Source organism: uncultured Sulfitobacter sp. (assembly GCF_947497275.1).
Classification (GTDB): Bacteria; Pseudomonadota; Alphaproteobacteria; order Rhodobacterales; family Rhodobacteraceae; genus Sulfitobacter.
In genome coordinates, this window is record NZ_CANMFS010000007.1 from 172,302 (window position 1) to 229,494 (window position 57,193).

Annotated in this window: 54 protein-coding genes (2 of these 54 only partly in view); 30 read left to right on the forward strand and 24 right to left on the reverse strand. The window is 58.8% G+C overall.

Features of this window, described 5'->3' with window-relative positions:
• Positions 1–752, forward strand: partial view of an acetyl-CoA carboxylase biotin carboxylase subunit gene (accC, locus tag Q1A06_RS15275; protein ID WP_299565487.1) — the 3' portion only. The gene continues 613 nt to the left of window position 1, outside the view; only the last 752 of its 1,365 coding nucleotides appear in the window; the start codon falls outside the window, past its left edge; its stop codon occupies positions 750–752.
• 164 nt (positions 753–916) lie between these two features.
• On the opposite strand, the gene Q1A06_RS15280 is transcribed toward accC, so the two are convergent.
• The 5 genes from Q1A06_RS15280 to Q1A06_RS15300 form a co-directional block, all read right to left on the reverse strand.
• Positions 917–1,510: an energy-coupling factor transporter transmembrane protein EcfT gene (locus tag Q1A06_RS15280; RefSeq protein ID WP_299565490.1), complete on the reverse strand. Its 594-nt coding sequence runs from the start codon at positions 1,508–1,510 to the stop codon at positions 917–919.
• Positions 1,504–2,175 carry an energy-coupling factor ABC transporter ATP-binding protein gene (locus Q1A06_RS15285; RefSeq protein WP_299565493.1) on the reverse strand — a complete coding sequence of 224 codons (672 nt, stop codon included), beginning with the start codon at positions 2,173–2,175 and terminating at the stop codon, positions 1,504–1,506. The genes Q1A06_RS15280 and Q1A06_RS15285 overlap by 7 nt, the downstream gene beginning before the upstream one ends.
• Positions 2,176–2,181: 6 nt before the next feature.
• Positions 2,182–2,760, reverse strand: coding sequence for a biotin transporter BioY (locus tag Q1A06_RS15290; RefSeq protein ID WP_299565496.1), 579 nt, complete (start codon positions 2,758–2,760; stop codon positions 2,182–2,184).
• Positions 2,761–2,888: 128 nt separating this feature from the next.
• Positions 2,889–3,782 (reverse strand): succinate--CoA ligase subunit alpha, encoded by an 894-nt coding sequence (locus tag Q1A06_RS15295; protein WP_299565499.1) that lies wholly within the window; start codon positions 3,780–3,782, stop codon positions 2,889–2,891.
• Positions 3,779–4,981, reverse strand: a complete 1,203-nt coding sequence (locus Q1A06_RS15300; RefSeq protein WP_299565502.1) for an ATP-grasp domain-containing protein — start codon at positions 4,979–4,981, stop codon at positions 3,779–3,781. Before Q1A06_RS15300 ends, Q1A06_RS15295 begins: the two co-directional genes overlap by 4 nt.
• A 130-nt stretch (positions 4,982–5,111) precedes the next feature.
• Between Q1A06_RS15300 and Q1A06_RS15305 the strand changes: the two genes are divergently transcribed.
• The gene (locus Q1A06_RS15305) at positions 5,112–6,671 is read left to right on the forward strand and encodes a carboxyl transferase domain-containing protein (RefSeq protein ID WP_299565505.1); all 1,560 of its coding nucleotides are present in this window, start codon (positions 5,112–5,114) and stop codon (positions 6,669–6,671) included.
• Positions 6,672–6,698: 27 nt separating this feature from the next.
• On the opposite strand, the gene Q1A06_RS15310 is transcribed toward Q1A06_RS15305, so the two are convergent.
• Complete coding sequence (locus Q1A06_RS15310; protein WP_299565507.1) at positions 6,699–8,057, reverse strand: biotin carboxylase N-terminal domain-containing protein; 1,359 nt, start codon at positions 8,055–8,057, stop codon at positions 6,699–6,701.
• Between the two features lie 13 nt (positions 8,058–8,070).
• On the reverse strand, positions 8,071–9,627 hold the full coding sequence (locus Q1A06_RS15315; RefSeq protein WP_299565510.1) for a carboxyl transferase domain-containing protein: 1,557 nt from the start codon (positions 9,625–9,627) through the stop codon (positions 8,071–8,073).
• 124 nt (positions 9,628–9,751) lie between these two features.
• Between Q1A06_RS15315 and Q1A06_RS15320 the strand changes: the two genes are divergently transcribed.
• From Q1A06_RS15320 to Q1A06_RS15330, 3 genes are read left to right on the forward strand one after another with little or no spacing between them, the layout of a single operon-like run.
• Positions 9,752–11,290 (forward strand): carboxyl transferase domain-containing protein, encoded by a 1,539-nt coding sequence (locus Q1A06_RS15320; RefSeq protein WP_299565513.1) that lies wholly within the window; start codon positions 9,752–9,754, stop codon positions 11,288–11,290.
• A 48-nt stretch (positions 11,291–11,338) separates the two neighbouring features.
• Positions 11,339–11,560: an acetyl-CoA carboxylase biotin carboxyl carrier protein subunit gene (locus tag Q1A06_RS15325; protein WP_299565515.1), complete on the forward strand. Its 222-nt coding sequence runs from the start codon at positions 11,339–11,341 to the stop codon at positions 11,558–11,560.
• A 47-nt stretch (positions 11,561–11,607) separates the two neighbouring features.
• On the forward strand, positions 11,608–12,339 hold the full coding sequence (locus Q1A06_RS15330; RefSeq protein ID WP_299565518.1) for a GntR family transcriptional regulator: 732 nt from the start codon (positions 11,608–11,610) through the stop codon (positions 12,337–12,339).
• Between the two features lie 7 nt (positions 12,340–12,346).
• Here the strand turns inward: Q1A06_RS15330 and Q1A06_RS15335 are convergent, their stop codons facing one another.
• The 5 genes from Q1A06_RS15335 to Q1A06_RS15355 all read right to left on the reverse strand — a co-directional run bounded on the left by Q1A06_RS15335 (position 12,347) and on the right by Q1A06_RS15355 (position 18,248).
• A complete protein-coding gene (locus Q1A06_RS15335; protein WP_299565521.1) occupies positions 12,347–14,563 on the reverse strand; it encodes an acetate--CoA ligase family protein in 2,217 nt (738 codons plus the stop codon).
• Positions 14,548–15,354 (reverse strand): enoyl-CoA hydratase-related protein, encoded by an 807-nt coding sequence (locus Q1A06_RS15340; RefSeq protein ID WP_299565524.1) that lies wholly within the window; start codon positions 15,352–15,354, stop codon positions 14,548–14,550. Before Q1A06_RS15340 ends, Q1A06_RS15335 begins: the two co-directional genes overlap by 16 nt.
• Positions 15,330–16,598, reverse strand: a complete 1,269-nt coding sequence (locus tag Q1A06_RS15345; RefSeq protein ID WP_299565526.1) for a TRAP transporter large permease — start codon at positions 16,596–16,598, stop codon at positions 15,330–15,332. The genes Q1A06_RS15340 and Q1A06_RS15345 overlap by 25 nt, the downstream gene beginning before the upstream one ends.
• 3 nt (positions 16,599–16,601) lie before the next feature.
• Complete coding sequence (locus Q1A06_RS15350) at positions 16,602–17,141, reverse strand: TRAP transporter small permease (protein ID WP_299565529.1); 540 nt, start codon at positions 17,139–17,141, stop codon at positions 16,602–16,604.
• A 72-nt stretch (positions 17,142–17,213) separates the two neighbouring features.
• On the reverse strand, positions 17,214–18,248 hold the full coding sequence (locus Q1A06_RS15355; RefSeq protein ID WP_299565532.1) for a TRAP transporter substrate-binding protein: 1,035 nt from the start codon (positions 18,246–18,248) through the stop codon (positions 17,214–17,216).
• Between the two features lie 141 nt (positions 18,249–18,389).
• Here Q1A06_RS15355 and Q1A06_RS15360 point away from each other — a divergent pair, with 141 nt between their 5' ends.
• Entirely contained in the window at positions 18,390–19,163 is a 774-nt protein-coding gene (locus Q1A06_RS15360) for an SDR family NAD(P)-dependent oxidoreductase (protein WP_299565535.1), read from the forward strand.
• Positions 19,164–19,178: 15 nt separating this feature from the next.
• Here Q1A06_RS15360 and Q1A06_RS15365 read toward each other — a convergent pair whose 3' ends face one another.
• The 3 genes from Q1A06_RS15365 to Q1A06_RS15375 form a co-directional block, all read right to left on the reverse strand.
• Entirely contained in the window at positions 19,179–19,931 is a 753-nt protein-coding gene (locus Q1A06_RS15365; protein ID WP_299565538.1) for an SDR family oxidoreductase, read from the reverse strand.
• Complete coding sequence (locus tag Q1A06_RS15370) at positions 19,928–21,154, reverse strand: MFS transporter (RefSeq protein WP_299565541.1); 1,227 nt, start codon at positions 21,152–21,154, stop codon at positions 19,928–19,930. The genes Q1A06_RS15365 and Q1A06_RS15370 overlap by 4 nt, the downstream gene beginning before the upstream one ends.
• A gap of 88 nt (positions 21,155–21,242) precedes the next feature.
• Positions 21,243–22,685, reverse strand: a complete 1,443-nt coding sequence (locus Q1A06_RS15375; RefSeq protein ID WP_299565544.1) for an FAD/NAD(P)-binding protein — start codon at positions 22,683–22,685, stop codon at positions 21,243–21,245.
• A 397-nt stretch (positions 22,686–23,082) separates the two neighbouring features.
• On the opposite strand from Q1A06_RS15375, the gene Q1A06_RS15380 reads away from it, so the two are divergent.
• Positions 23,083–24,078: a putative sulfate exporter family transporter gene (locus Q1A06_RS15380; RefSeq protein ID WP_299565547.1), complete on the forward strand. Its 996-nt coding sequence runs from the start codon at positions 23,083–23,085 to the stop codon at positions 24,076–24,078.
• Positions 24,079–24,510: 432 nt separating this feature from the next.
• Here Q1A06_RS15380 and Q1A06_RS15385 read toward each other — a convergent pair whose 3' ends face one another.
• The 3 genes from Q1A06_RS15385 to Q1A06_RS15395 are packed head-to-tail and all read right to left on the reverse strand — an operon-like array spanning position 24,511 to position 27,665.
• Positions 24,511–26,061 carry a DHA2 family efflux MFS transporter permease subunit gene (locus Q1A06_RS15385; protein WP_299565550.1) on the reverse strand — a complete coding sequence of 517 codons (1,551 nt, stop codon included), beginning with the start codon at positions 26,059–26,061 and terminating at the stop codon, positions 24,511–24,513.
• Positions 26,048–27,208 (reverse strand): HlyD family secretion protein, encoded by a 1,161-nt coding sequence (locus tag Q1A06_RS15390; RefSeq protein ID WP_299565553.1) that lies wholly within the window; start codon positions 27,206–27,208, stop codon positions 26,048–26,050. Before Q1A06_RS15390 ends, Q1A06_RS15385 begins: the two co-directional genes overlap by 14 nt.
• Positions 27,201–27,665, reverse strand: coding sequence for a MarR family transcriptional regulator (locus Q1A06_RS15395; protein ID WP_299565556.1), 465 nt, complete (start codon positions 27,663–27,665; stop codon positions 27,201–27,203). The genes Q1A06_RS15390 and Q1A06_RS15395 overlap by 8 nt, the downstream gene beginning before the upstream one ends.
• Before the next feature lie 97 nt (positions 27,666–27,762).
• On the opposite strand from Q1A06_RS15395, the gene Q1A06_RS15400 reads away from it, so the two are divergent.
• Positions 27,763–28,221 carry a universal stress protein gene (locus Q1A06_RS15400; RefSeq protein ID WP_299565559.1) on the forward strand — a complete coding sequence of 153 codons (459 nt, stop codon included), beginning with the start codon at positions 27,763–27,765 and terminating at the stop codon, positions 28,219–28,221.
• Positions 28,222–28,265: 44 nt separating this feature from the next.
• Here the strand turns inward: Q1A06_RS15400 and Q1A06_RS15405 are convergent, their stop codons facing one another.
• From Q1A06_RS15405 to Q1A06_RS15415, 3 genes are all read right to left on the reverse strand, one after another.
• Positions 28,266–28,754 carry a luciferase family protein gene (locus Q1A06_RS15405; protein WP_299565562.1) on the reverse strand — a complete coding sequence of 163 codons (489 nt, stop codon included), beginning with the start codon at positions 28,752–28,754 and terminating at the stop codon, positions 28,266–28,268.
• Positions 28,755–28,782: 28 nt separating this feature from the next.
• A complete protein-coding gene (locus Q1A06_RS15410) occupies positions 28,783–28,923 on the reverse strand; it encodes a hypothetical protein (protein WP_299565565.1) in 141 nt (46 codons plus the stop codon).
• 179 nt (positions 28,924–29,102) lie between these two features.
• On the reverse strand, positions 29,103–29,906 hold the full coding sequence (locus Q1A06_RS15415; RefSeq protein WP_299565568.1) for a class III extradiol ring-cleavage dioxygenase: 804 nt from the start codon (positions 29,904–29,906) through the stop codon (positions 29,103–29,105).
• Between the two features lie 163 nt (positions 29,907–30,069).
• On the opposite strand from Q1A06_RS15415, the gene Q1A06_RS15420 reads away from it, so the two are divergent.
• From Q1A06_RS15420 to Q1A06_RS15440, 5 genes are all read left to right on the forward strand, one after another.
• The gene (locus Q1A06_RS15420) at positions 30,070–30,393 is read left to right on the forward strand and encodes a helix-turn-helix domain-containing protein (protein ID WP_299565570.1); all 324 of its coding nucleotides are present in this window, start codon (positions 30,070–30,072) and stop codon (positions 30,391–30,393) included.
• Positions 30,394–30,675: 282 nt separating this feature from the next.
• Positions 30,676–30,798, forward strand: coding sequence for a hypothetical protein (locus Q1A06_RS15425; RefSeq protein ID WP_299565573.1), 123 nt, complete (start codon positions 30,676–30,678; stop codon positions 30,796–30,798).
• A gap of 73 nt (positions 30,799–30,871) precedes the next feature.
• On the forward strand, positions 30,872–31,531 hold the full coding sequence (locus Q1A06_RS15430) for a TetR/AcrR family transcriptional regulator (protein ID WP_299565576.1): 660 nt from the start codon (positions 30,872–30,874) through the stop codon (positions 31,529–31,531).
• Complete coding sequence (locus Q1A06_RS15435) at positions 31,521–32,669, forward strand: efflux RND transporter periplasmic adaptor subunit (protein ID WP_299565579.1); 1,149 nt, start codon at positions 31,521–31,523, stop codon at positions 32,667–32,669. The genes Q1A06_RS15430 and Q1A06_RS15435 overlap by 11 nt, the downstream gene beginning before the upstream one ends.
• Positions 32,670–32,698: 29 nt before the next feature.
• Positions 32,699–35,779, forward strand: a complete 3,081-nt coding sequence (locus Q1A06_RS15440; RefSeq protein WP_299565582.1) for an efflux RND transporter permease subunit — start codon at positions 32,699–32,701, stop codon at positions 35,777–35,779.
• A 269-nt stretch (positions 35,780–36,048) separates the two neighbouring features.
• On the opposite strand, the gene Q1A06_RS15445 is transcribed toward Q1A06_RS15440, so the two are convergent.
• Together Q1A06_RS15445 and Q1A06_RS15450 are read right to left on the reverse strand one after the other, a co-directional pair.
• Positions 36,049–36,717, reverse strand: a complete 669-nt coding sequence (locus tag Q1A06_RS15445; RefSeq protein ID WP_299565585.1) for a cupin domain-containing protein — start codon at positions 36,715–36,717, stop codon at positions 36,049–36,051.
• A 150-nt stretch (positions 36,718–36,867) separates the two neighbouring features.
• Positions 36,868–37,359 carry a MarR family transcriptional regulator gene (locus Q1A06_RS15450; RefSeq protein ID WP_299565588.1) on the reverse strand — a complete coding sequence of 164 codons (492 nt, stop codon included), beginning with the start codon at positions 37,357–37,359 and terminating at the stop codon, positions 36,868–36,870.
• A 101-nt stretch (positions 37,360–37,460) separates the two neighbouring features.
• Here Q1A06_RS15450 and Q1A06_RS15455 point away from each other — a divergent pair, with 101 nt between their 5' ends.
• The 17 genes from Q1A06_RS15455 to Q1A06_RS15535 all read left to right on the forward strand — a co-directional run bounded on the left by Q1A06_RS15455 (position 37,461) and on the right by Q1A06_RS15535 (position 56,910).
• Positions 37,461–38,420: an MBL fold metallo-hydrolase gene (locus Q1A06_RS15455; RefSeq protein WP_299565591.1), complete on the forward strand. Its 960-nt coding sequence runs from the start codon at positions 37,461–37,463 to the stop codon at positions 38,418–38,420.
• Between the two features lie 302 nt (positions 38,421–38,722).
• Positions 38,723–39,241, forward strand: coding sequence for a MarR family transcriptional regulator (locus Q1A06_RS15460; RefSeq protein ID WP_299565594.1), 519 nt, complete (start codon positions 38,723–38,725; stop codon positions 39,239–39,241).
• Positions 39,242–39,257: 16 nt separating this feature from the next.
• Positions 39,258–39,890 carry a glutathione S-transferase family protein gene (locus tag Q1A06_RS15465; protein WP_299565597.1) on the forward strand — a complete coding sequence of 211 codons (633 nt, stop codon included), beginning with the start codon at positions 39,258–39,260 and terminating at the stop codon, positions 39,888–39,890.
• A gap of 21 nt (positions 39,891–39,911) precedes the next feature.
• The gene (locus Q1A06_RS15470) at positions 39,912–40,370 is read left to right on the forward strand and encodes a (2Fe-2S)-binding protein (protein ID WP_114865604.1); all 459 of its coding nucleotides are present in this window, start codon (positions 39,912–39,914) and stop codon (positions 40,368–40,370) included.
• A gap of 1 nt (position 40,371) precedes the next feature.
• A complete protein-coding gene (locus Q1A06_RS15475; protein WP_299565602.1) occupies positions 40,372–42,546 on the forward strand; it encodes a xanthine dehydrogenase family protein molybdopterin-binding subunit in 2,175 nt (724 codons plus the stop codon).
• Between the two features lie 184 nt (positions 42,547–42,730).
• Positions 42,731–43,945, forward strand: a complete 1,215-nt coding sequence (locus Q1A06_RS15480) for a CoA transferase (protein WP_299565605.1) — start codon at positions 42,731–42,733, stop codon at positions 43,943–43,945.
• A gap of 760 nt (positions 43,946–44,705) precedes the next feature.
• Entirely contained in the window at positions 44,706–45,560 is an 855-nt protein-coding gene (locus tag Q1A06_RS15485; RefSeq protein ID WP_114865600.1) for an SDR family oxidoreductase, read from the forward strand.
• A gap of 38 nt (positions 45,561–45,598) precedes the next feature.
• Positions 45,599–46,405 carry an ABC transporter ATP-binding protein gene (locus tag Q1A06_RS15490; protein WP_200796238.1) on the forward strand — a complete coding sequence of 269 codons (807 nt, stop codon included), beginning with the start codon at positions 45,599–45,601 and terminating at the stop codon, positions 46,403–46,405.
• A gap of 4 nt (positions 46,406–46,409) precedes the next feature.
• The gene (locus tag Q1A06_RS15495) at positions 46,410–48,317 is read left to right on the forward strand and encodes an AMP-binding protein (protein ID WP_299565614.1); all 1,908 of its coding nucleotides are present in this window, start codon (positions 46,410–46,412) and stop codon (positions 48,315–48,317) included.
• Entirely contained in the window at positions 48,318–49,205 is an 888-nt protein-coding gene (locus Q1A06_RS15500) for a branched-chain amino acid ABC transporter permease (protein WP_299565617.1), read from the forward strand.
• A 3-nt stretch (positions 49,206–49,208) separates the two neighbouring features.
• Entirely contained in the window at positions 49,209–50,282 is a 1,074-nt protein-coding gene (locus Q1A06_RS15505; protein ID WP_299565620.1) for a branched-chain amino acid ABC transporter permease, read from the forward strand.
• Positions 50,283–50,294: 12 nt separating this feature from the next.
• On the forward strand, positions 50,295–51,107 hold the full coding sequence (locus Q1A06_RS15510) for an ABC transporter ATP-binding protein (RefSeq protein WP_299565623.1): 813 nt from the start codon (positions 50,295–50,297) through the stop codon (positions 51,105–51,107).
• A 69-nt stretch (positions 51,108–51,176) separates the two neighbouring features.
• Positions 51,177–52,379: an ABC transporter substrate-binding protein gene (locus Q1A06_RS15515; protein WP_299565704.1), complete on the forward strand. Its 1,203-nt coding sequence runs from the start codon at positions 51,177–51,179 to the stop codon at positions 52,377–52,379.
• A gap of 88 nt (positions 52,380–52,467) precedes the next feature.
• Positions 52,468–53,718: an ABC transporter substrate-binding protein gene (locus Q1A06_RS15520; protein WP_299565626.1), complete on the forward strand. Its 1,251-nt coding sequence runs from the start codon at positions 52,468–52,470 to the stop codon at positions 53,716–53,718.
• An 89-nt stretch (positions 53,719–53,807) separates the two neighbouring features.
• Positions 53,808–54,584, forward strand: coding sequence for an enoyl-CoA hydratase-related protein (locus tag Q1A06_RS15525; protein ID WP_114865595.1), 777 nt, complete (start codon positions 53,808–53,810; stop codon positions 54,582–54,584).
• Positions 54,581–55,378 (forward strand): enoyl-CoA hydratase/isomerase family protein, encoded by a 798-nt coding sequence (locus Q1A06_RS15530; protein WP_299565631.1) that lies wholly within the window; start codon positions 54,581–54,583, stop codon positions 55,376–55,378. The genes Q1A06_RS15525 and Q1A06_RS15530 overlap by 4 nt, the downstream gene beginning before the upstream one ends.
• Positions 55,379–55,752: 374 nt before the next feature.
• The gene (locus tag Q1A06_RS15535; RefSeq protein ID WP_299565634.1) at positions 55,753–56,910 is read left to right on the forward strand and encodes an acyl-CoA dehydrogenase family protein; all 1,158 of its coding nucleotides are present in this window, start codon (positions 55,753–55,755) and stop codon (positions 56,908–56,910) included.
• Between the two features lie 21 nt (positions 56,911–56,931).
• Here Q1A06_RS15535 and Q1A06_RS15540 read toward each other — a convergent pair whose 3' ends face one another.
• Positions 56,932–57,193, reverse strand: partial view of a CoA transferase gene (locus Q1A06_RS15540; RefSeq protein ID WP_299565637.1) — the 3' portion only. The gene runs 905 nt beyond the window's last position; the window shows 262 of its 1,167 coding nt (coding positions 906–1,167); the start codon falls outside the window, past its right edge; it ends in the stop codon at positions 56,932–56,934.

The window sequence follows — 57,193 nt, forward strand, 5'->3', positions numbered from 1 at the left end:
AATACGTCGGCAGGGCACGGCATGTCGAAATTCAGGTTCTGGCAGATACCCACGGCAACGTTGTTCACCTTGGCGAGCGCGATTGCTCGGTCCAGCGCCGGCACCAGAAATTGATCGAGGAATCCCCCTCGCCGGTCGTCGACCCGGCGTTGCGCGACCGTCTTGGATCCGCCGCTGTCGCGCTGGCCCGGCGGGTCAGTTATCGCGGGGCAGGGACTGTCGAGTTCATCGTGGATGAGGACAGCTCGGATTTCTATTTCCTTGAGATGAACACCCGGATTCAGGTCGAGCATCCGGTGACGGAAATGGTGACGGGGGTTGATCTGGTTGCCGAACAGATACGTATCGCCGCCGGTCATCCGCTTTCGATCACGCAGGACGAGCTGCGAATTTCGGGGCATTCGATCGAATGCCGGATCAACGCTGAAAACCCAGACAAGGATTTCGCACCGTCACCGGGACGGATCACGCGTTGGGAGCCGCCCACCGGCGCGGGTATCCGTCTTGATACTCATTGCCATGAGGGTGCGATGATTTCACCGTACTACGACTCGATGATTGCCAAGCTTATTGTGCACGCGCCAGACCGTGCCAGTGCGATCGACAGGATGATCTGCGCCCTTGAGGAATTTCGTATCGAAGGGGTGGATACAACCATGTCGATCAGCCGGACGATCCTGAACGATCCGGCGTTCCGTGACAGAGGCGTGACCACCCGCTGGCTGGAAGAGGAATTTCTTCTGCCAGCGTGACGATTGTCCACGAACACGCGAAGGCCGCATGTACGGTCCGGAGGTTCACCGTATGCGGCGAGGGGGTCGTGCAAAGCCGTACGATCTACGGTGACGTGACTAACCGCCCGTAACGCGCCTGACGTAGCAACATTTTGCACGCGGGAGTAACGGCTTTATATTCATCAATCGAACGAGCGTGCGTAGATTGCCTCGGACACTTCATCGGCAGACTTGAGGGTTCGCAAGACAAATGGCACCAGCAATGCGGTTAGGTTACGGTCAAGTCCCCGTGCACTCTGCGCCTGACGAACATCGTTAAACACCGAGAGCAGCAGCGGGATGAAACGCAGGCAAAGAGACACGCCAAGCGCGATTTGATTTTTCGGAACCCATGAGGGCGCGAATCTCAATCCGGCCAGAATGCCGTCGACCATCTCACTTGTCCGGGTTGTTGCGGTGACCACGGTAGCGGCAAGGATGAGAACCGCAAAACGGGCCACGATGAAAGACGCGAAATGGATGTTTGTCAGATAGACCTGAACCAAGAAGATCGCGATAAGGATCCAAAAAGCAGGCCGCAGCGCCGCAACGAGATGGCGGGCGCGCACCCCCGAAAGCGCGAAACAAAGGGCAACCAGAGCCGCGCCTAGACCCAGGCTCGTCCAGCCTTCGAAGATGAATAGCAGGGTACAGACGCTGATCAGTACCAAAATTTTCACACCCGGATGCATCCGGTGGAGCGCGCTGTCGCCGAAGACGTAGAGATCGGTCAACATTGCGAGCTTGCGATATAGTTGTCGAGCACCTTGGCCGGGTCTCCGTCGGCGACGATCCTGCCCGCTTCGATATGCACTATCCGGTCAAAGCCCCGTAGCAAATCGAGGTCATGGGAAACGACGACCACATGCTGTGGCAGGGCATTGATCGTCTCCATGAACTTTTGTTTGTTCCAAAGATCAAGAAGCGTTGTCGGCTCATCGAATACGATCATGCGGGGATGCATGACCAGCGCCCCGACAAGAGCGATCATCTGTTTTTCTCCGCCGCTCAACTGATGCGTGAGGCGCGTTCGCAGATGATCCAGACCGAGAGAGCGCATGGCGTGACCGATCCGTTCTTCGATCTCCGCCTTCGGCAGTTTAAGGTTCTTCAATCCGAAGGCCAGGTCCTCCTCAACGATCGGATAGACGATCTGGTTGTCGGGGTTCTGAAATACAAAACCGACATGCCGTCTGAGATTTTTTCGTTCGGGCACTCCGTCGAGAAGGACAGCTCCGGACGCTGGTACCTCAATTCCGTTGAAAAGCCGTGCGAAGGTACTTTTGCCGGATCCGTTCCGCCCGATCACACCGATGCGCCGCTCCGAAAGACGTATGGATATGTCCCGAAGGACGGTAACGTCGCCCTTCTTTACCGTGACGTCTGCGAATTCGATGTTCACCGGAGTTTAACGGGCCGTTTTGGGTTGAATGATAGGATACGAGCGTTTGACGGTCATGATCACCGCCGCCGCGATTAGCGCCTTTATGATGTCACCGGGAAGAAAAGACAGCGAACCGGTCAACGCCGTCGAGAGAGGAATCTTGGCGGTAAATGCGATCCAGGGAACGCCGATGGCGTAGAGTAGCACCACACCACCGATAATGCAGATACCGAAGGCGATCAGAAAGGAAAGCCGATGCCACAACCGTTCGGTCATGTATCCAATCGCAAACGCCGCGACAATCCACCCAATCAGGAATCCGCCGGTCGGTCCGAGGAACACCCCGAACCCGCCCCTTCCACCTGCCAAAAGCGGCAGACCGATCGCCACAAGAAGAAGAAATAGGACGATTGAGAGCCCCCCGCGCACGGCTCCTATTACGCCGCCGGCGAGCATGACGCCCAGAGTTTGCGCCGTGATCGGAACGCCGATCAACGGAAGGGTGATTGGGGGGAACGTGGCCAGTGCCGCGAGGATTGCCGCGAAAAGAGCGATGAAGACCACGTCGCGGGTTTCCAAGAACGTACGGGGTTCGTCAGACACGGTATATTATTCCTTCAGTGTGGCTTTGAATGCATGTCAGTGAAAACAAATGTCAGAACTACGTTGAGTCACCTGACATAGGGTATTGAAAGTTTGGTGTTATTGCAGTGTTTGCACCCTGCACGGTATCAACCGAGCCGACGTTCAAGCGCCTGACCGATCTCGTCAAGACTGCTTGCGATTTCCGCACCGGACTCTTTCAGAAGCCGGATCTTCGCACTGGCGCTATCTGCTTCATCGCCGATCATTGCGGCGACATGGCCGAAACTGACCCCTCTGGGATGGTTTTCCTGAAAGCGCCCGGCGACAATGGCCACCACAGGTTTGCGCAACCGATTGGACCGTATCGCCGCCGCGACCTCGGCCTCGTTGCCGGTGCCCGGCTCCCCATAGATTACCATCGCGTCGGTTTCGTCATCGGCTTCGAACAATTCAAGGTACTCGCACATGGATCGACCGGTGGTGCGGTCTCCGCCCATCGAAACTGCGGTGGATACACCGTGCCCAGAAGCTTTCAGCGCCATTGCGATTTCGGCCGACATGCCGCCGGATCTTGAAACGACGCCAATACGTCCCGACGGATAAAGGGCGTCGGGATTATCTCCGCCGATACCGCCGATCTTGCATTTTCCGGGCGAAATCACGCCGTTCGTATTGAACCCTACCAACCAAGCCCCTGCGTTTCTGGCGGCGGCCACCGCGCGAACCGCGTCGTGTCGCGGGACATTTTCAGTGGTTGCCAGGATCACGCGAATGCCAGCTTCGGCGGCTTCGGTCACGGCATCGCAGACACCGCTTACGGGGACATATAGAACAGCGGCATTGGCATCGGTATCGGCAACGGCGGCGGCCACCGTATCGAATACAGGCACGCCCTCGACCTCCTCCCCGCCCCGTCCGGGTGTGACGCCGGCCACGATGTTCACGCCATAATTGAGCGCGAGTTGCGTATCATAGCGCCCTTGGTTGCCCGTGATGCCCTGCACGACCACTCGCGTTGATTTATCGATCAAGATGCTCATGTCTTGGCTCCTTCGCCGTGTTCAGCGACAATTTTTCGGGTGGCTTCGACAATCGCGCGCGCACCCTCCGACAGTGATGTGCCGGACGGCAGGTAAGTAATGCCGCCGATCCGGTCCGCCAGTGCCCTGGCTTCCGTTTCGCGGGGTCCGAAGAGGCGCAGGATGATCGGAAACTTTGATGTGTCTACATTGTTGCGCTGCACGGAATTGGCAAGTGCTTCGACGACCCTGTCTACCGGTGCCATCTGCAAATGGTTGTATCCGATCAGCAGGCTGCGACTGCGCGGGTTCGAGAATACCGCGTCTAGAACTGCTTCGGTCTTGGCGGTGCCCGGGGCGGGGCTGGTATCGGAATGGTTGGCTGGTTGCCCGCCGAGATCGACAATCATGTCATGCTGGAGAAGACCCGCGCCACCGCCCGCGACAAGCAGACCGATATCGCCATCCAACTCCACATAGCGCGCATCGCCGCCGGGGTTTGAACGGTTTGCCTCGTCGACCAGACGTTCGCGGGGGTTGTCGGGCCGCTGCGAAGGAAAATCGGACAGCTCAGGATGACGCCCTAGTGCGCCGTCATCGATCTGGATCATGGTTCCTACCATTGATAGATCGCCAGCCCCACTTATCGCGAGCGGGTTGATTTCAATCATTTCCGCATCAAGGTCAACGAAAGCGCGCCAGAGCCGGGACGTCAGCCGTCCGACATCGGCAAGGGCCCGGCCCGTCAGTCCGGCACGCGACCATAGATCGATCGCTTCCCAGGGGCGCAGCCCTTTCAGAGGATCAATGGGAACCGTGACGATCCGTTCGGGCGTGGCCGCATGCACCTGTTCGATCTCGACACCCCCGTCGATGGAAATGGTGAGCATCGGCATCCGGTCGGAAAAGCTGAAGGCGAGATACAGCTCCTGCGCAATATCGGCACCTTTCTCGACATAGATCCGATCCACGAGGCCCAGTTCGGTTTCCCGTCCCAGCATTTCGGTAGCGACAGATTCCGCATCCGCAGCGTCAACCAACCGGACAAGGCCGCTTTTGCCACGCCTGCCCGTTGGTAATAGCGCCTTCAGGGCAACTGTACCGCCAAACTCCGCAGCCAGTTCACCGACCTTGCCTGCCGTCTCGCCCGCTGCACCGTCGGGCACCGGGAGGCTGAACCGTCGCATGAGTCTTTTCGCAATATCTTCAGTAAGGTTCATGCAACATTCCTGTCATTTTCCATATCGCTGCCTTGAGGCGGGCGTTCACGATGGACATTTCCGTTTTTAGCATTAAAGATTGTTAACAAGCGTAATGTCAAACAAAAAGCTGTAGCAAGGGAGACTGAATATGTCGTGGCAACCGGAAGTGGATGAAATCGCCAAGCGAAGTGCATGGGCCGAAGAAATGGGCGGAACCGAGGGGCTGGCCCGTCAGGCGGCCCGTGGGCGACAGACGATTCGCGACCGAATTTCAGCTCTTGTCGATGCGGGATCGTTTCGAGAAGTCGGCAAACTCGCGGGAACAGGAGAATATGTAGACGGTAAACCGGTTTCGGTTACGCCGTCATCCTATGTCATGGGATTGGCAAAGATTGATGGACGTGACGTCGCACTGGGCGGCGAGGATTTCACAGTGCGCGGCGGAACCGGATCGACTGCGCGTCGAAAGGGCGGACAAGGCGGTTTTGTCGAAGACCTTGCTCATGAATACCGCATCCCGCTGATCAATCTGATTGACGGTGCAGGCGGGTCGGTCACGTCGCTGAAGCGGCGCGGCTATGCACCGATGCCGGGTACGGATGATTTCGGTCGTTCGGTCGAGCTTCTGGGTGAAGTTCCCGTGATCACGTCCGTCATGGGCACTGCGGCAGGCGGACCCGCGGCGCGGGCGATGCTGGCGCATTTCTCGATGATGGTCCGCGAAAAATCCCAGGTGTTCGCAGCTGGTCCGGCCGTGGTGGAGCGCGCATTGGGTGAAACCCTGACCGCGGATGAGCTGGGTGGAGCTTCGATCGCGGTGGATACCGCTGGATCAATAGACAACGCCTATGCGTCCGAAGCAGAGAGCTTTGACGCTATCCGGCAATATCTGAGCTACATGCCGCAGAATGTCTGGTCGGCAACGCCCTTTGTTGAAACCAGCGATCCGATAGACAGACGCGATGACAAACTGTTGTCGCTGGTGCCACAGAACCGGCGGCAGGCATATAGCATGCATAAACTGATGACGATCATCGCGGATGAAGGCTCGACCTTCGAGATTCAGCCGACCTTTGGCAAATCCATCATTACAAAGTTTGCCCGATTCGGCGGGCATGTCGCGGGGCTGGTTGGAAACAACCCGATGCACTACGGGGGCGCCCTCGACACTGCAGGGGCACAGAAGATGACCCACTTCATCGATCTGTGCAATCAGTTCGGTATTCCGCTCGTCTACCTGGCCGATGTGCCCGGCTTCATGATCGGATCCGCCGCGGAACGCTCCGGTGTGTTGCGCGCCGGCGTTCGGGTGGTCCATGCCGGGCTGCAGGCCACCGTGCCATGCATGACCGTCATCATTCGCAAATGTTACGGCATGGCCGGGATGGCGATGGTCAACCAGAAGGGGCTGAACCTGAAACTGGCCTGGCCGTCGGGCGAGTGGGGGTCGTTGCCGGTTGAGGGCGGCGTGGCTGTGGCCTTTCGACGTGATATCGCAAATGCGCCCGATCCAGCCGCGCGCGAGGCGGAACTGGAAGCCGAATTCCGAACCTACGCCAATCCCTTCAAGACAGCCGAGGCTTTCGCCGTTGAGGACATCATTGATCCGCGCGACACGCGGTTCCATATCTGTCGGCAGCTTGAGGCCGCGCAGGAAAGACTACGCATCGACCGGGGGCCGCGTCCGCAGGTCGGGGTCCGGCCCTAAGCCGGAACCCCTATCATTTGGATAGCTCTACCCAATCAGCGATTTACGCCTTTCTTCGACAAAGCCGGTCCAGATCGCACCGGCTTTGAACTCCGGATCGCCCAGAACCGCGATCAGAAAATCGCGGTTCGTCTTGGGTCCCTCGATCCGGGTCGTTTCCAGCGCGCTTCGCAGGCGCTCTATCGCAGTGGCACGATCCTCGCCCCAGGCGATGATCTTGGCGATCATGGGGTCGTAGTAGGGTGTGATCGCGTCACCGACACGCACACCGGCGTCGACCCGAATGCCGGGTATGTCGTCTGGCAGATCGAACGTGTCGAGGGTACCGGGCGATGGCAGAAAGTTCTTCGCTGGGTTCTCTGCATAGAGACGGCACTCGACCGCCGCGCCATTGTGCGAAACGGCGCTGAGAGTGTCATAGAACTCTTCGCCCGCTGCAAGCCGCAGCTGTAAACCGACCAGATCGCAGCCGGTGACCATCTCCGTGACGGGGTGCTCGACCTGAATTCGGGTGTTCATTTCAAGAAAGAAATACTCACCCGTTTCCGCATCGGCTACATATTCGACCGTGCCGGCCCCTGTATAATTCTGCGATGCGGCAAGTGCGCGTGCCGCTTCCGCCATTCCGGCCACGGCTTCACTCGAAAACCCCGGAGCGGGACTTTCTTCAATGATCTTCTGGAAACGCCGTTGCAATGAGCAGTCGCGCTCGAACAGATGAACGGCCCGGCCATCGCCAAAGCCAAAGACCTGGATTTCGATATGCCGGGCCTTCGGGATGAACCGTTCCAGATAGACAGAACCATCGCCGAAACTGCGTTCCGCCATAGACTGCGTTGCTTCTACTGTCTTGCGCAACGTCTCCGGGCTGTCTACGCGCCGCATACCGATCCCGCCTCCGCCGGCTGCCGCCTTGACCAAGAGGGGATAGCCGACTGTCTCGGCCATCTGTTCAAGTCCATCAAGCTTTCCTGGCAAGAGCCGGTCGGAGCCTCGTGCAACCGGAACACCGGCCTTTTTCGCCAGATCGCGCGCGCGTTGCTTGTCTCCCATCGCTTCGATCGTTTCCGGACGCGGGCCGACCCAAATCAATCCGGCGTCCATGACCGCACGGGCAAAATCGGCGTTTTCAGCCATGAAACCGTAACCGGGGTGAATGGCATCGGCCCCCGTTTCCTGTGCGGCTGCAAGAATCGCATCCTGCCGAAGATAGCTTTCGGTGGCGGCGGGCGGACCGATATGTACAGACGCGTCGGCCATCTCGACATGCATCGCCTCGGCGTCCGCGTCGGAATACACAGCGACGGCCTCGAGCCCCAGCTTTTTTGCCGCACGGATCACGCGACACGCGATCTCGCCTCTGTTGGCTACCAAAATTCGTTTCATTTCTTTCTCCATTTTAGATGCGAATCGTGCGGCTTTTGACGCCCAGCTGTTCAGGCAACAGCCGCCAGGCATCATCCAGCCAATCGTTCAGCAATGACCGGGTCTCGCGCGGGTCGATGATATCGGGGACCTTGAACCTCTCGGCTGTGAGGAAGGGTGATTCGAGATGATCATACTGAAGCTCAAGCTCGGTCAGTCGGGCCGTACGATCCTCAGGTGACAGCGACTCGAGTTCCTTTCGATAGGCCGCTTCGACGCCGCCGCTGACCGGAATCGACCCCCATCGTGCGGAAGGCCAGGCATAGTGAAGATTCAGGCCCTGAAGCCGACCATAGGTCGTTCCCGCCAGCCCATAGAGGCGCCGGACGACAATCGCGCACCACGGCACCTTGCTCTGCTCTATCGCCGCGACCACGCGCACGGAGCCCTTGACCGTTCCTAATCGCTCAGCTTCCGGGCCGACAACGGTGCCGGGCTGATCGACAAAGTTCACCACCGGAAGATGGAACGTGTCGCAGAGGTCGACGAAGGTCTCCATCTTTTCCGCAGCAGCGCGGGTCAGCCCGCCACCGTAATGCATGGGGTCGTTGGCGATAACACCCACCGGCCGACCATCAAGGCGTGCAAAGCAGGTAACGACGGATCGGCCATAGTGCCGGGTCAATTCGAACACCGACCCCTTGTCCATCACCAGTTCGATCAGACGGCGTGGTTTATAGACACGCCGTGTTTCGCGCGGGATGATCGACAAAAGCTCCTCCTCGCGTCGGTCGCGTGGGTCGTCGCAGTCAATGACGGGTGGGGCTTCGAAAACGCTTGAAGGAAGATAGGAAAGAAATTTCTTTACCATATCAAAGGCTTCTTCTTCGGTATCGGCCTCGTTGCCGATCACCCCGCTTTCGCGAACATGAACCTGCGATCCGCCCAGCTCATCCTTGTCGACCTTGACGCCCATGCCACGCTCCACGACCGGTGGACCGCCTGCGAAAACCTGCGACTTTCCCTTCACCATGACAGAGAAATGTGCGCAGGCCGCCTTGAGCGCTCCGAGACCGGCGCAGGGGCCGAGGGCCAAGCCGACGACCGGAACGTATCCCAGCATCGACGCCATGAGCCAGGTTGAATAGCCGGGGATCTTGGTCGATGCCTGCTGTTCCAGCAGACGCACGCTGCCCCCCGCGCTCTCGACCAGACGCACCAATGGAATGCGCATCTCAAGGGCGTAGTTCTCGGCGTAGACCCATTTTTCAGAGATGGTCGCTTCCGACGATCCGCCGCGAATGGTCCAGTCGTCGCCATTGATCGAGGCCTTGCGCCCATTGATCTTGATCGTACCGATTACCGCATTGGAGGGCCGTACCGAAACAAGATTGTGATTCTCGTCATAGGTCGCCTTGCCCGTCATGGCTCCGATTTCGCGGAAACTGCCTTCATCGGCTATTTTATCAATGCGTTCGCGAACAGTCGATCTTCCGGCGGCATGCTGACGCTCTACAGCTTCAGGGCCACCAAGTTCTTCGGCGATTCTTCGGCGCTTTGCTATTTCATCGACTTCTTTTTGCCAGCTCATACGGGATTTCCTCTATGTATCTGCACCACCGGACGTCCAGTGTGCGGTTAAGCTAACAAGTATTGTTGACATTGTGAATGATTTCATCATCAATCAGGGTTAGATGATGAGCGGAGGAAAAACAATGTCCCGACACGAAGAGCTAGCCCAAGAATTGGAGTCTCGCCGTGCGCGTGTTCTTGAAATGGGCGGCGAGAAAAAGCTTGCCGCGCGCAAGGCTGCGAACCAACTCAATGCGCGCGAGCGACTTGATCATCTTTTTGATCCGGACAGCTTTGCCGAAACCGGGATGCTCGCTACATCGCATATCCCTGAAATGCGCGAAAAATCGGCTGCAGACGGGAAAGTCTGCGGCTATGGGAAAATTGAAGGCCGTCCGGCTGCGATCGTGTCCTGCGACATCACGACCTTGGGCGCATCATCGAGCATGACGAATGTTCGTAAAATGGGTCATCTTCGTCGCACGGCCATTCGGAATGGCATGCCGATGATTTTCCTCAACGAAACATCCGGCGCGCGTATCCCCGACACCATGGGCGCGCAGGGAACGGGTGCTCTGGGTCAGGACCCCGAGCAGTTTATCCGCGGACGCGAAATCCCCTATGTTTCGGCGTGTCTCGGGCCAAGCTACGGCACCGGCACATGGTACACCATGCTGTCGGATTTTGTCGTGATGCGCAAAGGTGCCTGCCTTGCGGTATCTTCGCCCCGCGTGACATCGCTGGCCATTGGTGAAGAGGTGCAACTGGAAGAATTGGGCGGCTGGAAACTGCACACGGAAAAGACAGGTCTCGTCGATTACGCGGTCGATAGCGATGAAGAGGCGCTTGATCTGGTCAAGAAGTTCCTGTCCTATCTGCCGTCCCATTCCGATGAACTTCCCCCTGCTGTAGAGCCACCGAACGAAGACGACTGTGACGGAAACGCGATCACCGATATCGTTCCCGCTGAGCGGCAGAAAGTCTATGACGTGCGCAAGCTTATCGCTGCGATTGCCGATCCGGGGTCGGTCTTTGAACTCAAGCCGCGCTTCGGTCGGGTTGCCACAACGGCACTGACGCGGATGGGCGGCAAGGTGGTGGGTGTCGTGGCCACGAACCCGATGTTCAAGGGTGGCGCGCTGGACCCTGACGGGTGTGACAAGATCACCAGTTTCCTCGTTCTGTGTGACAGTTTCCACATACCGATCGTAATGCTGGCTGACACGCCGGGCTTTCTGATCGGTGTCGAAGGGGAAAAACGCAAAGCTCCGGGAAAGATCATGAATTTCATATCTGCCTTGCAGATGTGCAGCGTGCCGAAAATCTCGATCGTTACACGCAAATCCTATGGTCAGGCCTATCTGAACATGGGCGGTTCGCGCAACTCGGACGAAATGGCGGCCTGGACGACCGCAGATGTCGGCTTTATGGACCCGAACATCGGTGTCAATGTCGTCTATGGCGTGACAGCGGAAAGCGATCCGCAGAAATTCGAGGAGCTGAAGGCCGAAATATCCCGCGAGACCTCTGCCTATGATCTCGCCGCGATCTATTCAGCGCAATCGGTACTTGATCCCCGGCAGACGCGAAATTGGCTGTTGTCGATGCTAAGCGTACATTCCCGGGGCAGAGAAGGCGGCTTTTCGCGCAGGGCGCTGGCGAGCTGGCCAACCACCTTCTGACAAACGAAACACTCTGTAGACCAAGAAACAAAGATAGGAATAAACACGATGGCTGAAGAAAAAATCTGCTCTGAAATCACCGGGACCGTCTGGAAGATCGAGATGGGGGTGGGCGATACCGTCGCAGAAGACGATGTGATCATGATTCTTGAATCCATGAAAATGGAAATACCGGTTCTGTCACCCTGCGCCGGCACGATCCGGGAGTTGCTCGTAGATGAAGGAAACGCGATAGCAGAAGACCAGGTCGTTGCTATTGTTGACATCTGATTATATGGGTCGTGCTCACAAAATGAGTATTTCGACAGGAATTCGATGTGACCTTGGGAAGCTTAAAGCACCATGAATACAATTTGGGGCCGATTCTCCCGAATTTGGCGGAAGGGCCTCAGGCCCTTTCGCTGGCCGAGCAGATTGCCACACAGCTCGCAGAATCAATTATAAACGATGAATACGCGCCTGGCGCCCGGATCCATGAAGTTGCCGTTTCCAAGGAGTTTCAGGTAAGTCGGGGCCCGGTGCGCGAAGCCTTGCGCATTCTTGAGAATGCCGGACTGGTGACGATTCAGCCCAGACGAGGCGCTATTGTCAGTAATCTGACGGTTGAGGAGGTCGATGATACCTTCGAAATCCGCGCCGTTCTCGTCGGTCTGGCGGCGCGACGTCTGGCGCGCAATATCGCATCAACAGACCTGGCCCAGATCGAAGAACGGATCGCCAGATTGCAGGATCTGACCACACAAGCGGATCAGGACGCTGCACGTTATGTCGGCATCAGTCAGGAATTGAGCTTTCTTCTGTGCGCTGGCACAGGAAGTGAGCGACTTACTTCCATCGTCTATTCCCTGTTCCACCAGACCATCCGTTACACCCGTATTGGTCTCTCGACGCCTGAGCGGCGGAAAACTTCGGCAAAGACCTGGGCGAAATTGCTTGCAAACATTCAGGCCGGTGCGGAAGACGAGGCGGAAAAGACCGCACGCGAACTTGTTGGTCATTCGCGTGCGATGGCGATCGAGACGCTGAGGAAAGAGCAGCGCGCCGACTGACCCCGGCTCAGCCGGTACCGGACTGTTCCGTAGAATTCCGGAAATCCACCCAGGTTGACATCGCGCCAAGCGCCCGCGCTGCCTGCGGGATTTCCTCGAATACCGCAAGGCCTTCCGCTCTGGCGCGTTCAGCGTCGCGACGTTGACGTGCATCGGTGGTCTCGGAGCCATCGGACCGCAGCACCAACACGATCCGGGGGGCATCGGGCAACGCACTGACACGCACCGCTTCGCGCACCAACCCGCCGATCACATCCACCGACTGGTTCGCCGAATTGGTGAAGACCGGCAGATTGACGTGTGCGATGATGGCGTCGTAGGCGTCCGCGCCCGCCAATATATCAAGGATCTCACCCGCGACGGCACCCTCGCGATGGCGCAAGGTTCCGGCCGGCGTATCGACAGGATTTGACAGGCCGGTACCGGGTGGAAGTCCAAGCTTTTCAAGCTGCTGCAACGCAGGGCCCGGCACCTCAGGTGTGCTCAGCCCGGTTCGGGAAATTGCGTCGGCGGCAAGAACGCTTGTGCCGCCGCCATTACCGAGGAGCGCGACCCGCCGAAGGGGGCGCGCAGGCCGGCCGGCCTCCGCCTGACAGATCAACAGGATATCGAGAAATTCGTCCAATGTCTCTGCGAGCATCATGCCGGTTTGCTGTGCTATGCCGTCCCAAAGCCGGGCCTCGGCGGCCAGCGCCCCGGTATGAGAAGCTGCCGCGCGGCGGCCCTCTGCTGTGCGCCCGCCAATCAACAGGACGACCGGTTTTCTCGCCCCGGCCTCTTTCAGACGTTGCACAAAGCGGCGTCCATCCCGCACATCTTCAACGTAAAGCCCAATCACCTTGGTTTCGGGATCGCAAAGATGATATTCGATCAGATCGGCCGGACCAAGATCGGCACTGTTGCCAAGCGTGGTCACGGCTGAATATCTCAGCCCGCGTTGCTCTCCGCGCAGGATGACGTCCACCGCAAGCCCGCCGGATTGCGAAATCACCGCAACACCGCCCGGTTCCGGGGTCGCGCCGCCGACAAAGGTCAATCCGCCACGGGGGCTGTGAACACCAAGACAGTTCGGTCCGATCAGGCGCATGCCGGAATCGCGTGCGGCCTGTACCAGGCGGGTCTCCCGGCTGTGCCCGTCCTCGGCTTCTCCGAACCCGGAAGACATCACTTGAACGAACTTTGAACTCTGCGGTGCCGAGGCAATCGCGTCGATCGCCGCCTCTGCCGCGACCGCCACATAGGTGAAATCCACAGGTTCGGGCAAATCGGCAAGCGCCGGAACCGCCGTGAAGCCCTCTACCTCGGCAGCTTTCGGATGCACGGGTTGAACGCGCCCCTTGTAACCGTAGGCAAGGCTATGGCGGATCACCTCGTTGCCAAAGCTCGTTCCCGTCGCAGAAGCGCCCAGAACCGCGATGGATTGCGGCATGAACAGTGGCTGGAAAGACTTGTACAGCTGGTCGGGGTCAAGCTGGGGTGCATCGTGCACAGGTGTACGCGGGGTGGCGGCAAGCAGGATGCGGGCATCCACGGCGATGGCGCCGTCGCTGTGGACAATCAACGGATTGATGTCGATGGCATCCACCTGGCCGTCCAGCGCAGACATCAGTCCGTCCCGGCCACCAAGCGCGAGGAGCGCTGCAATGATCGCGTCTTCGTCACAGACCTCTTTTCCACGCGCACCCCGCAACAGCGGCACCGACCGCAGGCCGTCGATCATGCTGCGCCCATCCTGTTCGGTGATGGGACAGGCGCGAAAGGCCACGTCTTCAAAGACCTCTACGAAAACACCGCCGAGGCCGATCATGACGCAAGGCCCAAGCCGGGGATCCCAAAACCCCCCAATCACCATCTCCAATCCGGGCGCGCATTGTTCTTCGACCAAAAACCCGGTGACAGTTGCTCCGGCCCGAGTGGCGGCATCGGCGATCTCGTCGAGCGCATCCCGTACTTCGGCTGCGTTCTGAAGGCCGAGCCTGACGCCACCGAAGTCCGATTTATGCGCACCATCCGGGGTCATGACCTTGGCGACCATGGGCGGGCGCAGACCCGCAAGTGCTGCGTCGGTTGCATCTTCCGCGCGGCTCAGTGTGCGTCCTTGCGGCACCGGAATCCCGGCAGTCCGCAACAGCGCCTTGGCGTCAGGCTCCGAAATGGCCGTCGCCCCGGATTGTCGTGCCACTTCAGCTTCGCTTGCGGCGGTTTCTATCAGCGAAATTCCCATTCCGGTGTCCTTTTGTCGTTAAAAGCAGTTATTCCTTCGGCGCGGTCCTCGCTGGCCGAAAGGCGCTGATGAACAGAGACTTCCAATGCCAGGCCGGTCGCAAGCGGCGCGTCGATACCACGGTCCATCGCCCGTTTTGCGCCCTGAACGGCGAGAGGTGCGTTGGCCGCGATCCGTTGCGCCACGGCGATCGCAGCCGCCAGTTCTTCGCCCGGAGGGTGCAGCGCATTGACGAGGCCCCAATCATGCGCCTTTTGTGCAGAGAACTGATCACCGGTGAGGATCAGCTCCTTTGCACGGCGCAGTCCGATCGTACGTGCCAAAAGCTGCGTGCCGCCCGCGCCCGGCATGATTCCGAGCGTGATTTCCGGCAACCCGAACACAGCGTCTTGCGCGGCATGGATGAAATCCGCAGCCAGCGCGAGTTCGCATCCCCCTCCGAGCGCATACCCACGGACCGCCGCAACGAGGGGCCAGGGAAAATTCCAAAGGCTTTCGAACGCATCGCGGAACAGCGCATGCTGTTTGCGCCATGCATCATTCGTCATTCCGGCCCGTTCTTTCAGGTCCGCGCCTACGCTGAAGGCGCGTTTTCCTGCTCCTGTCAGTACGACGGCCCGGATATCGTCACGTCGCCTGAGTGTCGCACCGAAAAGAACAACCATCTCTTCGGCCATCGCGGTATCGAATGCGTTCATCGCGCGCGGACGATCCAAGGTCACGACGATCACGCCACTACCCGCTTCCGAAAGCCGTAACCGCTCTGTCATCGCAACGTCGCAGGGAGCCATGTCGCAAGCCCGGGCAGGAAGATCATAAGGATGGCGTAGACAACACCCACCCCTACGAACATCAACGCGTTACCGAATGCCCGGTCTGCGGACAGGTTGATGACACTTGCTGCTGTATAGAGGCCGACACAGACCGGAGGCGTAAGCAATCCAAGACCGGCAAAGGCAGTGAACACGATGTAGAGATGCGTCAACGGAATATCGAGGGTGATCGCGACTGCCATGAACACCGGGATTGTCAGGTAGAACACCGGGACGAGTTCGATGAACGTACCCAGGATCAGGCAGATCGCCCCCACCACGAACAGGAACATGATCGGCGTGACGCCATATTCGACGAAAAAGGTCGTGAGCTTCTGTGGCGCTTGTGTGTACGTCAGCACGACCGACAGGAAGGTCGCCATCGCGATGATGGAGAAGATCACCGCCGTGGTAACTGCCGTTCCCTGCAGCGATTGCCATAGACCTGCGAAGGTCAGTTCACGGTGAATTGTGAATCCAAGAAAAATCGCCCAGATCGAAGCGACGGCGGCCGTTTCGGACGGCGTCAGTAGCCCACTGTAGATGCCGCCCAGGATGATCACCGGTGTCATCAACCCCGGCAACGCCTGCCGAAAGGCGGTCAGTCGCTGCGCAAGGGTGGCGCGCGTTTCCCGTTCCATGTGTCGACAACGGATAACGACAACGACGATCAGCAGCACGATCAGCGTGAGACCGGGGATCACGCCTGCGGCGAAAGTATCGGATACGGGCACACCGGTAAGCGCCGAATAGATGATTGCCGCGTTTGACGGTGGTATGAGCGCTTCAAGCAGACCCGCCGCCGCTGCAAGTGCGACGGTGAAGGGTGCGGAATACCCCTTGCGCAACATCTGCGGCATCATGATCGACCCGACCGCTGTGATCGCGGCAAGGATCGACCCGCAGAACGCAGCGAAAAAGCCCATAGTGATGACCATCGCCACGCCGAGACCGCCGGGCCAGTGGCCGACGAGCGCCATCGCGAAATCGACGAGGCGCCGGGCGACACCCGAGCGCAGCATGACCAGACCCGCGAAGATGAAAAGCGGGATCGCGAGCAGCACCTGTTTTGTGACCGCACCGAACGCGATCTGGATCAGGGTTGACCAAGGCAGGTCGAGACCCTGGGTTGCGACGACGCTCGAACCGATGCCGAAGACAAGGAAAATCGGGAGCGACAGGAACAGAAGGAATAGTGAAAGGCCGATGACGACGGGAACCATGACTTACGCCTCCAATTCTTTGGAATGTGTTTCGGGATTTTCGGTATCGGGCTCCCCGAAAAGGGCGTTGAGCAGGTTTTCGAGCGCAAAGCTTGTCAGGATGGCAAAACCAACCGGGAAAGAAAGATAAATCCACCAGATCGGAAAGGACCACTCCATTTCCGTCCTCTGCCCGACCATCTTGAAAAGGGCGGTCGCATCATACCCGGCATAGCAGAACGTGGCACCGGCCCCGATTGCGATGAGCGCGATGACGGCGCGCAGCGCGCGGGCAGGTCGGGGCGACAACCGCTCAGGCAGAAAATCGACCGCAATATGTGATCCGCTACGCATGAGGACACCGGCAACCGGAAAGATCAGCCAAGGCATCAACATCGGAGGTAGTTCCAGGACCACATTGTAGCCGATGCCGGTCACATACCGGGTGACTGCTCCTCCAAACACCGTCAGAACCATGAAAGCGACAAGGACTCCCGCCATTGTCTTGACGACAATCTCAAGAATATTGTTGAGCCCGACAAGAGCGCGAAGAGCAGATCTCATTGGTATCTCCCGAAAATGGAATACAGGTTGATGGCTGCCCCGCGCCCAGCGGAGCAGCTTCAAGCTTCGAGCCTACTGGCCTGAGTACTCCATCACGGCTTCAAGCACCTCCGGGTCGATCATCTCGCTCAGACCGGGAAGAACTTTCTCATTGTTGATGCGTTCGAACTCTGCCTGTGCCTCCTCGGTCAGAGTGTCTACCTGACCACCTTGCTCAGAGACAAACTCTTCGAGTACATCATCGGAGAAAGCCATGATCGAAGCTGTGGATTCTTCGGAAATCTCTTCGCCTACCTCGATCAGCAACTGCTGTACGTCTTCGGGTAGCCCATCAAACCACGCCTGACTGACAAGAATGAAGGAATCCGCGTAGAACTGGTGCGGAAGTTGTCCGTACTTGACATGGTCCCACCAGCTATAAGCCTTGATTGCCGACGGCACTGTCGAGAAGGTGTCAATCATCCCGTTCTGGAGGGCTGTGTAAACCTCTCCGGTCGGCATCGAGACCGCGTCGGCACCGAGAGCTGTCCAGCGGGGCCGCTCGATGCCACTGAGATAGCGCGCCTTGAGCCCCTCAAATGCCTCGGGCGAAGTAAGTGGGCGCTCGGCCGTAAACGACATGAACGGTCCGGTGGGGTTGTAGGCAAGAAACTTGGTCCGTGTCCGGGTAAGGACGTCATCCCAGATCTCCTGGCCCACCTCCGTTTCGCGGAAGAACTTGCGAAGATGATCGAAGTTCTCGAAAACACCCGGCAGGGCCTCCACGTTGTAGTTGCGGTTCACCGGCGGAAAACTGACCGTTCCGACCACGCCTCCAAGCTGAACGGAACCCGCTGTCAATGCTCCCATGACCTCGCGGATCCCAAATAGTTGCCCGGATGGAAAGGTTTCGACCCGGATCTTACCCTCACCCCTGGCATTCACCCGGTCGGCGAACTCCTGGCAGAATATGGCACTGTGATGTTTGGGGGCCCAGTGATAGCTAAGTCGCGCTACAATCTCGTCCGCCGATGCTGCGGAGATCCAGACGGATCCGGCAGCCAGGCCGAGCCCTAGAGTTGTAACGGTGCGGACGCGCCGCAGCATTTTTGTAAATTTCCCTGACATGTTTCCTCCCTACGTCCATTTTTGGACTGCTTAGCGTCGCTAATCCTTGGTAACGCCGAGGATTCGACTACTGCTGACAATGTTGACATTCTTAATTTCATTACGTCAACTCTTCTTTTTCATGTAAACGGGAGTCAAAAGATGCTGCGTAGCGAATTTCAGGACGAAATTGTACTGGTCACAGGGGCGACAGCGGGCTTTGGACTGGCCACAGCCCGCAAGTTCCATGGGGCCGGAGCCCGCGTCGTTGCCATTGGGCGTCGTCAGGACCGGCTCGATGCCCTGCAGGACGAAATGGGGGACCGTCTCTTGCCGCTTGCGCTCGATCTTGCAGATACAGCCGCCATTGCGCGGGAGATTGATCACCTGCCCAAGGACTACCGCGATCTTTCCATTGTCGTGAACAACGCCGGATTTGGCATCGACAGAGGTACGGCCCAAGCCGCGCGCCTTGCCGATTGGGACGATATGGTCAACGTCAATATCCGAGGCCTGCTGCACATGACGCATCACACACTGCCCGGAATGCTGGAACGGGGCCGGGGCCAGATCATCAACATCGGTTCGGTTGCGGGCCGGGCCGTTGCGCCGACGAATGCGGTCTACAGCGCGACGAAATCATTCGTCCTTCAGTTCACCAAAGCCCTGAAAACCGATCTGATCGGCACTCCGGTCCGGGCAAGCTACATCGCCCCCGGTGCGGCCGAGACCGAATTTTCGCTGGTCCGTTGGCAGGGCGACGAAGCACGGGCCGCCGGTGCCTATGCCGGGTATCAACCTCTGACAGCAGAAGACATCGCAGAAGCCGTGTTTTTCACAGCGGCGATGCCCGCGCATGTCGATGTCACCGAACTGGAACTTATGCCGCATCAACAGGGATTCGGACCGCGCATCTTTGCGCGGGACCCAAAGTGATCGCCGCTGCGCCGGTCAGGCACCCCCACCGACGTCCAGCGTCGTGCCTGTAATGTAGGAAGCGTCGTCCGACAGCAGCCAGACAATCGCCCCGGCGACCTCGTCCGGGGTGCCTGCGCGTCCCATCGGCATCCGTGGCCCGACCTTTTCGATCCTGTCGGCCATCCCGGCACGGGCATGAATTGGCGTGTTGATCAGGCCGGGACGCACAGACATCACCCTGATTCCTTCGCGCGCGACTTCAAGTGCGAAGCCATGGGTGAAGGTATCCAGCGCCGCTTTCGACGCCGCATAGTGGACATGCAGTTTGGGGGCGCCATGAATGGCCGCGAGCGATGAGACGTTGATGATCGTGCCCCCCGGACCACCTTTTTCGGTGGACAACCGCGCAGCTGTCTCGCGCGCTGCGATCATCGCCCCGGTCACGTTTATTCGCATCAGGCTGTTGATTTCATCGCCGTCCATCTCTTCAAGACGCATGGCGCGTGGGGCAGTGCGCGCTGCATTGTTCACCAGACCACCGAGCGGCGGCATGGCCTTGTCCACGGCGCGAAACAGATCGATCACCTGCTCTTCCGCCCCCATATCGGCGGCAAAGGCCTGCGCCAGTCCACCGGCGGCAACGATGTCGGCGACAACCTTCTGTGCGTCTTCCCGGCCTGTTCTGTAGTGAACGGCAACGGCCCATCCCTGTGCGGCGGCACGTATGGCGGTCGCAGCGCCGATGCCGCCTGCTGCACCGGTTACGATTACTGTCTTCTGGGTCATGAATCTCGTTGCTCCTCAGTTGTCTGTGGTCCCTGAACGACAGCAACCGCACACACTGCAAATGCGGCTGCAATACAAACGAGGCCCGGTGTATAGCTACCGGTCGTGAGAACCGACAAGCTCAACATCGCGGGGCCGATCAGCCCCCCCAGATATGCAAAGACCATAGATCCCGCAGTTGCGGTCAGAACTCCGGCTGGTCCACCGCTTGCCTCACCGGCGCGCGCGACCTCTGCAAGCAGGACGCCGCTCCAGCCCATGGGCATGAAGCCGAGCGCGACACTGATCAACGCGATGGCGAACCATGGCCATGCCGGGCCTAGGAACAGTAGTATCGACAGCAGCGCCACCCCCGACCATGCAAGCCAGGAAAGGACGACGCGCGGCTGACCCGTATCCGCACGCCACCCCCAATAGAGCCTGCCGAAAATGCTTGCCGTCATGGCGAGCGAGAGCATCGCGGCGGCGCCTTCGGGTGGCAGTTGGCTATCGCGCCAGATCATCGCGATATAGACGGACATGAACCCGAACTGGGCCATCGAAAAGGCGAAAACTGCAATCGCAAGACCGCGTTGAACTGGATCGGCCAGAACCTCGCGTGCAGGTGCGAAGGGTAGCCGGAAGCGAACTGAAACGCCCGCGATTCCGTCGTGCCCAAGTCTGTTGCCGACGAACGGTGACAGAACTGCGACCAGAATAGCGAACGACATGGTGGCGATTGCCGCCATGCGCCAGTCGGATATCAGAACAATTGCCGGCAGGACGAAACCGGCGGCGGCACCGCCGAGCGCCACACTGGATTGCTTGAACGAAAAGACGAGATTCCGGTGCCGACCGACCGCAATCTGATTAAGCACGCGCGATCCGATTGGGTTAACCGGGCCATAGCCGATCCCGATCAGCACCGCCCCCAAAACGATCAGAGCCGGCCCGTTTGCAAGTGCGAGGGCCACGGCACCCAAGGCAACGAAAATCAGCGAAATCGAAGCACCGTTGAATGATCCCCATCTCGCTACAAAACCGGCAGTGCCGGTCGAAGAGACAAGCGCCACGGCAAAAATCATTGCTGTGAAGAGCCCGATCAGATCGGCGTCAAGGCCAAGCGCAAGTGCGGCAAACGGCGCGAGGACGGGCGCCGTTTGCACCGCAGCCACCACTGCGGTCTGATAAATTAGAACAAATCCAATTCCTAAAACCGAATTCAGGCGCGTGTGCTGGCTCATGTGCTTGTTCGTGCGGATGCGGTAGCACAACGCCTGTTTTGGTCGCAAAGCCTTTGGTGCACGTCGGTTTCCGCGTGGCCGTGGAGCATCATACCACCTCGCGGGGTGGCGGCCCCTCGGTGCCGACGAGCGTGCCGATTAAAGCCGGAAGGCTATTGTGCAGGCGAACAGCGATCTGCGGAATGGCTGTCATGTCGCCGAACCGGCCTCGGGTCAGCAAACCGAACGCCCATATGGCGTTCTGCGCGTTTCCGTCACCATCCAGCACGCGCCCTTCGCCGTCAACGTCGAAACCCAGTCCCATACTGTCAGGTCTGACAAGTCCGAGATCAATCATGGTCCTGACAAATGTATCATCCGACAAGGTTTTCGGCCCGGTGCAATTGATTACTGTATCAAAGGGCTCGCGAACCATCTTGCCGCCACGCTCGAGCAATCTCGCTTCAAGGCGATTGTTGCTTGCGTCCAGGCCGTCCAGACGCGCGACACTAAACTTCAGTTGACCCGATTCTACCGCCGCCGCGATTTTGGCACCGGTTTGAGGCACCATTCGATAGCGGTTGACGTCATACCACGGCTTCAGGTGGCGCAGGAATCTGCGTTTTTCGGGATCGGTAAAGTTCTTCCAGAGCCAACCGGCGGCATCCCGCACGTCATCGAAGGGACCTTTCAGATCACGCCCTTCGGCACTGGCCAGTTCCATGTCCTGACGCAGGGCGCGCACTGAGGCGCCAAGGGTCAGGCCCTCGCCATGCCGTTCAATGAAACGCGGCATCGGGCTTGCAAGGCGCTGCATAAGTGCAGCCACATTCGGCACATCGCCCTGAGGCTCGGGCAGCAGCCCCCGGCGCGATATCGCTTTGATAGGCCCCCGATGTCCCTGCCGCGACAGGGTCGCGAGGACGTCGGCGGCTGTCAGACCCGTCCCCACGAGAAGAACCGAGTTATCGGGGGAGATTGCCGATACTGCCTCCGTGTCGAACGGATCGCCGATGTAGCCAGAGTGATTGCGAGCCTGAGCGGTAACCCCCCTGAATAACGACGGTCGTTGACCGCCGAATGCCAGGACAATCAGGTCCGGCTCCTCGGTGCGACCAGAGGCAAGTTCAATCTGGACCCCTCTATCAGTACGCCTTGCTGCCACCGCCCGATCCCGGACATGGCGAACCGTGGATCCGTATGTGTTTTCCTCAAGTGTTTGTTGCAATGTATCGTTCATGTAGCCGCGCAAATCGGATCGCCGAACATATCTAACACCTGAGTCTGCGCGGCCCTCCGGATCCCGTGCTGCCGCGCCGGATGTTTCATACCATCGCGCGAAGTGACCGATATCGTCCGGAAAAAGAACCAGAAGTTCGTGTGTGCCGTTTACACGATGGTCGGGATCGTTGCCACCATAGGCAAGCCCGCCTCCCAACTCCTGACGTGGTTCGATGATTGTGATGTTCAATGGGGTAGGGGCACTGGCGCAAAGTCGAATTGCAACGGCAGTGCCGGTAAAACCTCCACCTATAATTGCTATCCGCCGCATATCGTTTCTCCGCCTAGACAACAAACTGAAGAGAAACTATGATAATGTCAACAATGTTATAAAGAGGCTTCTCGCTTGCTCCGGCTCCATAATTTTCATCACGCTGACATCGGCGCTCGGCCCTTTTCATTCCGATTTCGAATTCCAGGTCTCTCCGAGACCCAAGCCCAGTTGGCGGCAGGACCTCGTTACACTTCATGGAAAAAACTTGTCAGGTCGGCGTTCTATTTTCGTTGGCCACGCTGCCTTGCGGAGTGTGAGAGCAACATGCACCGCGGCGGGGCGTTGAAGAAGTGGGTCGCGGTGGTCGGGGTCGCTGCCACTGCCATCACTGACCAGAAAATATGAGCCGGGAATGAATAATACTCTCCTATCCATGACGTCATCCTGCCAGCATATGGCTTCGCGGCTGAAGTTGTATTTTCCCGGGGTCGTGATCGCTGTTCTGGTGGCGCTGGCGGCGCAATTCGTCGCCGAGCACTACGGCGCACCGGCGATGCTGATGGCGCTCCTCTTCGGCATCACACTCAACTTTCTCAGCGAAGACGCACCAACGGCTGACGGTATCGGGTTTGCGGCGCGATCTGTCCTGCGCTTTGGGGTCGCGATCCTCGGCGCGCGGATCAGTGTCGGGATGCTGACATCGCTTGGGTGGGGCATGATCGCGCTTCTGGTGCTGGGTACGATTGCTACGATCGCTTTTGGTATGCTTTTGGCGCGGGTGATCGGGCAGGGTCCGCGTTTCGCGATCCTGACCGCCGGATCGGTGGCCATTTGCGGCGCGTCGGCGGCCATGGCGATCGCTGCGGTATTGCCCAAGGACGAACGATCCGAGCGCAATCTCCTCTTCACCGTGCTGGGTGTCACTGTGCTGTCGACCATCGCGATGATCGTCTACCCGATACTGACCAACGCTCTGGGCTTTGACGAGGTTACCGCCGGCGCATTCATCGGCGCCACGGTGCATGACGTGGCGCAGGTGGTGGGCGCGGGGTTCTCGATCTCGGAGACGGCCGGCGAAACATCGACACTGGTCAAGCTGATACGCGTGTCCTTTTTGGCCCCCGTGGTTATCGTCATCACCCTGCTCTGGAGCCGCCCCGAAGCGGAAGCCGACGGCGCACGCCCGCCGATCATTCCGGTATTCGTGTTGGGGTTCCTGTGTCTCGCAACGCTGAACTCGCTCGGGCTCATTCCGCAATCGCTTGGGGATTTCCTCGCGAAACTGTCATCCTGGGCGCTGCTTTCGGCCATCGCGGCGGTCGGGATGAAGACCGATTTGCGCAACGTGGTGAAAGTCGGCGGCCGGGCGATCACGCTGATCGTTGCAGAGACGCTGTTCCTCGCGCTGTTTGTGTTGATCGGAATCAGCTTTCTGGAACTTGCGCCGTAACCGACCTCCGACACGGTTTGCCGGAGCGTACGTTAAGAGCCATCGCACACCGATTCGCTATGACGGGCAGTGATCAGTCCTGGCCGTTTCCCCCCTTACTTACGGGCGTGAGGGTTTTGCGAAGGTTGATCTGGCATTTCGATTGCCCCGCGTGCGCCGTGCGATCTTACTTTTGATGAATGTTCGTGTTTGTGTGGTCCGCACCGAACGGTGGGACTGGGGTAAACACGTTCATCCGATCCTCGACGGTGCGCGGTCCGAGATCGACGTTGATGGTTGCTCAGGGCTGCATCTTTCGCCAGTTCCGACCGCCGACGCCTATGATATTGAATGGTGTGGGGCCGTCCTGCAGAGGGTTCATTCTGTATTTGCGGGGCGTCTGACTTTAGGGGGCAGCGCGCGAACCCCGATCTGTGCGGGGCGTCATCACGTCTAGCTGACAGTGGAAGGGGCGCGCCACATGAAATAGGTCGGGACCAGCGCGAGCAGGAATATTCCGCATACGATAAAGAAACCGTCTTGGAAGGCCGCGTTCGAAGACTGGATTACGACGGTTTGGCCCAAAAACGATGAAGCGGCAGGCATGAGCTGAGACTCTGGCAGACCCGAGGCATGCAGGAGCCCGGCAACTTCGCGCAAGAGTTCCATCGTTGTGGCGTTATCGCTTGTCTGGGTTGCGGCAAAAGCATCCGCATGCATGATCGTGCGTCGTTCGATGAACACAGTCAGAAGGTTCACCCCGAAGGCTCCGCCAAGTTGCCGGATGAAGTTCGAAGCGCCCGAGCCCTGGCCAAGAAGGTGGGGTGGCAGAACCTTGAGCGCCCCCGACGAAATCGCAGGAAACACGAGACCAAGCCCCACGCGTGAGATAATCGTCCACCACGCCAGCGTCCAAAAGGCCGTATGGACATTCACGGCGGTCATAAGCCAGGAGGACGCTGCGAAAATCGCCATGCCTGCCCCGATCATGATCGGCGCGGGCACCTTGTCGGACAGCCGCCCGGCAATCGGAAAAACCAGCAGCATCGCAAAGCCCGAGGGCATAAGAAGAAGGCCCGCCTGCGTCGGCGTCATGCCCTGGATCTGTTGTACGAAGACTGGAAGCAAATAGGTGGAGCCGAATAGCCCCGCCCCCATGATGAAGGCAATGACCGAGGCCGAGGAGAAGGCGAAATTCTTGAACAGCCGCATGTCGAGCATCGGTTTCGCGGTGGTCATCTCCCAGATGACGAACCCGACGGCCGAGGCGGCGGAAATTGCAAACCCCAACAGGGTCAAATTGGAATCCCAGCCGAGCCGCTGTGCATTCGACAGCGTGCTGAGCAACACCGCAAGAAAGACCGATAGGATCGCCACACCGACAAAGTCGAAACCCGGAATCGGACCGGTTTCTTCTCTGCTGGGCAGGAAAAGGTTCGCTAACAGGATGGCGAGACCGGAAAAGGGCAATCCCAGATAGAAGACAAAGCGCCAGTCGAAGGCGTCCATAAGCACGCCACCGATCCAGGGGCCCAAGGCCGGCGCCAGGACGACGCCAACACCGTAGATGCCCATGGCCGCGCCGCGCTTATCGGGCGGAAACACTCTGAACAGCATAATCATGGCCAGCGGCTGAACGATGCCCGCGGCTGCCCCTTGTACCACGCGGGCCAGTGTCAGTACGGTCTCATTCGGCGCGAGCCCTCCAAGGATCGAACCGCCGAGAAAGATACCCATTGCGGCATTCATCGTCAGACGCATCCCGAAGGCGCGGTTGGCCCAGTCGGCCAGCAGCATCGTGGCGGTCATGGCCGCAAGAAAGCCTGTCGAGATCCATTGCGCCTGAACCGCGCTGATGCCGAAAGCCCCCATGACCGCCGGGATGGCGACGTTCACGATCGTCGTAGACAAAACGACAGAGATTGTCGCGATCATGATCGTGCCGGTCGCCCACCACTTGTAGGCAGGACCGTAACGCTCGAAATACCGGTCAATCTGTGACATCGACACGAACCTCGACCATCATGCCCGGCCTGAGTTCTGCGTCGGTGGCGTCAATCGACACACGGATTGGCAGGCGCTGGGTCACTTTCGTGAAATTGCCCGAGGGGTTTGGGCTGGGCAGAAGGGCAAGCTGGCTCGTGGCCGCTCCGCCCATGCCGATCACCTTGCCTTCGAAGGTCCGGCCCGGAAAAGCGTCGACGGTGATGTTTGCCTCGGATCCTACGTGGATCCGGCCGTAATCGGTTTCCTTTACGTTGGCGTCGATCCAGACGTCATCTGGCGCGTGATACATCGCAATGCGCGTACCCGGTGTCACATATTCGCCGACATCGACAAAGGTCCCATCGACGATACCGTCAAACTGGGTGGTAATCGTGCGGTGCGCGAGGTCGATTTCCTTCAGGCTGCGGTCGGCTTCGGTGCCTGCACGTCCCGCAAGAACGGACGCAATCTGTGACTCCAGTACATTCATCTGCTCTCCGTCGGCCTCGACGATGGCCAGACTGGCCCGCGCGCTTTCTATCGCCGCGAACGCGGCGCGCTCCTGCTGGGCGGCGGTGTCCATTGCTGCCTGCGACTCGTCGAGTGTTTGCTGCGACGTGATCTTCTGATTGGCAAGCTTGATCGCCCTTTCGTGACGGGCCCGGGCGTTCGCCAGCACTGCGAGTGATGCCTCGTGGTTTGCTTCTGCGGCGGCGATGCCAGCGTGGGCGGCGTCGCGCCGCGCAGAAAGCTGTTTGTCGAGCAACACCTTGCCTGCCCGAAGTTCCGCCAGCTGCGCTTCGGTTGCCGCAAGCCTCGACAGGACGGCATCGAGCTGCGACTGCGCATATGCGCGGTCGATTGCGGCGACGAGATCACCTTTCTCTAGGCTGTCCCCGACAAGAACGGGAATTGCGGTGACCCGTCCCGCGACTTCGCTGGATACAGTGACGACATTTGCCGCAATCCGCGCGTCATTGATGTGTACCTGCGTCAATCGCGCGGCCACCCAAGGGGCGGCCAGCCACAAAGCGACAGCAACAACTCCGCCGACCACGACCAACCTGGTCAATCTTGTGCGCCGGCGCTTGGGCGGGGCGGGCGGTACAAGCCTATCGGCGGCCGCCTTTTCCTTAACTGCTTCCCCTGTTTTTATGTCATCCATTTTGACCACTGTTCAAAATCTCCAATCTGCCTGCGATGCGGTTCAGGACTGTTGTTGCGATACGCAGATCATGCCGGGAAATGCCCTCGAGTATTTCTGCCCGGCTGGCCCCCGAAATTTCTTTCATCCTGACGATAAGAGGGGTCGCGGCCTCTGTCAGATGAAGTGTCTTTGCCCGTCGATCTTTCGTCGAAGGTCGGCGTTCGATCAGACCCGCGCCTTCAAGCCCGTCCAGCAGGCGCACAAGCGTCGCCGCCTCAATTCCCAGGCACTGCGCCAGTTCGACTTGAGTCACTTCTTCATTCCGGGAAAGTTCGAACAGCGCGTTCCACCTTGCCTGAGACAGGTCGAGATCGCGAAACCGAAGGTCAAGGTACCGCCGCCACATACGGGCCGCCGTCGCCATAGAGCGTGCGAAAGGTTCCTGGAACTCAATCTTGTCTGGGTCGGTTTGCATCGCACTTTGCTTTCAACAGCTTGCTAATAGTTGTAAGGCTAATTAGTATGGCCGCAACTATCTTGCAAGTGCCATTCCCGCTTCGGAGACATAGTCGATGTATACGAAAATTCTGTTGTGTTACGATGGCTCGCGCGAGGGGCGGCTGGCGCTGCGCGAAGGGGCGCGGCTTGCGCAGATCACCGGTGCCGATGTAATCCTGCTCGCAGTGGTCGAGACAGTGGCGGGCAACGCGCTGGCGCAGGGCGCGGATGCCGGCGCGCTGGTCCACCAGCAAGCCGATTTCAGGGCGATCCTCGACGAAGGCCATCAGAGACTTTCCGCCATGGGGTTGGCACCTGAGCTTCGCATGGACTTTGGCGATCCCGTTGCGAAAATCAAAGGTGCCGCAGCCGAAACCGGGGCCGATCTGGTCGTCGTCGGGCATCACCGCCAGGGCGTGTGGACCCGCTGGTTAAACCGGTCGGTTGCGGCCGAGTTGAGCGATGCACTGGGATGCAGCCTTCTGCTTGCGCAAAAACGCGTCGAGGATTCAGAGCTTTTCCACGACGATTGACGGCGTATGGCCGGCCGGCCGCAGTGCTCCGCCGCGCGTATCTCCTAGAGAGCGATGCTATCGACCCGTCCGAGCCGTCCGCAGGCAAAGTCATAGGACATGCGCAGGAGATCGAGAACAGTACCGATTTCCGTATTGTCTCTTGGTGCGTAGACCATGACAGCAGTCGCCGGTATCATGCCCGCTGTCGCCATCGGGTGCGGCTCTGCCCATCCCAGATCGACGATCTGCGGCACTGCATCCTCCGGCAGCATCATGTGCAGGCTACCGTCTTCGGGCGGATGGACATGAGCGAACTCATTACCGATCATGAAGGCTTCGCGGCAGCCGCAGCCCTGCCCATGTTCGAGGCACAACGCTTCGGCCCCCGGAACCGAAATCCGCGATGGTTGGCGGGTTACAAAGGGAAAGTCGAAGGCCCTTTCCTTGAATGCCCGATAGGATAAGGAATCGGGGTTTTGACTGATCTGCGTATGCGGGGCGCAGGGCGTGGTGACGGGCTTTGGCCCGGTGCGTGGGGGTATCTTCAGCATGACAGGGACTCCGTAAATCTGGTGGTTGCTAACCGGCAAGGGCGGCTTTTTTGACCGGAAGATAGCTGCGGACCGATTGCGGTGTCGGTCCGGTCAGTTCTGCAACGTCGCAGGTGGCCACGTCCAGAAAAGCGACGGTAGCAGCCCGCGCGCACTCGACGCCTGCCACGTACTCCACCTTGCCATCGCCCGCCGCGGCATTGCACGGCAAGCCGTTTGCCCGGTGCGCGGGTGATAGCAACGATGGATTCGATGACCTGACTTCCGAGATGACCGGAAGCGCCGGTCACGGTGTCGGACCCTTTGAGTGTGTCGGACATTTTCAGTGCTCCTTTTCAGAGTTGCTGTTCAGCCGAATCGAAAGGCGCTTTCGACCGCGCCAAGAACGGTGTCTTCTAAAGTTTTCCGGCCGATATCAGTGCCCGCCGCGCCCGCGACGACATGCAACGGGATCAAGTGTTCTTCGCGCGGATTGGCGTCGCGCCCACCCGGTGCCTGCGCCCACCGCGCGAGCCTGCGGTTGCGTTCGTCGGGATCGGGGCATGTCACTGCTTCGGTCAGCCAGGCATCGAATTCTGTACCCGCAGTGCCGTCCTGCGGCGCGCCGCGCATGCTCTGCATCATTATTCCCATGTTGTGGTAGGTGTTGCCCGATCCGATGACAAGAACCCCTTCGTCGCGCAGCGGTGCCAACGCACGGCCAACCGCCAGATGCGCATCCGGGTCCAGATCGGCCCGCAAACTAAGCTGAACGGTGGGAATATCGGCCTCTGGAAAGACCAGCTTCAGCGGCACGAAGACGCCGTGGTCGAAGCCACGCGCGGTATCGGTCCGGGTCTCAAAGCCCGCCCCCTGCAAGAGTTCACCCACACGGGTGGCCAAGGCGGGATCACCGGGTGCCGGCCAGGTCAGCTCATAGGTGTGTTGCGGGAAGCCGTTATAGTCGAACAACAAGGGCGGCGCTGGATTCGACTGCACGGTGAACTCACGCGCCTCCCAATGCCCTGAGATTATCAGCAACGCCTTCGGCTTCTCCGGGAGACTGGCGGAGAGGGCTTCCAGAAAGCTGCGATGCCTGTCCCAGGTATCGGGGGGATCCCATTCCATGAAAAAGCACGGGCCGCCCCCGTGTGGAATAAAGAGAGTTGGCATGCGGGTCATGTCTGTCTGTCCCTTCGGGTTTGCAGGACACCTTCGGGTGTCATTGGACCTTTTAGGAATAGTTGATTTGTAACCTAAACTAAAGTAGGAACGGAAAAGTAACTGCCTATCACAGGTGTGAACGCCGATGCCCAAGACCCCGCCACAGTGTCCCATGGATTCGATTCTGCGCCTGCTCATGGGGCCGTGGACGACCTATATCATCTGGGTCCTGAGCGATCAGGGACCGCAAAGGTTCGGTGCGCTGAAACGTGCCGTGCCGGGAATATCAACACGCATGCTCACAGAACGTCTGCGAATGCTTCAGGGCGCCGGGGTTATTTGGCGCGAACAAAAGCAGACAATTCCGCCCGCAGTCACCTATGGCCTGACCTCGCGTGGCAATGACCTGCGAGGTGTTCTGGACACCCTGGGACATATCGCGGAACGATGGAAGGATGAGGGTGTCTTTGCAGAAGATGAAGTGGGGACTGCTTGAATGCACCAATCGGGAAAATGCGCGGGTCTGCAAGCCTTGGGAAAGGCCGAATTATGGACAAAACGCCTTCGATCCCACGGTTCTGCAGCAGGTGGCCGGCATGAGGCAAAGTAAAGTTGCCAATGTGCTGAGCTAAGCCAAGACGGTATATCTGAGAAGTAGATTCGAAGGTGCCAGCGTTGATGCTATTGCCGAGGAAGGCCAAAGTACCCAAAGCGACGCTTTATGCCCATTCCCCGAGCTAGAGGGGCAGGTCCTTCGCAGGAAGCCGGATCGGTAAGAATGGATGACGTTCAAAGCGCTGCAAGCCAGTTCATTCATCTTTCCATCTCAGGCATCATCATCGCCAGACTGCTGCCGGTTAGCCAGCCGATCAGTGCGTCAGTGCATACCGAAAGGGCGTGATGTGTTTCTAGGGATTTACTCAGCGGGTAATACCTAGCGTAACAGGCCTAAATTTAGGCACTTCTGCGGTTTGATGAACGCCTCGGTGCCTTGGTTCAGAGCGGACCTGATCAAGACCTTGACCTTGATGCAACCGCGGACTACCTCTCGCCGAAATTTGAACCGACCGGATGGTACAGTTGTGAACGAGACAGGGCAGTCAGCGGGATCGAGAAACGCATCTCCGAGAATTCTCGGCGCGGCGCGTGTAATTGCTGCGCGTGACGGAGCGGGCAAGGTTACGATCGAGGCAGTCGCAAAGGAGGCGGGGCTGAGCAAGGGCGGCGTGCTTTACAACTTTCCGACGAAGAAAGCGCTGCTTTCGGGCCTGTTGGATCAGATGCTGGCCGCGCACCGGGAGCTTCTTGCGAATGTACCGGTGCGGCATCCAGCGCGCACTTTAACCGGGCATCTTGAAACTTTGATACACTCAAAAGACGTGGACGACGACCTATCAATGGCGATCCTTGCGGCCGCCGCCTCGGATCCACGGCTTCTTGATCCGCTTCGCAGTGATCTAACCGGCGACCTCGAACGTATCCTGACAGACACGCAGGACGCGCCGGCCGCCATGATTGCAGTCCTGGCGATCCAGGGTCTGCGGTTCCAACGGTTGTTAAATCTTCCGGACGGCGGCGCGGAAATCAGAGAACGCGTCATCGAACGATTAAGGACTATGATTGATGAGCTCTAATAAGAAGACCAAAAACTGGAAACGGGTTGCTTCCGTCATCGTGCTGGCGGCCGCAGCTGCCCTGGCCGTGCCGTTCCTTCCGGGGTCCCTGACGGGTGTGTTCGCCCAGACGGAAATGAATGATGGGGAAACTGAGGCCGGGACGCAGACGGCATCCGAACCCGATCGGCCCGTGACGGTCGAAGTGACACGTGCGCTCAGCCGCGTGGTCAATCAATCCCGCGCCGTTGCGGGCCGGGTCGAGCCTGCACGCACGGTGGACATAGCATTTCAGGTGCCGGGGCAGATCTTTTCCCTCGCCGTCGAGGCAGGCGACAGGATCCGCAAGGGCGACGTGATTGCACAACTCGATCAGGCTGATTTTGATCTGGCTGTCGATCGGGCTCAGGCGTCGTTCGACCTCGCGAATTCCGAGCTTGAGCGCGCGTCAAGCCTCGCCGAGCGCGGGGTCGCAGCCGACTCGCGCCTCGATACTGCGCGCGCCCAGTTCGCACAGGCAGACGTGGCGCTGCGCGAGGCCAAGCGGCGTCTGTCGCAGACCCAGATCACCGCCCCGTTTGACGCGATGGTGGCGCGTACTTTCGTCGAGGAGTACGTCAACGTCACCTCGGCCGCGCCGGTGGCGCGTCTGCAGGATGTGAGCGAGATGCGGATCATGATTTCGCTACCCGAAGAACTCGCGGCAGTTGCGCGTTCTGCGCCCGACGCGTTCGACATTGTCGCGAGCTTTCCTGCGGTACCGGGGTACACGGTGCCACTCGTGCTGCGTTCGTTTGCGACCGATGCCGATCCGACGGCCCAGACCTACGATGTGGAATTTGCAATCACCGGTGATATCGATTCACGCCTTTTGCCCGGCATGACAGCGGATGTGCGCATCGCAGCCGCGTCCGATGAGAACCGTCCGCAATCCGTCATCGTTCCGGTTTCAGCGGTGGACACGACAAGCCGAACTGACCCGTCCATCTGGATCTATCAGGAATCCTCCGGACAGGTCGCGCGCAGGACGGTCCGGTTGGGACTTCCCGTCAATGACGAGATTATCGTCATGGAGGGCCTGAATGGTGACGAGCTGGTAGTTTCGGGCGGTTGGTGGCGGCTCAGGGACAATCAGACAGTGATGGTTTTGGGTCTCTGATCCAATATTGATAGGACGGGTACAGATCCATGGCACTCAGCATTTCACGTGCGACCATCAAGCGACCGGTGGCGGCTTGGCTGGTTATCATCTTCTGCATGGTTGGTGGGTATTGGGGTCTCAATACCGTCGGTCGCCTCGAAGATCCCAGCTTTACCCTCAAGACGGCTCTCGTCTTCGTGCCCTATCCGGGTGCCACGGCTGTGGAAGTCGAAGAGGAAGTCTCCGACGTCATTGAAAACGCGTTGCAGCAGATGAAGCAACTCGACCGGGTTGAATCAAAATCAATGCCGGGTATGGCTCAGATTACCGTCGAAATCGAGATGACCTACGGTCCGGACGAGATCCCGCAGGTGTGGGACGAGATGCGCCGTCGCATCAGCGATGTGCAGGGGGATCTTCCGGCAGGTACGCGCCCGCCAATTATCAATGACGACTTTGGCGACGTCTATGGCATGTTCTATGCGGTGACGACCGAAGGGCTTAGCCCTGTAGAGCAGCGTGATCTGGCGACGACCCTGCGACTTGGGCTGGTGACAGTCGATGGTGTCGCCAAGGTCGAGGTTCAGGGCCTCACGGAAGAGGTGATCAATATCTCGGTCCCCTCTTCCCGGCTGACGGAGCTTGGGCTTCCTCCAACGCAGATCCTGGGTGTCCTTGCCGACGAAAACCAAGTGTTCACAAACGGTGCGATTACCGAAGGTCCCGCCCGGATCGACCTGTCGGTTCCGCCGGGTTACGTCAGTCCGGAAGGTATCGAGGAACTTCGACTCGGTGTTCCCGGTGAGGTCGGTCAGGTTGCGGTTTACGACATCGCAAGGGTTACCCGCGATGAAGCCGAGCAGCCAAGTCAGGTCATTCGACAAAACGGAGCGGCGGCGTTCACTCTCGGAGTCTCGGCGTTGACGGACCGGAATGTTGTCGAGGTCGGCGCGGGTGTCTCGGCGCGTCTGGACCGGCTCAAGGCCGCGTTGCCAGCCGGGGTCGAGATCACATCGGTCTACGAACAGCACGTCGTGGTGGACGAGGCCGTTTCGAGCTTTCTGGTCAGTCTTGGGCAATCGGTGGGCATCGTCGTTGCCGCGCTGATGCTGACGATGGGTTGGCGTGCGGGTCTGGTGGTGGGTGTGACACTGGCGCTAACTGTCTTCTCCACACTGTTTTTCATGTCTGTCTTCGGCATCCCGATGGAAAGGATCAGCCTTGGGGCCCTGATCATCGCGATGGGGATGCTTGTCGATAACGCCATCGTCATCACAGAAGGAATGGTGATCGGTGTGGCGCGGGGCAAGTCCGCGGAAGATGCCGCCGCCGAAACGGAAACCGCCACATCAATTCCTTTGCTTGGCGCGACCGTTATCGGGATCATGGCCTTTTCCGGGATCGGCCTGTCGCCCGACGCGACCGGCGAATTCCTGTTCTCGCTTTTCGCGGTCATCGCGATTTCGCTGCTGATGAGCTGGGCGCTTGCCGTTTCGGTCACACCCTATCTCGGCAAACTGCTCCTCCGCGCGCCAAAGGAGACCTCTGACGATCCTTACAAGGGTGCGTTCTACGGGGTTTATCGCAGCTTCCTCTGGTTGGCATTGCGGACCCGAGTCATTGTTGTCCTGATCATTGTGGGAATAACGATCTGGTCCGTGATGGCCTTTGGGCAGGTCAAGCAGGCGTTTTTCCCGGCGTCCAACACTCCGATCTTCTATGTCGAGTTCCAGATGCCACAGGGGACCGATATCAACGTCACCGACGCTGAAATGCAGCGGCTCGAACAGATGCTGCTCACCGAGGACAACGTGACGGATGTGACGACCCTTGTCGGGCGAGGCGCAAGCCGCTTCATGCTGACTTATAATCCCGAGCAGGCGGATGCCAGTTACGGACAGCTAATCGTCCGGGTCGCCGATGCCGAGGCAATCCCGTCCATCGCGAGCCGTCTGAACCGGGATCTTCCGGCCGAATTCCCTCACGCGCTGATCCGCGTCGAGCAGATTGTGTTCGGGCCGCCGTCCGGTGCAGACGTGGCGGTTCGGTTTGCGGGGCCGGATCCTGTCATCCTGCGGCAACTCGCGGATGATGCGATGCGGATCTTCGAGGATTCCGGTACGATCACCAACCCGCGGACCAACTGGCGCCAGCGTGAGATACTTGTCGAGCCGATTGTCGATGAATCGCGTATGCGTCTGGCCGGTGCAACGCGCGGCGCGATTTCCGACACTATAAGCTACGGAACGTCCGGCTTGCGTGTCGGTCAGTTGCGCGAGGACGACGAGGTGATCTTGATTAACCTCCGTCTCCCGGAAAACGAACGTGACGGGATTGACCGCCTTTCCGATCTTTCCGTGTGGTCCGATGGTGCGGGGTCCTACGTTCCGATGGCCAACCTCGTTGAGCGTTTCGAGACACGCCTCGTCGAGGCGCTCATACAAAGACGCGACCGCGAGCGCACCATTACCGCAATGGGCGGGTCGCGTAGCGATCTGACCGCAGACGAAGCGTTCCGGAGTGTTAGGACCGATATCGAGGCCATTCCGCTGCCAGAAGGTTACGTGATGGAATGGGGTGGCGAATTCGAAAGCGCAGCGGATGCGCAGGCAAGTCTCGGCAAGCAGCTTCCGCTGGGTTTTCTCGTCATGCTGACAATCTCGATTCTGATGTTCAATAAAGTCCGCCAACCGCTGATCCTTTGGCTGGTCGTACCGATGTCGGTAACGGGAATGGTGCTGGGGCTCCTGTTCACAGGCTTGCCGTTCACGTTCACTGCCCTTCTGGGCTTCCTGTCGCTTTCCGGGATGCTCATGAAGAACGCAATTGTTCTGGTCGAAGAAATCGACCTTCAGCGTGCAGAGGGTGTACCCGACTACAAGGCGGTCATCGACGGATCAGTCAGCCGTCTGCGGCCTGTGGTGCTGGCGGCAGGCACGACGATTTTCGGGATGATTCCACTCCTGCCGGATGCCTTCTTTGCATCGATGGCGGTGACGATCATGGGCGGTCTTGCATTTGCTTCGGTTCTGACGCTGATCGCCGTTCCCGTCCTTTATGCGCTTTTCTTTCGGATCAAGCCTCCGAAAGAGGACACCGCTCCGGAGGGTGCAGCAGCCGCAGCGTGATCAGACCCGGCGCGCGGTGCACGGCAGTGTGCACCGACGCGGTGGTCTCTTTGGCAATCAGATCAAACTCTCTGTTCCGGTTGAAAACGTTGTGAGCGTGATGCGCTGGCATAAGCGCACCCGCTCGGAAACCTCCGAATGCGGGTACAACTTCGATTGGCGTGAGAGGATCGTTGTGGGGTCGCGAGAAATAGACTGGTTTCATCGCGCGCTCTGGGCCGAAGCGGCATACCCCCCGAACGGTACCAGAACATTTGTAGTCGCCGGGATCAGACCGCCGGTGCCTTTGCGTGGGGCAGGTGGCCTGTCTTGATCCAGAGCCTTGCGCCCTGATCTCCGGCTGTCGCTGTCAAAGCCTCACCATCTGGCAGGCGCAGCCAGTCGTTCCGCTTCAGGGTTTCACCGTCAACCGTGACCGCTCCGCCTATGACCAATACCTCTATCCCGCCCGGTGCCTGCGACGTCATGGCCGCGCCGGCTTCCAGCTTGCTGTAGGTCACAACCTCACGCGTATCCCGGTGCAGGACCGTCGTGGCGACCCCTTCTGTCGGTGCGCCCAACCCGGCCTCCATATCCTTGTGGAACTGGGTGCGGTCGGCCATGTCGAACTGCCACAGCTTGACGAAGATCGTACATCCTGCCTCCGATCCCGGCGTGTGCGAGGTCGTGGGCGGATTGCGAACGTATGTGCCTGCGGGGTAATCGCCATGCTCGTCCTGAAAGACGCCGTCAAGAACGATGAATTCCTCGCCGCCGGTGTGGGTGTGTGATGAAAAGCGGCTGCCGGGCGCATAGCGCACGATGGTGGTGGCCCGCGCTACTTCGTCGCCAATCCGGTCCAGCATACGCCTGTCCACACCTTCGATCGGCGAGGGCTGCCAGTCGATCGTGTCCGAATGAACGACGACTCGCTGCGAAAAATCGGCATTGAGATCCATTGTATACAGTCCTTTTCGGGCCTCACGCGCTTGGTGGAGGCTTTAGATGATTGATCACTTTCGGATGCCATGAGCTAGGCAGGGTTTGTCCATTGGCAAGGAAATTTTCCGTGCGTCGGTGCATCCGGGATGCGCCGGTGATGTTGCCGCTCATTCCGGCGGATCGCGCCCTTCCACCGAGGGAGCTTCTGGAAGTTCAAGGCGTTTCGGGCTTGCCTGTTCCACCGCCGACCGGAGCCGGGACATCAATGCAATCGCCTGCGAACGGTCTTCTGCGGAAATTCCGAGATCCGCGAAATTCTGCGTGACAGTCTGGTCGGCGGCTTTCAAAATGGCGAGACCATATTCGGTTGGGCACAAAACAATACGGCGTTCATCCTCGGGGTCACGCACCCGCTCTATCACCCCGACCCCTGCCATCCTCTTGGCAAGGGGTGATACCGTGTTCGGTTCGACCCCAAGACGCGCGGAAAGCTCGGAAAGCGACATTTTCCCTTTTTCGACAAGAGCCTTGAGCATCACGTATTTTGCGTAAGTAAGCCCAGTTTCGGCGAAAGCCGTCTGGTAAAATCGACCGAACGCATGGTGAAGCATATAGACCTGAAAGCAGGCAAGATCATTCAGGTTGGATTTTTGTTCCATATACGCTATCTAAGGCCACCGGGGCAGGATTGAAAGCTGAAACGCCGTAAGTCCGAACCGATACTTCGTATACGAAATATTCTAGAACGAAAGGAAACGCCATGACTCAGATCAACCGACGCACCCTTCTAAAGGGCGCCGCTACGCTGCCAGCCGCCGCTGCCCTTACCGGAGTGGCAAGCCCGACGCTGGCTGCCGGACACTCTGCGACACCGGGCGCGGCCCTCTACTCTGCGCCCCTCGGTCGGTATCGCATTACCGCCCTGTTGGATGGGATCGCACCACTGGGCAGGGGGTTCTTTTTTGGCAGCGAAGCGATCGACCCGCTGATGGAGCAGATCGGTATCGGTCCCGATGCGTTACCTGCGCCGGTTTCCGCATTTCTCCTGCAATCCGACGAGCGTACAATTTTGATCGACGCCGGAATGGGAGAGCAGGAATTGCTGGGTCCAGGCTTTGGCGGCCTGATTCCCGGACTTGCTGCGGCAGGTGTCACCCCCGACGATGTCGACATGATTGTTCTGACCCATGCGCATCCCGATCATCTTGGCGGTTTGATCCGTGGCAGTGAGGCCGTGTTCAAGAACGCCGAATTGGCCTTGGGTGAAGTCGAAGCAGGCTTCTGGACCGATGAAGCGATGATGGCGCAGGCGCCGGATGAGGCGAAAGGTATGTTTCAGTTGGCCCAGACCGTGCTTGGGGCCTATGGCAATCGTGTGACGCGTATCGCCGACGGTGCCGAGGCCGCGCCCGGCCTGTCCATGATGCTGTCTCCGGGCCATACACCGGGCCACTCGATTGTGCGGATCGATGGTGGCGATCGGCAGTTGCTGATGATCGCTGACACGCTTGCGTCGGCCGATGTTCACACGGCACTGCCCGATGTTGGGTTTGGGTTCGACAGCGATCCGGTCCAAGCTGCGGAATCCCGACGCCGCGTCTTTGACATGGTGTCGGCTGACAAGACGCTTGTCGCGGGCAGCCACATCCACTTTCCGGGCTTTGGCCGTATCCTCGCGGATGGCGAGGCGTATCGCTACGTCCCTACTACCTGGATGTGATTTAGCCATCAATAGGGGCGCTGCAACGCGCCCCTTAATCAGGCGCTTGCCTGTTGTCTCATATAATGCGGGCCATTCGGCCCATTAAGTTCGTGTACGAAATATTTGCTTGCCAATCAAAATTATTGTTCTAGTTGTAGTCCAAAGCAGCAGTGGACCGGCCGCTTCAGAGAGGACCCCATGGACAAGCTTGTCGATTTGAATGAGAAAGCCGTCCGCAGCGCGGCGGTGTGCGGTTCCGGACCTGTGCCCATCCGGTTGATCGGGTTGTGCCAGAACGTAAACCGTCGGAGCGTTCAGTGATGGCCGAAACTGATACACACGACGCGTCCGGTCTTCTTTGTCTGGACAGCCAGCTTTGTTTTCCGCTCTACGCCGCGACCAACCTGTTGGGCCGCGTGTACCGTCCACTGTTGGATCCTCTCGGTCTGACCTATTCGCAATATCTCGTCATGCTGGTTCTTTGGGAAGAGGGGCCGGTTCATGTCGGTGGCCTGGCACGGCGTCTTCATATCGACAGCGGTACGATGACCCCGATGTTAAAGCGGATGGAGAAAATCGGCCTGCTGACCCGGACGCGCGACCGGGCCGACGAACGACACGTCATGGTGCACCTGACGCCGGACGGTGTCGCCCTGCGGACCCGCGCGGCGGAGGTTCCGGTTGCCTTGTCTCACCGGATCGGTGACCGGCTTGGGCCGGGTGCGACCGAGGCGCTGCGCACCGCCGTGCGCGATCTTGTCGATCTTCTGGCAGCGGACCTTGCGAACATATCCGGTGATCCAGCACCGCAGGCGGCGCTCCCGCATTCCATCAAATGACAACAACGAGGACCAGATGACAGAAACAACTCTCTTCGGCTTCGACGGATCGACCTTCGTGCGCACGGTGCGATGCGTGCTGGCGCGTAAGAGCATTTCTTACAACCAAGTGCCGGTCAACGTCCTGGAAGGCGAAACGCAAGAACCCGATCATCTTGAACGCCACCCGTTCGGCAAGGTTCCTGTTCTCGATATCGACGGGATGCGTCTGCGTGAAACCGATGCAATCGTGCGGTACCTCGAAGCGCGCGACCCTGAACCACCGATGTTTCCCAAGGATGCGAAAGAACGCGCGAAAGCGGACGAGAACGCTGCGCTGATCACCAATTACGGCTACGACGCGATCATTGGTTTTGTGGCGTATCACCTGTTCCCCGATGTGGTCGGCGGAAAAAACGAAGAAATGAGGCAGTCCAATCTGGATCAGGCCAGAAAACTGATCAGGCTTGTTCTGGACAACAAGAAAGATGCGCCATTTTTTTCCGGTGACGCACCCGGTTTCGCCGACTACCTGCTCGGGCCGCTCATTGCGTATGCGACGATGACAGAGGATGGCGCCGCGATCTTGTCCCTCGACGGCATGCAGGACTGGTGGGACAGATTAAGTAATGACGAAGCGTTCGTGGCCACTGCGCCGGACCTTGGCTGAGAAAAAAGGAGAACCGAGAAAATGATCAAACTTACTTTGAATGGCGAACCGCGCGAGATCGCGGCGGCCGGGGATACGCCGCTGTTGTGGGCCCTGCGCGATGAACTGGGCCTGACAGGCACCAAATTCGGCTGCGGAGTCGCGTCCTGTGGGGCGTGTACGGTGCATGTGGACGGAGCGCCCGTACGCTCGTGCCAGACCTTCGTGGGAGACTTGGACGGGGCCACGGTGACGACGATCGAGGGTGCGCAAGACGCCACGACCGAGGCGATCCGCACAGCCTGGGTGGAGTTGGAGGTGCCGCAGTGTGGCTACTGCCAGTCAGGCCAGATCCTGTCGGCGACGACGCTCTTGCGGGACACGCCCAAACCAACCGACGACGATATCGACGCGGCAATGGACGGAAACCTGTGCCGTTGTGCCACCTACGCACGGATTCGCAAAGCAATCCATCGCGCATCCGAGATTATGGAGGGTTAAGATGCTGAACAGATTTATTGCACAGACCATGCCGACGCCCGCGCTCACGCGCAGGGGATTTTTGAAACTGTCTGCCGGAGCCACGGGCGGCTTGATGTTGGGCGCCGCCCTTCGGCCCGTATCCGCCGCAGCGCAGGGCGCCGCCGACGGGCTTGCCACGCCATTCGTTCACATTCGTCCCGACAACACCGTGGTGGTGATCGTCAAACACCTCGACAAGGGGCAGGGAACAGCCACGGGTCTCGCCACGCTGGTGGCGGACGAACTTGATGCGGATTCGGCACAGGTCACCACAGAGTTCGCGCCCGCCAATACCGATCTTTATGCAAATACTCTGATGGGCGTGCAGGGCACGGGCGGGTCGACCGCGATGGCCAATTCCTGGCAACAGTACCGCGAGGCCGGAGCCACTGCACGCGCGATGTTGATCGCAGCAGCGGCACAGACCTGGGGCGTCGATCCCGCCGGCATCAGCATCGCGAGCGGTCAGATCACTGACGGATCACAGTCAGCCAGCCTTGGCGACATGGCCGAGACTGCCGCAGGGCAGAGCGTGCCCGAAAGCGTCACCCTCAAGACGCCTGATCAATGGGTCTATATCGGCAAGTCCTTCCCACGCGTTGACGTGGTTCGCAAAACTCAAGGTGCGACCAATATGTACGGGATGGATGTGGCCATGGAAGGGCTCGTCTACGCCGTCAGCTTGCGCAGTCCGCGTTTCGGCGGCGTATTGGCCGGTCTTGACGCCGAAGAGGCGCGGGCGATGCCCGGCGTGATCGATGTCATTCAGTTGCCAGATCGGGCGACGGTGATCGCCGAGTCGACATGGCAGGCCATTCAGGCCCGCGACGCGCTGTCAGCGGAATGGGATTTCTCGCAGGCCGAAAACCGGGGAACCGAAGAGCTGCGGGCCGAATACACCGCGCTGCTGGATGAGGACGGTATTGCATTCCACAGCGCCGTCGTATCGCAGGCCGACACTGAACAGGTGATCGAAGCGGACTACTCTTTCCCTTACCTCGCGCACACTCCGATGGAGCCGATCGATGTGACCGTTCGTTTTGACGGCACCGAAGCCACATTCTGGACTGGATCGCAGATCCAGACTCTGGACCAGAACATAGGTGCGCAGGTGCTCGGGATTGATCCCGGTTCGGTTTCGATCGAGACCCTCTGGGGCGGCGGATCTTTCGGACGCCGTGCGATCTACGACAGCCACTATGTGGCCGAGGCGGCAATGATCGCGAAAGCGTGGCTGGAAACGCACGGGGATGCCCGGCCGATCAAACTGGTCTGGACCCGCGAAGACGACGTGCGCGGCGGTTATTACCGTCCGATGCACATGCACCGTGTGCGCGCCGGTCTTGACGCCGACGGCAATATCACTTCGTGGGAGCAACGCGTGGTGGGGCAGGGTATTGCCATCGGAACCGCGTTCGAACAGTTCATGGTTCGGGATGGTGTCGATGCCTCTTCGGTCGAGGGCCTCGGGGAGCATTCGGCCTACACCATTCCGGGATGGTCGGTTGATATCCACCATCCGGAAGTTGGCGTGCCGGTTCTTTGGTGGCGCTCGGTCGGGCACACCCACACCGCGTATGTGGTTGAAACAATGATGGACGAACTGGCGGAAGCGGCTGGTGCCGATCCTGTGGAATTTCGCCTGCGCTATCTTACCGATCCGCGCGCGCGCGGGGTGTTGGAATTGGCGATTAACAAGGCCGGCACGGTACCCGAGGGCCTCACACGGGGCATCGCGGTGCACAAGAGCTTTGGCTCTTACGTTGCCGAGGTTGCGGATGTCCGCATCCGCGAAGACGGCACTGTAAAGGTCGAGCGCGTGACCTGCGGTGTCGACTGCGGCGTGCCGATCAACCCCTCGAACATCGAAGCGCAGGTTCAGGGGGGACTGGGCTACGGTCTTTCCGCGATCCTGCGCGAGGAGATCACCCTGACGGAGGGTGAGGTAAACCAGTCGAACTTCTACGATTACACACCACTGCGGATCAGCGACATGCCGCAGGTGGATGTCCATATCGTTCAGTCGACTGAGGCCCCTACCGGCATCGGCGAGCCCGGTACACCGCCCATTGGGCCTGCCGTGGCCAATGCCGTACGCCGGGCGACCGGCACGATCGTGCGCGAACTGCCGTTTTCGCTTCATGGACTAGCCTGACCACGGACTGGCCTGACCGAACGAATGGTCCATTGACGCGCGCTGCTTTGTGGCGCGCGTCACCTTTTTGTCTGACGCCGTGTGCTTGGATACACCAATCCAGTTTCCTTATCTCATGCCTTGAGAACTCACATTCCTTTCGCTAATAATCTAACGCGTGTTAGATTATTAGCGAAGAGAGCAAATGTCCGGACCCCTACACAACCTCAGAATTATCGAACTCGGCCATGTCATCGCCGGCCCGCTTTCAGCCGCCTTGCTTTCTGATTTCGGTGCGGATGTCATCAAAGTCGAAGCACCGAACCGAACGGACATGATGCGTGACCTCGGACCCAAGGCCAAGGACGGGGTTGGTGTTTGGTGGAAGACACTAGGCCGCAACAAGCAGACTCTGGGTCTGGATTGGAAGTCGGACGAAGGCCGGGGCATCCTGCGCAAGCTGGTTGAAGGTGCCGATGTCCTTGTCGAGAATTTTCGACCAGGCGTGCTTGAGCGTGCGGCCATCGGGCCGGAAATACTGCATGAGTGGAACCCGGATCTGGTTATTCTGCGCGTGTCCGGCTACGGACAGGATGGCCCGATGCGGGATGTACCTGCTTTTGGCCGTGCGGCTGAGGCCATGAGCGGTCTGGCGCATCTGACCGGTTTCACCGACGGGCCGCCGATGCATCCCGGGTTTCCGGCGGCAGACAGCACGACGGGGCTGATGGGCGCATTGGGGATCATGATCGCACTGCTTGCCCGCGAACAGGGAACCGTACGCGGTCAGGTCGTCGATCTTGCAGTGTTCGAAGCCTTGCTTCGGTTGATGGATTATCCCGTTCCTGCCCTGACGGGCGCTGACCATTCGCCGCGACGCAACGGGCTGCGCCAGCCGATGGACTTTGCGCCGGGGGGTATGTTCCGCACATCCGATGGGGTATGGCTGACCGTCTCCGCAGGAAGCGCGGAGACCGCGCAACGGCTGCTGCGCGCCGTCGGCGGTGACGCGTTGGCCGATGATCCGCGGTTCGCAACCCTTGCCGAGATGTCACAGCACATGACCGTGGTTTTCGACGCCATCAATGATTTTGTCACGCAGCACACACTTGCCGAAGTTGAAACGGAATTCGCGCGTCATGATGCGGTGGCCTCGCGGGTGCTGAGCGTCGAAGATATTACAACGAACGCGCAAATCCGCCATCGTGGCGACATCGTATCGGTCGAGGGTGAGCCGACCAAGGTTATCGGCCCGGTCCCGCATCTCAGCGCCACACCGGGCGCGCTTCGGTGGCTGGGACGCGGGCCTGGTGCAGACACGCGCAGCATTTTGTGCGAGCTTGGGTTTGACGACGAACGGATCACAGCCCTTTACGAGGCGGGGATCATAGGGCTGGACGACACGACAGACACTCCGTGACATTTCCTTGACGGATGAGCGGAGGGAGTTAAGCGACCAGATCCTGTGCAGGTGTACCCGGTTCGACGAAGACTATCGATTACAGCGCGATCGCGACGGTGGGTTTTCCCATGACCTGTACAGGGGCAATGACTGGCGGCAGGTGCCTTGGGATCGGCGCGCAGGAACAGGTAGATGACGCAGGTCTGGGATTGCCGAGGCGACCGTCATAATGCAGGCAATCGCGGAATTGCGGGCCGGTGTCAGCTGGGTCTCGGTAATCCTGTTGTGAGGTTCGGCACCGATGCGCAACCTGCGCGCACGTTGGAACCGATGATCGGAGAGCACAAAAAGCCTGTTTCGAATACCTCCAAGTTCAAGACTGCCGCGGCGTGGCAGGGGCGGTCGACACGCCGTGCATGAGTTCAAAGTCCGGATTTCGATGGCGCAGGTTACCGACAAGAAGACGGTTTGATCCCGTTCTACACCGACCTCGACTGCATTAAAGAGGCGACCAAGGCATCACAGATCACCGTTAGGAGATTCGGATACGCCAAGGTATACCACGTCAAACGGCGGATGAGAGAGACCCTCTTGTTCCGCACCGTACTCGAGACGACGCTAGTGATTTCGTTGCCCGCGGTAGGAAAATGGTTAGTTTATAATAACCTACTAGGAGAAAACGAATTGCGGAAGCAGGCGAAATTCTTCGCTTGATTATTTTCTAACACGCGTTAGATTATCCGAATAACCCCGAATGGGGGAAAAGGGAGGAAGCGTCATGAATGAGACGCAGTTTGGGTCTTCGCGAGAAGACCTGTCAGCACGCTCGACCGTGTTTGCACGCGATCTATTCGAAGCCAAGACTGTTGTAGTCACCGGTGCGGGCGGTGGATTGGGTTTAGCGATTGCGGCCCTGTTTGCCAAGCTCGGAGCAAATCTTGCGATAAACGGACGTAACGAGGAGAAACTGGCGTCTGCCAAGGAATTTCTCGAAAGTCTGGGTGCCAAGGTCTTTGCCATGCCGATGACGATCCGGGACCCCGAACAGGTCGAAGATTTCGTAGCTGCGGTCAATCAGGAATTCGGGTCGATCGACGTTCTGGTCAACAACGCGGGAGGGCAGTTTCCGCAAGCCGCTTTGGATTTTTCTCCGAAGGGCTGGAACGCTGTCATAGATACCAATCTCAATGGCACCTGGTGGATGATGCAATCCACGGCACGGCATTGGGTTGCGCAAAAGCAATCGGGTTCGATTGTGAACATCGTGGCCGATATCTGGCGCGGGATGCCCGGCATCGCGCATACCTGTGCGGCCCGGGCAGGTGTGGTATACCTGTCCAAATCAGTCGCCGTGGAATGGGCGCCGCATGATATCCGCGTGAACTGCGTGGCGCCCGGCTGTTGCGAAAGCACCGGTTTCGGAAACTATCCCGCTGAAGGCGCCGCAACTTTTCAGGATTCCAATCCGATGCGCCACGCCGGGGATGAATGGGATGTTGCAGAAGGCGTCGTCTATCTGGCGGCCAATTCCGGGAAATTCGTGACCGGAGAAGTTCTTAACATCGACGGCGGGCAACAAATGTGGGGTGATCCCTGGCCAACAGGGAGACCGGATTATTTCCGGATTTCCTGATACCAAGACCGAACCTAGCGAGGGACAACAGGATCCAGATGATGACGCAAAGAACAACAGATGCCGGTACCGGTGATGGGGCAATACTGGAATGTCGCGGGATCGAGCGGCGGTTTGGCGGTATCGTCGCCGTCACAGGTGTCGATCTTGTCATTCAACCCAAGGAGATTTTTGGACTTGTCGGTCCGAATGGCAGCGGCAAGACGACACTTACAAACGCGATTACGGGTTTTTACCCTCCCAACGTCGGGACTGTCCGGCTGGGAGGTAAAGACATCACGGGCACCGCGCCACACAAGGTCGCAACGCTCGGGGTTGCCAGAACATTCCAGAACCTAGCCCTGTTCAACGGGATGAGCGTTCTGGATAACATTTTGCTCGGGCGGCACATTCATATGAAGCCGGGGGTCATCCGCACGGCGCTTTATTGGTGGGCCGCACAGCGGGAAGAAATCGAGAACCGCAAGATCGTCGAAGAGGTGATCGAATTTCTTCAACTGGAGAGTATTCGGCACGAACTGGTCGATGGTCTGCCCATCGGACTTAAAAAGCGGGTCGAGCTTGCGCGCGCACTGGTCGCGGAACCGAAGATGCTGATTCTCGACGAACCGATGGCTGGCATGAACCAGGAAGAAAAAGGGTATATGTCCCGTTTCATACTGGATGCGCGGGCCGAACGGGGCGTCAGCGTTCTGCTGATCGAGCACCATATGGATGTAATCATCGGCATTTGCGACCGTATGCTTGCGTTGAACTACGGTGAAATGATCGCCAGCGGCATACCGAGAGAAGTCGTAAAAGACCCAAGGGTCATTGAAGCATATGTTGGAGGGTCGCATGGCTGAGGGGATGACATTGCAAAATTCCGCCAACGAGACATTTGGAAAGCTGCTGGCGCGGAACGCGGCAAACCATGGATCGGATATCGTGGTCCGCGAGAAAGAGCGCGGCATCTGGAGAGAAAGCACCTGGGCCGACTACGTGGACGAGGTACTGGCCTGCGCGGCCGGTCTCGAAGTGGTCGGCGTAGCGCCGGGCAAGGCCGTTCTGATACTTGGTGACAACCGTGCACGTCTATATCAGGGCATGCTTGCGATCTCATTGCTCGGTGCTTACGCGATGCCGGCCTATCCGGGTGCTACGCTCGAAGAACTTCAGCATTTCCTCGGCGAAGTCGAAATCGTTGCGGCCATCGCAGAAGATCAGGAACAGGTCGACAAAATTCTCGAATTGCGCAGCGCAAGTGCGAGCGGCATTGCCCATGTCATTTACGACGAAACGCGCGGCCTGGGAACATATGAAGATGACGGTCTTATGTCATGGGATCACCTGATCGAGATCGGTCAACGCGAACTTGACGGGGATGCGGGCCGCCGCGAGGCCATTCTGAACAGGGCGAAGCCCGAAGACCCGGCGATTTTCATGCACTCTTCCGGAACGACCGGCAAACCGAAAGGTATCGTGCTGAGCCAGAAGAACGTTCTAGCGGCGGCGAGGAATGGCCATGCTGCGGGCGCCTTCGACGAGAACGAGGAAATCCTCGCCTATCTGCCGATGGCCTGGGTGGGTGACTTTGCTATTACTGTCGGGGCGGCGTTGCTTTGGCGATTTACCGTGAACGTGCCGGAGCGGCAGGAAACGGTCGTGCGCGATATGCGGGAAATCGCACCTACCTTCTATCTGGCGGCACCAAGAAGTTGGGACCAGATGCTGACAACGATCCAGGTCGGCATGGAGAATTCGACCCCGTTCAAGAAATGGCTGTACCATTTCTTCATGGACCGGGCGGTTGCTGCCGAGACGCGCAAGCTGAACGGCAAGAGTGGCGGCGCGTTGGAGCCTTTGGGACGGCTCCTGGGCGAGGCGCTTGTCTTTGGTCCGATCAAGGACCAGTTCGGGATGAGCCGCCTGAAGAATGCGTTCACCGGCGGCGAAGCAATCGGCGAAGATACTTTTGTTTTCTATCGTGCTCTCGGGATCAAGCTTCGCCAGCTCTATGGCCAGACCGAAAACAGCGCGATCAATGCCATACAGGCGCCAGGAGAGGTACGCCTTCATACCGTTGGAAAACCCGCGCCGGGCGTCGAACTGAAAATCGCGGAGGACGGGGAAATCCTGATGCGTTCAGACAGTGTGTTTGAAGGCTATTTCAACAAACCCGAAGCGACCGCCGAAGCCCTCGAGGACGGGTGGCTGCATACTGGCGATGCCGGCTACATCGAGGACGATGGCCATCTCGTGGTTCTGGGCCGTGTGTCGGAAGTCATGCACACAGCCGGGGGTGAACGGTATGTGCCGAACTATATCGAGAACCGGCTGAAGTTCAGCCCGTACATCAAGGATGCGGCAGTTCTTGGCGCCGGACTGGATGAACTGACGGCGATGGTCTGCGTAGATTTCGAGGCGGTCGGACACTGGGCAGAGGTGAACGGTGTGCCGTATGTATCTTATGCAGACCTGTCGCAGCGCGACGAGGTGGCCACGCTGCTGCACGAGGCGTTTCTGCGGGTAAACAAGGCTCTCACCGAGCCGTTGCGTCTGCAACGGTTTGTCAGCCTGCCGAAGGAATTCGACCCGGACGATGGCGAGATCACCCGAACGCGCAAACTGCGCCGCAAGGTCGTTCAGGAACGCTATGCCGACGTTGTCGCGGCACTCTACGACGGTTCAAAAGAGGTCCATGTAAGCGCCCAGGTGACTTACGAGACCGGAGAAGTAGGGAAGGTCGAAAAGAGCCTTCCCATCAGGGAGGTATGAATGGATTGGGTCTTTCTAGCAGAGCTTGCGATTAACGGCGCCTTGACGGGTCTGCTATATTCGCTTTTCGCCATCGGCCTCGTGCTGATTTACAAGGCCTCCTCGGTGCCCAACCTGGCACAGGGCGGGCTGACAATGGTCGGAGCCTATGTGGTTCTCGCTCTTTCACATGATGCGGGTCTGCCACTCTGGCTCGCTATCCCGCTTGCTGCGTTGATCATGTTCGGCCTGGGATTCGGCATCGAGCGTGTTGCGCTGCGCCGGCTCGCCGGTCGCCCGGTCATTATGATCCTGATGCTGACGCTGGGTCTCGATATTTTCCTGCGGGGCACAACGCTTGCGATCTGGGGCGGGACGTCCCGGTCGATGGAGCTGGGGGTCAGCTATGAACCGCTGTTTCTGGGCGATCTTTTCATCAGCCGGATCCACCTTGTCGGCGCCGGGGTCGCGATCGCGCTCTTTGTCGGTTTCATGGTGTTTTTCCGCAGCCGCACGGGCATCAAATTGCGGGCGATCGCGGATGATTACATGGCGTCGTGGTCGGTCGGGATTTCAGTCGAGCGCGGCGTCGGACTGTCGTGGGCCCTTGCTTCGGTAGTGGCCGTGGCCGCAGGCGTCATCTGGGGCGAGATTCAGGGCGTGGACCAGGCGTTGTCGTTGCTGCTGCTCAAAGGTCTGACAGTTGCTGTTCTGGGTGGCCTCGACAGCATTCTGGGTGCCGTAATCGCCGGCATCATCCTCGGTATCCTCGAAAATGTGGGCGCTGACTTCCTCGATCCGCTCGTCGGAGGCGGAAGCCGGGAACTCATCGTCGCCGCCGTTCTCATACTTACAGTGATGATCCGTCCGCATGGACTGTTCGGTCGTCACGAAATCGAAAGGGTGTAAGGGATGTTTTTCCGACTTTCCGGTGTCCATCATGCCAATTATGTCTCGGACAGCCGTGTATTCAAGATACCTGCTGACCGGAACCTGGCCGTGTTCGTCTTCCTGTTCGGACTTGCGGCACCGTTCATCGTGCCGTCGCTCTATCTGAACAGTTACATGCTTCCATGGCTGATCTGGACGGCCGCTGCGCTTGGCCTGAACCTTGTTACGGGGTGGGCCGGACAGCTTCATCTGGGGTATGCTGCGGTCATGGCTGTGGGTGCGTATTCCGCGATCCATGCGGTCCGGTTCGGGATCCCTTGGGAATTCGCGCTCATCATCGGCGGGCTGTCATCGTCCGTGATCGGCAGCCTGTTCGCCTTCGCCGCATTGCGGGTCAAAGGTCTCTATCTTGCGCTTACGACGCTGGCGATGCAGTTCGTCATGGACTGGGTGCTGACCCACTCACCGACGATTACGGGGGGGTCCCACGCATCGCTGCAATCTCCGACACTGGCACTGCTCGGGCAGGAGATTACCTCTGACGCGGGCTATTACTATGTTGCCTTCGGCTGGTGCGTACTGGTGACGATCTTCATGCTGAATCTGAAACGTACCGGACTGGGGCGGGCGTTGGTCGCCGTACGCGAAAAGGACTTTGCCGCCGCGATCCTGGGGGTGAACAGTTTCTACTACAAGATCCTCGCCTTCGCGACGTCGTCCTTCATTGCGGGCGTCAGTGGTGCCTTGCTGGTCGCGACATTCTTCTTTCTCGCCGCGCCGGAACAGTTTTCGGTGACAGTTTCGATCCAGGTGCTGGCGATGGTGATCGTCGGCGGGCTGGGCAGTATCATCGGGTCCTACTTCGGCGTTGCCCTGATCCTGCTCGTGCCGGGCGTGGTGAACGGGCTATTTTCGACGGCGAGCCAGTCGCTTGGAATGCAGATCAACGTCGAAACGCTCGCCCATATCCCGAACGCCGTCTATGGCGCGCTGATTGTCGTAATACTTCTGATCGAACCTTTGGGGCTTGGAAAGCTCTACGGCAATATCAGGGACTATCTGATGGTCTGGCCCTTCGATCAGCTCAGGAAGTAAAGAGGAATGACGATGGAAAAGAAGGTCGAAGCCCAGCCAATACTGTCGATGAACAGTGTCGAGGTGCTTTATGACAACGTGATGCTGGCAATCAAGGGTGTCTCGATTCAGGTGCCAAAGGGCGAGATGATCGCGCTTCTGGGTTCCAACGGAGCGGGTAAAAGCACGACTTTGAAAGCGATCAGCGGTCTTTTGAAAGCTGAAAGAGGACGTGTCAGCCGGGGTGAAATCAAATTCGAAGGCACCGACATTACCGAGATGCTCGCACAGAAGCGCGTGGAGATGGGTATTTGCCATGTCATCGAGGGACGGCGTGTCTTTGAACACCTCACCCCGGACGAGAACCTGACAGCAGCCGCACCGATGGGCATGTCCCGATCAGAGCTGGATAGGGAAAAGGAGAAGATATACAATTATTTCCCCCGTCTTGCGGAGCGGCGCAATTCGCTTTCCGGCTATCTGTCGGGCGGAGAACAGCAAATGCTGGCCATCGGCCGCGCGCTGGTGACCCAGCCGACTCTGCTGATGCTGGACGAGCCGAGCCTTGGTCTTGCGCCCTTCCTGGTAGCCGAGATCTTTGGCATACTTCAAAAAATCAACCAGGAAGAAGGTATGTCGGTGCTTTTGGTAGAACAGAACGCCTTGGCCGCTCTGGAGATCGTTTCAGAAGGATATCTGATCGAGAACGGTCGTGTTGTCATGAACGGCACGGCGGCGGCCCTCAAATCCAACTCCGACATTCAGGAATTCTATCTCGGAGGTGGTGAAGGTACGGATTTCCACAATGTCAAACACTACAGCCGACGCAAACGTTGGCTGAGTTGAGGTTCCAAACAGGCACTGTTCAGGGAGGAAGAGATGAGATTACTTACTAAGGCGTTAACCGTAATATCTATGTTGGGTGGCTTGACTGCCGGGACACAGGTTCTGGCCGAGCCATTCAAGGTGGGTGTCTGCTACGATCTCAGCAAGGCATATACTTTCGCCACACCGCAGGTTTCGCAGGCCGCGTTGGATCTGGCAAAGCTCATAAACAAGAAGGGCGGGATAGGTGGTGAGCCGGTGGAAGTCATTGTGCGCGACCACGGCAACGAACCACAGCGTGGAATCGAGTGCTATTCAAGGCTCAGCCGCGAGGGTGTCTTTGTCTTCGATACGCTGTCCACACCGGTGTCCCTGGCAATCCTGCCGCGCGCCATGGAAGACGAACGCATTCTGATGCAGTCGCTTGTCGGGCGCGGCGATGCCGTGGATGGCACTGTCTTTGACTGGGTTTATCCGATCGGACCGACCTATTGGGGCCAGGCCGCCAACGATGTTGCCTACATCAAGCAATTGCACGACGGTGATCTGTCCGACGTGAAGGTCGGATTCGTGTATTTCGATTATCCATTCGGTCAGGAGCCGATCGAAATTCTCCAGACCCTGTCCGAGAAAGAGGGCTTTGAGCTGGAACTCTATCCGGTCCCGCTGCCCGGCAGCGATCAAGCCGGTGTCTGGTCCAAGGTGCGCCGCGACAAGCCTGATCATGTGATTGTCTGGATGCTGGGCGGCGCGCATGTGGTTGCGTCCAAGGAGATGCAGCGCAATCGCATTCCGATGGAGAAATACATTTCGGTCAACTGGCTGAACGAGGTCGACATCGCCAATATCGGCAACGAGGCAGCCATCGGTCTCAAGCGCGGGACCAACGTGGTCGGCGGCCAGGACGTTGCCTTGCGCCAAGAGATGATCACCGAGCTTTATGACAAGGGCGAGGGCTCTGGCCCACTGGAGAAGACAGAGGACGTTTTCTACAATACCGGGCTGGCGATGTATTCGATTGTATTCGAGGCTGCGCGCAGGGCGGCAGAGGCCGAGGGCCTTCCGATCACGGCGCAGTCCTACAAGGCGGCTCTGGAGACGCTTGAAGGTTATGACGCCAATGGGCTGATGGCGCCGATTACGGTGACAGCAGAGGATCACGGCGGTGGCGGCAAGACCCGGATCGAGATGTGGGACGGCGAAACCTGGGTTCCGCAAACCGACTGGATCTCGGAATACAGCGATGTCGTGTGGGATGTGGTCAAGGAAAGTTCCTCGAAATACGGAGAGTGACCACGTTTCCAGAAGGGTCGGCGTATACGAGCGGCAGCGCGCCCGAACAACAAAAAGCCGCCAAATTTTTATCAACGGGAGAGAGAAGATGAAGATCAAACAACATATCAAGGCGGTGGCACTCACCGCTGCGCTGACGACTGGCGCAACGATGGCGTCTGCGCAGGACAATGAGCCGATCCGGTTCGGACTGTGCTTCGACCTCAGCAAGTCGTACACCTTCATTTCGCCACAAGTCGCCCAGGCCGCACAGGACCTTGCGATGTATACGAACGAAAACGGAGGCATCGAAGGCCATCCGGTTGAGATCATTGTGCGCGATCACGGCAACGAGCCCCAGCGCGGCGTGGAATGTTACGAGCAGCTCAAGCGCGACGGTGTTTTCATCTTCAACTTTCTGTCCACACCGGTCACGAACGCTGTACTTCCGCGCGCCATGAAGGACGGCAATGTTCTGATGCAGTCGTTCGTCGGCCGCGGCGACGCGGTGGACGGCGAAGTGTTTGAATGGGTTTTCCCGGTGGGTCCGACCTACTGGCAGCAGGCTGCAAACGACGTTGCCTTTATTAAGAACCAAATGGACGGCGATCTGGGTGATGCGAAGATCGGATTCGTTTATCTGGACTATCCATTTGGCCAGGAGCCGATCGAAATCCTGAAAACCCTGTCCGAAAAAGAAGGCTTTGACTTGGAACTCTATCCGGTACCACTGCCGGGTTCGGATCAGTCCGGTGCGTGGAGCAAAATCCGCCGCGACAAGCCTGACTACGTTATCAGCTGGCTGCTGGCCGGCGGTCATGTTGTCGCCTCCAAGGAAATGCGCCGCAACCGCTTTCCGATCGACCGCTATCTGGCAGTCAACTGGTTGAATGAAGTCGACATCTCCAACATCGGCGCCGAAGAGGCGACAGGCATCCTTCGCGGGACCAACGTGGCCGGCGGCCAGGACGTCCCAATCGTGAAAACGATGCTTGAAACCTACTATGCCAACGGCAAAGGCAGCGGCCCCGAAAGCCTGGTGCGGGACGTGTACTACAACACCGGCATGGCGATCTATTCTGCTGGTTTCGAAGCCGCGCGTATCGCAATTGCCGAGAATGGCTGGCCGCTCACACCGGAAAGCATGAAGAATGCCTATGAATCTATCGAGAACTTCGATGGCGACGGCGTTATGGCTCCGGTCACCGTAACCGGCGAAGACCACGGTGGCGGCGGCAAGACCCGCGTTGAGCAGTGGGATGGCGAAACCTGGGTTCCGCTGACCGACTGGAGCGCCGACTACCTCGACGTGGTGTGGGATGTGATCAAGGAAAGCTCCGAAAAGTTCACCGTCGAGTGAACCAGACATTCCCCGCGACAATCATGTCGCGGGGAAACCTTTCACCGCCATTCGCATCAAGCAAATGCCAAAGAGACGAAGCAGTTATCATGAGCCCAATCGAAGTGACAATTGAAGACGGAATTGCGACCGTCTGTATCAACCGGCCCGAGCGCAAGAATGCATTGTCCGTCGCCGCGACGAACGGTCTGACCGATGCCTGGGAGAAAATCGAAGCGGATGACTCCATCCGGGTCGCCATCCTGACATCGTCCGATTGCGGTGTGTTCAGCGCCGGACTGGACCTCAAGGAAGCAACCCAGATCGCGCGGGATGAGGGCGTCGATATCCTGAGCAAGATGCGCGATCCGTTTCACGAAACCATGCGCGCTTGCAAAAAGCCGATCATCGCCGCCATGACCGGATCCTTGATGGCCGGTGGCATGATGTTGACACTGAACTGCGATCTTCGTGTCGGCCTCAAAGGCACCAAGGTGGGCATTACCGAAGTGAAGATCGGGCGCGGGTCGCCATGGGCGGCTCCGGCGCTGTCGATGCTGCCACAGCCCATTCTCATGGAAATTGTTCTGACCGGTGATCTGATGCCGATCGAGCGGCTGCATGATTACGGGTTTACCAATTATCTCGAGGATACGCCCGACGACGTGCGTGCGCGGGCATATGCCCTTGCCAAACGCATCGCCGGTATGGCACCGCTTTCTGTTGTGGCGGCAAAGGGCAGCGTTCGCGCCACCATGGATCTGGGCTGTGCAGACGGTCTCGAAGAGGGCAAGCGCCTGCATGAGGTCGTTTATGCCAGCAATGACGCAATCGAAGGCCCCAAGGCTTTCGCCGAAAAACGCGATCCGGTCTGGACCGGGACATGACGAAGGTCGACAAGACCGAGCTTATGCGCCTCGAAAGGGATGGCCCTGTCGGCATCCTGCGCTTTCTGCAGTCCGACAAACGCAACCCTTACAGCATTGGCTTCGCCGAGGAATTGGTGACGCAACTGCGCGCCGCCGAACGGGACGATACGATACGGGCCGTGGTGATGACCGGGGGCGATCATTTCAGCAGCGGTGGGGATCTCGTCGGTTTCCAGTCCGAAATCACTAAGGGGGCCAGGGCAACGTCCGAAATGATCGACGAGGTTCATGAGGGCGGGCGTGCTGCATATCGCTTTCGCAAACCACTGATTTCCGCCGTCTGCGGGGTGGCCTATGGTGCCGGTCTGAGCCTGGCGTTGTCTGCGGATATTGTCGTCGCGGCCGAAGACGCCCGGTTGTGCGAGGTTTTTGCCCGTGTGGGCGGCTGTCCCGACACTGGGTCGAGCTGGTTGCTTCAGCAGCGCGCAGGCGCGGGGGTGGCGCGCATGCTTGTGCTTACTGGTCGGGAGATCGACGGGCGCACCGCCAAAGATCTGCGGGTCGTGGAAGAATGCGTTCCGGCTGATCAGGTCGAAGCACGGGCGCTTGAAACCGCCCGCGAGATTGCCCGACATCCAATGTTCGGAGTTCAGACAGCCAAGCGGGTGATGCGTGCCGCGGCGGAATGCAGCTATCTCGAAGCATTGGATATCGAGCGGGATGCCCAGAGTATTCTGCTCTGCGCGCATGACTTTCCGGAAGCCATGAAGGCGTTTTCCGAAAAACGAAAGCCTGAATTCAAAGACCGGTAAAGCCGTCGAATAAACGCCACGAACGCGACAGGAGCGCATGCGAATGTACCCGAACCTGGGAGCCGGTACAGTGGACCGGAAGAAACTGTAGTCGAGATGCCGCCAAGAAGGAAATGCGGTTGAAAAACAGGGGGCAAAGGCCTTCGTAGTCACGGATTTTGATCCGGTACGAAATACTCAAAGAACGCCCGCTGATCGCAGCGGGTCTTTTTCATGAGGTGGTGGGGGTATTCGTATCAGTTTCGAAGGCTGCGTGAGGCACAAGTCTGCGCAAGGCAACTGCCTTGCTCACAGGAGCTCTCGATCGTTGTCAAAAAACAAAACACTTGTTAGATTCTGGCGGGACACCAACAAGGCTGAACAGGAAAAGAAACATGTCACTGATCAAGGACACAACAACTTGGGCTTCCGATGAACACAAGATGTTCGCGGACAGTACACGCAAACTGTTTGAGGCCGAAATGGCCCCGAATGTCGAGAAATGGGCGGAACAGGGGATTGTTGACCGCGCATTCTGGAAGACGGTCGGCGAGCACGGCGTGATGGGTGGGTCAATCGCCGAAGAATACGGCGGATCCGGCGGCGACATCGGGTTTGACGCGATTGCCATTTACGAGCAGGGACGCCAGGGGGACATGGGTTGGGGCTATGGCATCCAGACCATTGTGATCCATTATATCGAAGCCTACGGCAGCGAAGAGCAGAAAACGAAGTGGTTGCCGCGGCTGATCAGCGGCGACAGTGTTGCAGCCATCGCCATGACCGAACCGGGAACGGGGTCGGATCTTCAGAACGTCCAGACCTATGCTGAAAAGGACGGCAACCACTACAAGATCAACGGCTCGAAGATTTTCATCACCAACGGACATACCGCCGATCTTATCGTGGTCGTGGCCAAGACGGATCGCGGCGCCGGCGCAAAGGGCGTGTCACTGATCGTTCTTGAAACAGAGGAAGCGGAAGGCTTTCGCCGTGGGCGGAACCTCAAAAAGCTGGGCATGAAGGGATCCGACACCGCCGAGCTTTTCTTTGAGGATGTGCGCGTGCCCACCGCCAACCTGCTTGGCCCGGAGGAAGGGCAGGGATTCTACCAGTTGATGAAGCAATTGCCGTGGGAGCGGCTGATGATCGGCATCACCGCGCTTGGCTTTATTGACTTCGCCATCGCCGAAACGGTCAAATACGTTCAGGACCGCAAGGCGTTCGGTAACCGGATCATGGATTTCCAGAACACCCGGTTCAAACTTGCGGAATGCAAGACCAAGGCCGAATTGCTGCGCACGTTTGTCAATGACGGCATAACGCGGCTTGAGGCAGGCCAGCTTGATGCGGCCACGGCATCAATGGCGAAATGGTGGGGCAGCCAGACACAAAATGAGGTGATGCATGAATGTCTCCAGCTCCACGGTGGCTACGGCTTCATGATGGAGTTCCCGATTGCCCGTCTTTATGCCGACAGCCGGGTTCAGATGATCTACGGCGGGACAAACGAGATCATGAAGGAGCTGATCGCGCGTTCAGTGGACGTTTGATTCCGCCGGGGCCGGCCGAGGTTACTCTTCGTCCGGCCCCAGAATCTCTTTGCTATGCTCGCCTAGGCGAGGGGCAGGTCGGTGATCGTGCCGCGCGGGGGTCGCCGAGAAACGAATCGGCGGGCGGGTTGCCCAGATTGTACCTTCGGTCGGATGATCAATTTGCTGAAAGAAACCGGTCGCGGCAAGATGCGGGTCGCTTGGCAGGTCCGATAGGTTGCGGACCGGCATGGCGGGAATGTCCGCCTGCTCCATCAGGATGAGCCACTCTTCCGTTGATCGC

Coding starts and splice junctions, on each gene's coding strand:
- Q1A06_RS15310 (WP_299565507.1), bottom strand. CDS start 8,057: ATGAAACGAATTTTGGTAGCCAACAGAGGCGAGATCGCGTGTCGCGTG.
- Q1A06_RS15295 (WP_299565499.1), bottom strand. CDS start 3,782: ATGAGCATCTTGATCGATAAATCAACGCGAGTGGTCGTGCAGGGCATC.
- Q1A06_RS15350 (WP_299565529.1), bottom strand. CDS start 17,141: ATGAGATCTGCTCTTCGCGCTCTTGTCGGGCTCAACAATATTCTTGAG.
- Q1A06_RS15455 (WP_299565591.1), top strand. CDS start 37,461: ATGACTCAGATCAACCGACGCACCCTTCTAAAGGGCGCCGCTACGCTG.
- Q1A06_RS15325 (WP_299565515.1), top strand. CDS start 11,339: ATGGCTGAAGAAAAAATCTGCTCTGAAATCACCGGGACCGTCTGGAAG.
- Q1A06_RS15305 (WP_299565505.1), top strand. CDS start 5,112: ATGTCGTGGCAACCGGAAGTGGATGAAATCGCCAAGCGAAGTGCATGG.
- Q1A06_RS15320 (WP_299565513.1), top strand. CDS start 9,752: ATGTCCCGACACGAAGAGCTAGCCCAAGAATTGGAGTCTCGCCGTGCG.
- Q1A06_RS15535 (WP_299565634.1), top strand. CDS start 55,753: ATGTCACTGATCAAGGACACAACAACTTGGGCTTCCGATGAACACAAG.
- Q1A06_RS15520 (WP_299565626.1), top strand. CDS start 52,468: ATGAAGATCAAACAACATATCAAGGCGGTGGCACTCACCGCTGCGCTG.
- Q1A06_RS15435 (WP_299565579.1), top strand. CDS start 31,521: ATGAGCTCTAATAAGAAGACCAAAAACTGGAAACGGGTTGCTTCCGTC.
- Q1A06_RS15375 (WP_299565544.1), bottom strand. CDS start 22,685: ATGCGGCGGATAGCAATTATAGGTGGAGGTTTTACCGGCACTGCCGTT.
- Q1A06_RS15500 (WP_299565617.1), top strand. CDS start 48,318: ATGGATTGGGTCTTTCTAGCAGAGCTTGCGATTAACGGCGCCTTGACG.
- Q1A06_RS15530 (WP_299565631.1), top strand. CDS start 54,581: ATGACGAAGGTCGACAAGACCGAGCTTATGCGCCTCGAAAGGGATGGC.
- Q1A06_RS15365 (WP_299565538.1), bottom strand. CDS start 19,931: ATGACCCAGAAGACAGTAATCGTAACCGGTGCAGCAGGCGGCATCGGC.
- Q1A06_RS15465 (WP_299565597.1), top strand. CDS start 39,258: ATGACAGAAACAACTCTCTTCGGCTTCGACGGATCGACCTTCGTGCGC.
- Q1A06_RS15415 (WP_299565568.1), bottom strand. CDS start 29,906: ATGCCAACTCTCTTTATTCCACACGGGGGCGGCCCGTGCTTTTTCATG.
- Q1A06_RS15440 (WP_299565582.1), top strand. CDS start 32,699: ATGGCACTCAGCATTTCACGTGCGACCATCAAGCGACCGGTGGCGGCT.
- Q1A06_RS15490 (WP_200796238.1), top strand. CDS start 45,599: ATGATGACGCAAAGAACAACAGATGCCGGTACCGGTGATGGGGCAATA.
- Q1A06_RS15480 (WP_299565605.1), top strand. CDS start 42,731: ATGTCCGGACCCCTACACAACCTCAGAATTATCGAACTCGGCCATGTC.
- Q1A06_RS15425 (WP_299565573.1), top strand. CDS start 30,676: ATGGATGACGTTCAAAGCGCTGCAAGCCAGTTCATTCATCTTTCCATC.
- Q1A06_RS15510 (WP_299565623.1), top strand. CDS start 50,295: ATGGAAAAGAAGGTCGAAGCCCAGCCAATACTGTCGATGAACAGTGTC.
- Q1A06_RS15335 (WP_299565521.1), bottom strand. CDS start 14,563: ATGGGAATTTCGCTGATAGAAACCGCCGCAAGCGAAGCTGAAGTGGCA.
- Q1A06_RS15445 (WP_299565585.1), bottom strand. CDS start 36,717: ATGGATCTCAATGCCGATTTTTCGCAGCGAGTCGTCGTTCATTCGGAC.
- Q1A06_RS15300 (WP_299565502.1), bottom strand. CDS start 4,981: ATGAACCTTACTGAAGATATTGCGAAAAGACTCATGCGACGGTTCAGC.
- Q1A06_RS15395 (WP_299565556.1), bottom strand. CDS start 27,665: ATGCAAACCGACCCAGACAAGATTGAGTTCCAGGAACCTTTCGCACGC.
- Q1A06_RS15495 (WP_299565614.1), top strand. CDS start 46,410: ATGACATTGCAAAATTCCGCCAACGAGACATTTGGAAAGCTGCTGGCG.
- Q1A06_RS15405 (WP_299565562.1), bottom strand. CDS start 28,754: ATGCTGAAGATACCCCCACGCACCGGGCCAAAGCCCGTCACCACGCCC.
- Q1A06_RS15470 (WP_114865604.1), top strand. CDS start 39,912: ATGATCAAACTTACTTTGAATGGCGAACCGCGCGAGATCGCGGCGGCC.
- Q1A06_RS15430 (WP_299565576.1), top strand. CDS start 30,872: ATGAACGCCTCGGTGCCTTGGTTCAGAGCGGACCTGATCAAGACCTTG.
- Q1A06_RS15280 (WP_299565490.1), bottom strand. CDS start 1,510: ATGTTGACCGATCTCTACGTCTTCGGCGACAGCGCGCTCCACCGGATG.
- Q1A06_RS15340 (WP_299565524.1), bottom strand. CDS start 15,354: ATGGCTCCCTGCGACGTTGCGATGACAGAGCGGTTACGGCTTTCGGAA.
- Q1A06_RS15485 (WP_114865600.1), top strand. CDS start 44,706: ATGAATGAGACGCAGTTTGGGTCTTCGCGAGAAGACCTGTCAGCACGC.
- Q1A06_RS15315 (WP_299565510.1), bottom strand. CDS start 9,627: ATGAGCTGGCAAAAAGAAGTCGATGAAATAGCAAAGCGCCGAAGAATC.
- Q1A06_RS15475 (WP_299565602.1), top strand. CDS start 40,372: ATGCTGAACAGATTTATTGCACAGACCATGCCGACGCCCGCGCTCACG.
- Q1A06_RS15345 (WP_299565526.1), bottom strand. CDS start 16,598: ATGGTTCCCGTCGTCATCGGCCTTTCACTATTCCTTCTGTTCCTGTCG.
- Q1A06_RS15360 (WP_299565535.1), top strand. CDS start 18,390: ATGCTGCGTAGCGAATTTCAGGACGAAATTGTACTGGTCACAGGGGCG.
- Q1A06_RS15380 (WP_299565547.1), top strand. CDS start 23,083: ATGGCTTCGCGGCTGAAGTTGTATTTTCCCGGGGTCGTGATCGCTGTT.
- Q1A06_RS15385 (WP_299565550.1), bottom strand. CDS start 26,061: ATGTCACAGATTGACCGGTATTTCGAGCGTTACGGTCCTGCCTACAAG.
- Q1A06_RS15525 (WP_114865595.1), top strand. CDS start 53,808: ATGAGCCCAATCGAAGTGACAATTGAAGACGGAATTGCGACCGTCTGT.
- Q1A06_RS15355 (WP_299565532.1), bottom strand. CDS start 18,248: ATGTCAGGGAAATTTACAAAAATGCTGCGGCGCGTCCGCACCGTTACA.
- Q1A06_RS15370 (WP_299565541.1), bottom strand. CDS start 21,154: ATGAGCCAGCACACGCGCCTGAATTCGGTTTTAGGAATTGGATTTGTT.
- Q1A06_RS15390 (WP_299565553.1), bottom strand. CDS start 27,208: ATGGATGACATAAAAACAGGGGAAGCAGTTAAGGAAAAGGCGGCCGCC.
- Q1A06_RS15450 (WP_299565588.1), bottom strand. CDS start 37,359: ATGGAACAAAAATCCAACCTGAATGATCTTGCCTGCTTTCAGGTCTAT.
- Q1A06_RS15400 (WP_299565559.1), top strand. CDS start 27,763: ATGTATACGAAAATTCTGTTGTGTTACGATGGCTCGCGCGAGGGGCGG.
- Q1A06_RS15460 (WP_299565594.1), top strand. CDS start 38,723: ATGGCCGAAACTGATACACACGACGCGTCCGGTCTTCTTTGTCTGGAC.
- Q1A06_RS15505 (WP_299565620.1), top strand. CDS start 49,209: ATGTTTTTCCGACTTTCCGGTGTCCATCATGCCAATTATGTCTCGGAC.
- Q1A06_RS15420 (WP_299565570.1), top strand. CDS start 30,070: ATGGATTCGATTCTGCGCCTGCTCATGGGGCCGTGGACGACCTATATC.
- Q1A06_RS15515 (WP_299565704.1), top strand. CDS start 51,177: ATGTTGGGTGGCTTGACTGCCGGGACACAGGTTCTGGCCGAGCCATTC.